At 64.2% G+C, this 43,255-nt stretch carries 34 protein-coding genes and 1 pseudogene; 20 read left to right on the top strand and 15 right to left on the bottom strand.

Annotated elements, in window-relative coordinates; genetic code table 11:
- Window positions 1–62: 62 nt before the first annotated feature.
- A complete protein-coding gene (locus FFS45_RS35420) occupies window positions 63–284 on the bottom strand; it encodes a hypothetical protein (RefSeq protein WP_137959282.1) in 222 nt (73 codons plus the stop codon).
- 275 nt (window positions 285–559) lie between these two features.
- Here FFS45_RS35420 and FFS45_RS35415 point away from each other — a divergent pair, with 275 nt between their 5' ends.
- From FFS45_RS35415 to FFS45_RS35405, 3 genes are all read left to right on the top strand, one after another.
- Window positions 560–1,372 carry an ABC transporter substrate-binding protein gene (locus tag FFS45_RS35415; protein ID WP_137959281.1) on the top strand — a complete coding sequence of 271 codons (813 nt, stop codon included), beginning with the start codon at window positions 560–562 and terminating at the stop codon, window positions 1,370–1,372.
- 80 nt (window positions 1,373–1,452) lie between these two features.
- Window positions 1,453–2,178 carry an amino acid ABC transporter permease gene (locus FFS45_RS35410; RefSeq protein ID WP_137959280.1) on the top strand — a complete coding sequence of 242 codons (726 nt, stop codon included), beginning with the start codon at window positions 1,453–1,455 and terminating at the stop codon, window positions 2,176–2,178.
- 2 nt (window positions 2,179–2,180) lie between these two features.
- Window positions 2,181–2,906: an amino acid ABC transporter permease gene (locus FFS45_RS35405; protein ID WP_137959279.1), complete on the top strand. Its 726-nt coding sequence runs from the start codon at window positions 2,181–2,183 to the stop codon at window positions 2,904–2,906.
- A 53-nt stretch (window positions 2,907–2,959) separates the two neighbouring features.
- Here FFS45_RS35405 and FFS45_RS35400 read toward each other — a convergent pair whose 3' ends face one another.
- Window positions 2,960–3,847 carry a LysR family transcriptional regulator gene (locus FFS45_RS35400; protein ID WP_171029841.1) on the bottom strand — a complete coding sequence of 296 codons (888 nt, stop codon included), beginning with the start codon at window positions 3,845–3,847 and terminating at the stop codon, window positions 2,960–2,962.
- A 101-nt stretch (window positions 3,848–3,948) separates the two neighbouring features.
- Here FFS45_RS35400 and FFS45_RS35395 point away from each other — a divergent pair, with 101 nt between their 5' ends.
- Window positions 3,949–4,938 (top strand): zinc-dependent alcohol dehydrogenase family protein, encoded by a 990-nt coding sequence (locus tag FFS45_RS35395; protein ID WP_137959278.1) that lies wholly within the window; start codon window positions 3,949–3,951, stop codon window positions 4,936–4,938.
- A 73-nt stretch (window positions 4,939–5,011) separates the two neighbouring features.
- Here the strand turns inward: FFS45_RS35395 and FFS45_RS35390 are convergent, their stop codons facing one another.
- On the bottom strand, window positions 5,012–6,121 hold the full coding sequence (locus FFS45_RS35390) for a CHASE domain-containing protein (RefSeq protein WP_137959277.1): 1,110 nt from the start codon (window positions 6,119–6,121) through the stop codon (window positions 5,012–5,014).
- Between the two features lie 336 nt (window positions 6,122–6,457).
- Between FFS45_RS35390 and FFS45_RS35385 the strand changes: the two genes are divergently transcribed.
- The 4 genes from FFS45_RS35385 to FFS45_RS35370 all read left to right on the top strand — a co-directional run bounded on the left by FFS45_RS35385 (window position 6,458) and on the right by FFS45_RS35370 (window position 9,773).
- A complete protein-coding gene (locus FFS45_RS35385; protein WP_137959276.1) occupies window positions 6,458–7,408 on the top strand; it encodes a DnaJ C-terminal domain-containing protein in 951 nt (316 codons plus the stop codon).
- 9 nt (window positions 7,409–7,417) lie between these two features.
- Window positions 7,418–7,735 (top strand): chaperone modulator CbpM, encoded by a 318-nt coding sequence (locus FFS45_RS35380; protein WP_137959275.1) that lies wholly within the window; start codon window positions 7,418–7,420, stop codon window positions 7,733–7,735.
- 230 nt (window positions 7,736–7,965) lie between these two features.
- The gene (locus FFS45_RS35375) at window positions 7,966–8,436 is read left to right on the top strand and encodes a DUF2844 domain-containing protein (RefSeq protein WP_249363058.1); all 471 of its coding nucleotides are present in this window, start codon (window positions 7,966–7,968) and stop codon (window positions 8,434–8,436) included.
- Window positions 8,433–9,773, top strand: coding sequence for a DUF3443 family protein (locus FFS45_RS35370; protein ID WP_249363057.1), 1,341 nt, complete (start codon window positions 8,433–8,435; stop codon window positions 9,771–9,773). Before FFS45_RS35375 ends, FFS45_RS35370 begins: the two co-directional genes overlap by 4 nt.
- Window positions 9,774–9,856: 83 nt before the next feature.
- Here the strand turns inward: FFS45_RS35370 and FFS45_RS35365 are convergent, their stop codons facing one another.
- Window positions 9,857–10,693, bottom strand: a complete 837-nt coding sequence (locus FFS45_RS35365; protein WP_171029840.1) for an EAL domain-containing protein — start codon at window positions 10,691–10,693, stop codon at window positions 9,857–9,859.
- A 772-nt stretch (window positions 10,694–11,465) separates the two neighbouring features.
- Between FFS45_RS35365 and FFS45_RS42925 the strand changes: the two are divergent.
- Window positions 11,466–15,401: pseudogene (locus FFS45_RS42925) on the top strand (ESPR-type extended signal peptide-containing protein); the annotation flags it as partial.
- Window positions 15,402–15,727: 326 nt separating this feature from the next.
- Here FFS45_RS42925 and FFS45_RS42820 read toward each other — a convergent pair.
- Complete coding sequence (locus FFS45_RS42820) at window positions 15,728–16,969, bottom strand: hypothetical protein (protein ID WP_283204785.1); 1,242 nt, start codon at window positions 16,967–16,969, stop codon at window positions 15,728–15,730.
- On the opposite strand from FFS45_RS42820, the gene FFS45_RS42610 reads away from it, so the two are divergent.
- From FFS45_RS42610 to FFS45_RS35320, 9 genes are all read left to right on the top strand, one after another.
- Window positions 16,893–18,485, top strand: a complete 1,593-nt coding sequence (locus FFS45_RS42610; RefSeq protein ID WP_249363059.1) for a YadA-like family protein — start codon at window positions 16,893–16,895, stop codon at window positions 18,483–18,485. The genes FFS45_RS42820 and FFS45_RS42610 overlap by 77 nt on opposite strands.
- Window positions 18,486–18,510: 25 nt before the next feature.
- Complete coding sequence (locus FFS45_RS35355) at window positions 18,511–19,677, top strand: DUF2827 family protein (RefSeq protein WP_137959272.1); 1,167 nt, start codon at window positions 18,511–18,513, stop codon at window positions 19,675–19,677.
- Entirely contained in the window at window positions 19,674–20,828 is a 1,155-nt protein-coding gene (locus FFS45_RS35350; RefSeq protein WP_137959271.1) for a DUF2827 domain-containing protein, read from the top strand. Before FFS45_RS35355 ends, FFS45_RS35350 begins: the two co-directional genes overlap by 4 nt.
- A gap of 95 nt (window positions 20,829–20,923) precedes the next feature.
- Window positions 20,924–21,454, top strand: coding sequence for a DUF4019 domain-containing protein (locus FFS45_RS35345; RefSeq protein WP_137959270.1), 531 nt, complete (start codon window positions 20,924–20,926; stop codon window positions 21,452–21,454).
- The gene (locus FFS45_RS35340; RefSeq protein ID WP_137959269.1) at window positions 21,451–22,578 is read left to right on the top strand and encodes a DUF2827 domain-containing protein; all 1,128 of its coding nucleotides are present in this window, start codon (window positions 21,451–21,453) and stop codon (window positions 22,576–22,578) included. The genes FFS45_RS35345 and FFS45_RS35340 overlap by 4 nt, the downstream gene beginning before the upstream one ends.
- A gap of 20 nt (window positions 22,579–22,598) precedes the next feature.
- Window positions 22,599–24,482, top strand: a complete 1,884-nt coding sequence (locus FFS45_RS35335) for a tetratricopeptide repeat protein (protein ID WP_249363056.1) — start codon at window positions 22,599–22,601, stop codon at window positions 24,480–24,482.
- A 278-nt stretch (window positions 24,483–24,760) separates the two neighbouring features.
- The gene (locus tag FFS45_RS35330) at window positions 24,761–25,819 is read left to right on the top strand and encodes a VTT domain-containing protein (protein ID WP_171029839.1); all 1,059 of its coding nucleotides are present in this window, start codon (window positions 24,761–24,763) and stop codon (window positions 25,817–25,819) included.
- A gap of 309 nt (window positions 25,820–26,128) precedes the next feature.
- The gene (locus FFS45_RS35325) at window positions 26,129–26,728 is read left to right on the top strand and encodes an ATP phosphoribosyltransferase regulatory subunit (protein ID WP_137959267.1); all 600 of its coding nucleotides are present in this window, start codon (window positions 26,129–26,131) and stop codon (window positions 26,726–26,728) included.
- Between the two features lie 280 nt (window positions 26,729–27,008).
- Window positions 27,009–27,830: a formate/nitrite transporter family protein gene (locus tag FFS45_RS35320; RefSeq protein WP_249363055.1), complete on the top strand. Its 822-nt coding sequence runs from the start codon at window positions 27,009–27,011 to the stop codon at window positions 27,828–27,830.
- A gap of 110 nt (window positions 27,831–27,940) precedes the next feature.
- On the opposite strand, the gene FFS45_RS35315 is transcribed toward FFS45_RS35320, so the two are convergent.
- Complete coding sequence (locus FFS45_RS35315) at window positions 27,941–28,276, bottom strand: thioredoxin family protein (protein ID WP_137959266.1); 336 nt, start codon at window positions 28,274–28,276, stop codon at window positions 27,941–27,943.
- Window positions 28,277–28,424: 148 nt separating this feature from the next.
- Window positions 28,425–29,948 (bottom strand): class I tRNA ligase family protein, encoded by a 1,524-nt coding sequence (locus FFS45_RS35310; RefSeq protein ID WP_137959265.1) that lies wholly within the window; start codon window positions 29,946–29,948, stop codon window positions 28,425–28,427.
- Between the two features lie 341 nt (window positions 29,949–30,289).
- Between FFS45_RS35310 and FFS45_RS35305 the strand changes: the two genes are divergently transcribed.
- Both FFS45_RS35305 and FFS45_RS35300 read left to right on the top strand, forming a co-directional pair.
- A complete protein-coding gene (locus tag FFS45_RS35305) occupies window positions 30,290–31,195 on the top strand; it encodes a LysR family transcriptional regulator (protein WP_137959264.1) in 906 nt (301 codons plus the stop codon).
- 219 nt (window positions 31,196–31,414) lie between these two features.
- Window positions 31,415–31,963, top strand: coding sequence for a DUF4142 domain-containing protein (locus tag FFS45_RS35300; RefSeq protein WP_137959263.1), 549 nt, complete (start codon window positions 31,415–31,417; stop codon window positions 31,961–31,963).
- A gap of 130 nt (window positions 31,964–32,093) precedes the next feature.
- Here FFS45_RS35300 and FFS45_RS35295 read toward each other — a convergent pair whose 3' ends face one another.
- The 8 genes from FFS45_RS35295 to FFS45_RS35260 all read right to left on the bottom strand — a co-directional run bounded on the left by FFS45_RS35295 (window position 32,094) and on the right by FFS45_RS35260 (window position 43,086).
- Window positions 32,094–33,407 carry an MFS transporter gene (locus FFS45_RS35295; protein WP_137959283.1) on the bottom strand — a complete coding sequence of 438 codons (1,314 nt, stop codon included), beginning with the start codon at window positions 33,405–33,407 and terminating at the stop codon, window positions 32,094–32,096.
- Window positions 33,408–33,424: 17 nt separating this feature from the next.
- Window positions 33,425–33,988, bottom strand: coding sequence for an isochorismatase family protein (locus FFS45_RS35290; protein WP_137959262.1), 564 nt, complete (start codon window positions 33,986–33,988; stop codon window positions 33,425–33,427).
- A gap of 117 nt (window positions 33,989–34,105) precedes the next feature.
- On the bottom strand, window positions 34,106–34,558 hold the full coding sequence (locus FFS45_RS35285) for a MarR family transcriptional regulator (protein WP_137959261.1): 453 nt from the start codon (window positions 34,556–34,558) through the stop codon (window positions 34,106–34,108).
- A gap of 92 nt (window positions 34,559–34,650) precedes the next feature.
- Window positions 34,651–36,471: a sensor domain-containing diguanylate cyclase gene (locus FFS45_RS35280; protein WP_137959260.1), complete on the bottom strand. Its 1,821-nt coding sequence runs from the start codon at window positions 36,469–36,471 to the stop codon at window positions 34,651–34,653.
- Window positions 36,468–37,646 (bottom strand): extracellular solute-binding protein, encoded by a 1,179-nt coding sequence (locus FFS45_RS35275; protein WP_137959259.1) that lies wholly within the window; start codon window positions 37,644–37,646, stop codon window positions 36,468–36,470. Before FFS45_RS35275 ends, FFS45_RS35280 begins: the two co-directional genes overlap by 4 nt.
- A gap of 500 nt (window positions 37,647–38,146) precedes the next feature.
- A complete protein-coding gene (locus FFS45_RS35270) occupies window positions 38,147–39,592 on the bottom strand; it encodes an NAD-dependent succinate-semialdehyde dehydrogenase (RefSeq protein ID WP_137959258.1) in 1,446 nt (481 codons plus the stop codon).
- Between the two features lie 223 nt (window positions 39,593–39,815).
- Window positions 39,816–40,145 (bottom strand): hypothetical protein, encoded by a 330-nt coding sequence (locus FFS45_RS35265; protein WP_137959257.1) that lies wholly within the window; start codon window positions 40,143–40,145, stop codon window positions 39,816–39,818.
- A 136-nt stretch (window positions 40,146–40,281) separates the two neighbouring features.
- On the bottom strand, window positions 40,282–43,086 hold the full coding sequence (locus FFS45_RS35260; RefSeq protein WP_137959256.1) for a UPF0182 family protein: 2,805 nt from the start codon (window positions 43,084–43,086) through the stop codon (window positions 40,282–40,284).
- Window positions 43,087–43,255 lie beyond the last annotated feature (169 nt).

Raw genomic sequence — 43,255 nt, 5'->3', positions numbered from 1 at the left:
GGGGTAAGGGGGGCGGGAATGCGGTGAAAATCGGGCGGCGCAGGCGCGCCGCCGCGCCAAGGTCAGGCCACGACGATATCCGTGCCCAGTTGATGCAGCAGGTCGCGCAATGCCTCCGCCTGTGCCATCCGTGCATCGCCGCGCAAATGAATCTGCACGGCGCGCCCGGCGATACCGTCGACCGGCCGCGCCAGCCATAGCTCGACCGCGAGTCCAAGGCCATCGGGTTGATTGACGGCCACCGGTTCGATCACCCGTGGCTTGAAAGCGGCACGCTCGGACATGGCAACACTCCTCAAGATCTGACTGCGGAGCCTCGATGCTAGTCAGCGTCCGGCGCCACGGCAAACGACGAATCTGTCTTTGCAAATCATTGTCTTGCTTAGCAGAAAAGCCGCTTATTACAGGAACATTTCTTGGTTCTGCCGGCGGGCCGCGGCTGCTATGGTGGCGTTCGTGCATCGCTCGAACGGTGCCGCTTATTTGCTTACTCAGTTGCCAGATTGCCGGGTCGAGCCGCCCGGTTGCCACACACACTCGTACCAGAAGGTCCATAAAAATGAAATCCAGAACGCTCGCTGCATGGTTGATGGGGTTAATGTTCACGGTCTCGGGCGTCGCCCACGCCGATCGTCTCGACGACATCAAGAAAGCCGGCGTGCTGCGCGTCGCTACCTTCGACAGCAATCCGCCGTTCGGCTTCGTCGATCCTGCCACCAACCATATCGTCGGCCTCGATGTCGACTACGCGAAGGCGCTGGCCGACAAGCTTGGCGTGAAACTCGAACTGCAGCCCACCAATCCGGCCAACCGCATTCCGTTCCTTACCTCGAACAAGGTGGATCTGGTGCTGGCCAATTTCACCATCACCGACGAGCGCGCCAAGCAGGTCGATTTTAGTATTCCTTATTTTTCATCGGGTCAGCAGTTTCTTGCGAAGAAGGGCGTGCTGAAGTCGCCTGACCAGATCAATAGTCTGCGCGTGGGCGCCGACAAGGGCACCACCAACGAGATCACGCTGCGCGAAAAATTCCCGCAGGCCACCATTGTCGCGTATGACGACACGCCGTTCGCATTTGCGGCCTTGCGTGCGGGCAACGTTCAGGCGATCACCCAGGACGGTCCGAAGCTGGTCGGCCTGCTCGCCAACGTGCCGGACAAGCAGAATTACGAAATCCCGCCGTTCACCATCTCCAACGACTATATGGGCGTCGGCATCCCGAAGGGCGAGACGCGCCTGACGGCCTTCGTCAACACCACGCTGAAGGGACTTGAAGCCGACGGCTCGGCCGCGCAGATCTATAACCGCTGGTTCGGTCCGCAGACGAAGACGCCGCTCGTGCGCATCTTCAAGATCGGCGACAAGGTCTGAGGCAGACAGGCTAAATAGCCTTGCGCCGGCGCGTGCCCGCCGGCGTTTTGCAGTTCGATGAAATTCCCGCAGGTTAGACAATGCAGGTGTGGCTCGCCCCGAAGTATCTGATGTGGTTGTGGCAAGGCTTTGGCGTCACGCTCGGCCTTGCACTTTGCGCGGCCATTGCCGCAACGCTGGCGGGCTTCGGACTGGCAATGTGCCGTCACGCTCGCCTGCGCGCGCTGCGCCACGTGGCGCGCGGGTATGTGGTCGCGTTTCGCAACACGCCGCTGCTGGTGCAATTGCTGTTCTGGTATTTCGGCGTGGCGACCTTGTTGCCGGATGCGCTGATGCAATGGCTCAACGCACCGCACCGCGTGCAGTTGGCGTGGTTCTCGCTGCATTGGCCGTCATTTGAATTCGTGGCCGGCTGGCTCGGGCTCACGTGCTATACGGCGGCCTTTATCGCCCAGGAGTTCGAGGCCGGATTGCGCGGCGTGCGGGAGGGCCAGCATCATGCCGCTGCCGCGCTTGGCCTCACGCCACGGCAGGCGTTCCGTTATGTGGTGCTGCCGCAGGCGGTGCGGATCTCGCTGCCGCCGCTGTTCGGGCAGTACATGAACCTCGTCAAGAACTCCTCGCTGACCATGGCGATCGGCCTCGCGGAATTGTCGTATGCGGCCCGTCAGGTGGAAACGGAGACCTTTCAGACCTTCGCCGCGTTCGGCGTGGCCACTGTTTTGTATATCGCTGCGGTCGCGCTGATCGAGGCGGTGTCGCACGTCGTCGCGCATCGGCGTGACCCGGCACTGGCGAGGCGCTGACGATGGAATGGTCGCTGTTCGTCAACAACCTGCCGTATCTGCTGGTCGGCGCGTTTCCTGAGGGGCCGCTCGGCGGGGCAGCCCTGACGCTCGTACTGGCGGTGACGTCGGCGCTTGCCTCGGCCCTGCTCGGCGTGGCGGGCGGCATCGCGCTTGCAATGGCCGGCCGCATCACGCGTGTGCCCTTGCTGCTCGTGATCGGCTTCTTTCGCGCGATCCCGGTGCTGATGCTGATCTTCTGGACGTTCTTTCTGCTGCCGGTCGTGTTCCATGTCAATGTGCCGGGCCTTGCAGCAGTGGTCTGCGCGCTTTCGCTGATCGGCGGCGCGTATCTCGCGCATTCGGTCCACGCGGGCATTCTGGCGGTCGGTGCGGGTCAATGGCAGGCGGGACTGTCGCTGGGTCTCACACGCATGCAAACCTTGCGTCATGTGCTGCTGCCTCAGGCAATCCGCATCATGACGCCGTCGTTCGTGAACCAGTGGGTCTCGCTGGTGAAGGATACCTCGCTCGCGTATATCGTCGGCGTGGGCGAATTGTCGTTTGTCGCCACCCAGGTGAATAACCGCCTGATGGTCTATCCCGTCCAGATTTTCCTGTTCGTCGGTTTCGTGTATCTGGTCATGTGCACGGCGCTCGACCGGATTGCGACCTACTGGCTCACGCGCACTGCCCGCAGCACGCCGGCGCGCGTGCGAGCCGCGGCGCAACCGGTGGCAGGAGAGTAGCCGCCTGGCGCGGCGGGACAGGGCAGCACAGCTTTCCACCACCCACCGCGTTCTCAACCGAACGCCGCCACCACGAAGTCAATGAAGCTGCGCAGCTTCGGCGTGGGCCGGCGGTCCCGCGCGAACAGCAAATGCATCGGCCGCGCTGGCGCTTCGTAAGCGGGCAGCACCTGCACTAGCCGGCCGGCGGCGAGATCGTCACTGAGCATTTCGCGCGGTTGCTGAATGATGCCGAGGCCCGCCAGCGCCGCGCTGCGCAGGCCCTGGCCATTGTTGACCGAAAACCGGCTGGTCACGCGCACCGAATGCTCGCCTTGTGCGCTGACGAATTCCCACTCGGGTATCGGCGGGCGCGTCGAAAACGCAAAGCCAAGGCATTCGTGGTGCGCCAGATCCTCGGGCCGGGTCGGAATGCCGCGTTCGGCGAGGTAAGCCGGCGCCGCGCAGGTCACGAGCCGGTACGGCGCCAGTTGCCGCGCAATCAGCCCGGAATCCGCGAGCGGGGCGATGCGGATCACGGCGTCGTAACCTTCATCGACCAGATCGACGATCCGGTCGCTCAAGGTCAGATCGAGCTGCACCTCGGGGTATTGCTGAAGATAGCGCGGCAGGATCGGCGTGAGACTGTGCGCGCCGAAGCTCACCGGAGCATTCACCTTGAGCTTGCCGCGCGGCGCCGCGAGCAGATTGGCGGCGAGTGCTTCCGCCGCGTCGGCTTCCAGCAAAACCGCCTTGCTGCCTTCGAAAAACGCGTGGCCCGCTTCCGTCAGGCTTTGGCGGCGCGTGGTGCGGTTGATGAGCTGCATGCCGTAGCGCGCCTCGAGAAAGCGGATGTGCTTGCCGACCATCTGCGACGAGACACCGAGCGCGGCGGCCGCCGCCGTAAACGATCCGGTTTCCGCCACCTTCACGAAAACCGCCATGCTGGTCAAGCGATCCATGATTAGAAACCAGATGTTTCAAGAGAACGAGTGGAAGCGCGATTTATCTGCTGTTTGGCGGCAATTATAGTGGTTGCACGTCAACACGTTGGAGAACCAAGATGCCGAAAATCGTGCGCTTCCATGGATATGGCGGCCCAGAAGTACTGAAAATCGAGGAAGTCGAGGTGGCGCCGCCCGGCGCTGGCGAAGTCACGCTGCAGGTGAAAGCACTGGGTCTGAACCGCGCCGAATCCATGTTCCGTTCAGGACAATACGTCGAGGAGGGCGAATTTCCTGCCCGTCTCGGTTATGAAGCGGCGGGCGTGGTCAGCGCGCTCGGCAGCGGCGTGACGGGGCTGAAGGTCGGCGACGCGGTCAGCCTGATTCCACCGCTCTCGATCACGCGCTGGGGCACCTACGGCGAAGTGGCGACTGTGCCGGCGGCGTCGCTGGTGAAGCATCCGGCTTCGCTCGGCTGGAGCGAAGCGGCTGCGGTCTGGATGCAATACGTCACCGCATGGGGCGCGTTGATCGAGATCGCGAAGCTTGGGGCAGGCGACACGGTGATTGTGACCGCGGCGTCGAGCAGCGTCGGGCTGGCTGCGATCCAGATAGCGAAGAGCGTGGGGGCGATCCCGATAGCCACCACCCGCTCGCGCGACAAGCAGGACGCGCTGCTTGAATTCGGCGCCGACCATGTGATTGCCACCGATTACGAGGACCTGCCGGCTCGCGTGCACGAGATCACCGGCGGCAAGGGTGCGCGCGTCGCGTTCGATCCGGTTGTGGGTGCGATGCTGCCCAAGCTCGCCGACGCACTGGCCCCGCACGGCATCCTGTTCGTGTACGGCGCGCTCAACGTCGATGCGACACCGTTCCCGCTGTTTCCGGTGCTGGGCAAGATGCTGACGGTGCACGGCTACCAGTACAAGCAGATCGTGAGCGACGCGCAGCGGCTCGAACGCGCCACGCGCTTCATTCTCGATGGCCTGGCGAGCGGCGCCCTCAAGCCGGTGATCGACAGGACGTTCACGCTGGATCAGATTGTCGACGCGCACCGCTACCTGGAATCGAACCAGCAGTTCGGCAAGATTGTCGTTACGGTGTGAGCACGGCGTGCGCGGGTTCGCTCGCTGCACACCTTGAGTGGCCTGATCGACGTGTCCGATCTGCGTGCAGCGCTCAGACGGAGACGCCGCTGCGCGCCCGCGCCAGCAACCACGCGAGAGCGGCCAGCAGCATCGCGCTGGCGAGCCCGGCAACCAGCACGGTCATCGCTGTGTAGTCGTTGCCGGCGGCGAGGTAGCGCTCACTGGTGGTATAGACCAGCGTGAGCGCCTCGCCGCCAAAGCGTAGCGTGTCGGTCTTGCGCACGAGCGGCGCTGCATCGCTCGCCGTGTCGCCGGGCGTCGAGGTGTATAGCGTAGTGGCCGGCGAGCCGGCCAGCACCTGCAGATCGATACCGGACTGATTGGACATGCCGCGCTCAAACAGTCGTCGGGGATCGACGACAGCGACCAGCATGCCATCGAAGTCAGGATGTGCGTCGGCTGCCGCGCCTGTCGTAGCCGAGGAGGCAGCAGCGCCTGCTGCCGCAGCAGACGCCGCAGAGGCGGCGGCAGTCTCCGAACCCGCAACGGGAACGCGCACCTCCGCAGCAGCCCCCGGCGCCCCATGACCGTGCACCGGCAGATACAGTTCAAGATGGGTGTGGGGCGGCTCGGGTGTCGCGTTCGTCGGCGCCGCCAGCGCGTCGAGTGTCAGCTCGCCGCTGTCCAGCGCGCGCAGCAAGGCCGCGCGCCGCGTGGGGTCGCGGCCCAGATCGTAGCCGGTGGCGGGCGCTTCGGCTCGCGCTGGCGTCATCAGCTGGACGGTCGCAAACGGCCTGTCCTCGGCAGAGACCGCCGCCGCGCCTCGCCCCAACGTGGCATAGCCGAGCGCACGCACGATGGACAAGGTGTCGTCCATATCGAGCCGCGTCACGTACTGGCGCCAGGCCTCCGGCGTGAGCGTCGGCGACACCGCCAGCAAGCCGCTCGCGCTGCGCAGCACGTACTCGCAGGTCGCCAGTTCCTCTTGCAGATCGTTGGTGATATGAGCGGCGCGCTGCTCGAACTGGCCGCGCGCCGTCTGCAGCGATTGTTCGCGCACCAGCCACCACGTGCCGAGCACCGTGGTGAGCACAACAGCAAAGGTGCAGGCCGCAGCGAATGCCGGCAGACGGATCAAGGCGGTAATACGCATACGCAGGGTCGAACTCTTGTTGTGAGGCGCACCGCTGGGTTCGTTCATGCGCCGCTCGATATTTTTTTACGCATACACCACCCCCGAAAGCACCGGTGTCATGCGGGTTGAAGGACAGCTCGCCCAAGGGCCGCCGTGGCTGCGTCGATTCGGTCATTGTAGCCACTACGCATTGTGCGCGGAGCGCATGGATCATGCCAGTCCCGTTCGATACGGAGGCCGCGAATCGTGGCCCGCGGCCCTGACGTTGCAGCGAAGTTCCCGCGAGGTTCCCATGAAGTTGCACAGACCTCGCGGCACGCTGGCGGCGTTGTCGTATAGAGTAATAGGGCAGCCGGATCTGAACGCAGTGCCGTCCTCACCTTCCATAGGTCTGTCTTTCATATGAAATACAAGGACTACTACGCCGTCCTCGAGGTGGAGCGCAGCGCCGCCCAGGACGAGATCAAGCGTGCGTACCGCAAGCTTGCCCGCAAGTATCACCCTGACGTCAGCAAGCACGCGGACGCCGAGGAGCGCTTCAAGGAACTGGGCGAGGCCTACGAGGTGCTCAAGGATCCGGAAAAGCGCGCCGCTTACGACCGCCTGGGCAGCGAGTGGCAAAGCGGCCAGGAATTCCAGCCGCCGCCGAACTGGGACGAAGGTTTCGAGTTTCACGGAGCGGGCGAGGAGGCGGCAGGCGAGGCCAACCTCAACGATTTTTTCGAGGCGATGTTCGGCCGGGGTCATGGCCCCGGTGCGCATCAACGGCAGGGCGCCGCGGCCGCGATGGGCGGCCAGGATCACCACGCCAAGATCCTGATCGATCTGGAAGACGCCTATCGCGGGGCGCAGCGCGCTATTTCCCTGCAAATGCCGGTGCTCGACGAGCAGGGGCATCTCACGCTGCAAACACGCACGTTGAACGTCACGCTGCCCAAGGGCATCCGCGCCGGGCAGCACCTGCGGCTCGCGGGGCAGGGCGCGCCCGGAGTGGGCGGCGGGCCGGCCGGCGACCTCTATCTGGAGATCGCGTTTCGCGATCATCCGCGCTTTCGGGTGGACGGCCGCGACGTCTCGCTCGACCTGCCGGTCGCGCCCTGGGAAGCGGCGCTCGGCGCGCAGATCACCGTGCCGACCCCGGACGGTTCCGTCGAAATGACGGTGCCGAAAAACTCGCACGGCGGACGGCGCTTGCGGCTCAAGGGCAAGGGCATTCCGGGGACGCCGCCCGGCGATCTGTATGTGGCGTTGAACATTGTCTTGCCGCCGGCCGACACGGAGCGCGCTACCGCCGCATACGACGTGATGCGCCAGGCGTTCAGCTTCGACCCGCGCGCCCATTTTTATGGATGACCGCTGATCATGAAAGAGACCGTGACGACTTACCTGGAAGGCCAGATAGTCAACGAAGAGATGGAATTCACGCTCGTCGAGTTGTGCCGTGCGAGCGGTGCCTCAGAAGAGGAACTGAGCTTGTGGGTCGCGCAAGGCGCGTTCGCTCCGCACGGCGCGGAACCGGGCGAGTGGCGCTTTAGCGGCGCGTCGTTGCGCCGTGCGCGCACCGCCCGGCGTCTTGCGCACGACCTCGAAATCAATCCACCGGGGATTGCGCTGGTGCTCGATCTGCTCGACGAGATCGATGCGCTGCGAGCCAATCCCCGGCGTGCGCGCAACGGCTAGGTCACGCCGTCATCCGGCAATCTTCAGATTTAACAATTGCCCCTGCTGAATGCCCGCTCGGCCCCGTGCAGCAAGCCGCAGCGGGCAGCCGCACAAATCGGCAAATGGGCCATTTCTCCCGCTCTTTTCTGCGAATCGAAATTCCTACGTTCCCCCAATAATTCGTCCTGTGTAAGGCGCGAAATGTGAAATCCCGCGCCTTCGCGCGATGAATCACAGGGGGATATCGAATGAGAACCAGCATGCTTTGTGCGGCGGCCGCCATGACGGCACTGGCCGCCGGCATACCCGCGCACGCCGAACTCGGCAGCGCACCGACCTGGCCGGCCAACAGTGCGGGCCGGGCGACGAGGCTGGTCCAGCACGTCAGCAGCGCCGCGGTGGCTTATACCGTCGACGAAACCACACTGAGCGGCGGCACCGTGGTGCGCGAGTACATCGCACAAAACGGCGCTGTCTTTGCGGTGGTGTGGCACGGCCCGCAGATGGCGCCCCTCAACACTTTGCTCGGCAGCTATTTCCCCGAGTACCTGCAAGGGATCAGCTCGGCGCGCGCGGCCCAGGGCGGCGGCCACGGCCCCGTGATGGTGCAGGCGGACGGCCTGGTTGTGCAGACCGGCGGCCACATGGGCAATTTCACAGGCCGGGCATATCTGCCTCAAGCGCTTCCACAAGGTATCAGTGCGGACGACCTGCAATGAACCAGATCAATACGATGCGAACCATGGCGTGGGCGCTTGTCGCGGCGCTCCTCACGAGTCTGGCTGCGTGCGGTGGCGGAGGCGGCGGCTCTTCCTCGGCAACCACGACCGGCAACACCACGACCAGCAATTCGAGCAACACGAGCTCGGCCAGCACTCCGGCGAGCACGCCCGCCACAACCAGCACCCTGAGTTCGGCGAATCCCACGGCAGTGCCGACCGCGAGTACCGCAGCGAATACGGTGCCGGTGCTGGTTTCGGTCACCCAGTTCAATCGCGCCAATGCGCCGATGGCGAGCGTCACCGTGTGCACCGCGGGCACCAATGCGACATCGAACTGTACGACGATCAACAACGTGCTGGTCGATACCGAATCGTTCGGCTTGCGGCTGTTCGCATCGGCGATCGCCTCGACCACGCTCAACACGCTCACGCTGCAGACCTCCGGCAGCGCGACAGTGGCCGAGTGCGCCCTGTTCGGCAGCGGCTACTCGTGGGGCACCGTGCGCAATGCCGACATCAAGCTGGGCGGCGAAGTCGGGCAGAATGTGCCCATCCAGGTGATGGAAGACACGGCGCTTACCGCGACTGCGCCAAGCGACTGCCAGCAGGCGCCGGCCTTTTCGCAGCCTTCGGATCTGGGGGCGAACGGCATTCTCGGTGTCGGCGTGGCGCCGCAGGACTGCGGCAGCCAGTGCGTGACCAATAGCCCGACGGGCCACTACTATGCGTGCAGCGGCGCGACCTGCAGTGTCGCCAACCGGCAGCTGGCGCAACAGGTGGGCAATCCGGTCCAGTACTTCACCACCGACAACAACGGCGTGGTGCTGGAGATGCCGGCGGTCGGCACGAGCGGTGCGGCCTCGGCGTCCGGCACGCTGGTGTTCGGTATCGATACGCAGTCCAACAACACGCTGGCAGGCAGCGGGGCGACTGTGCTCACGACCGATTCGTCCGGCGACTTCACCGCGACCTACAACGGCGTTACCTTCAGCGACAACGCATTTTTCGATTCGGGCTCGAACGTACTGTTCTTCCAGGATGCGACCATTGCGACCAACGGTCTGAAGTACTTCGTGCCCAGTTCGACGCTGGCGCGCTCGGTTGCGATTACAGGCGGCAATTCCGTGAACGCCACGATCGATTTCAACGTGGCCAACGCGAACACCCTGTTTGCTTCGGGCAACTATGCGTTCAACAATCTGGCCTCGTATCTGAACGGCACCTTCGATCTGGGCATGCCGTTCTTCTACGGGCGTCATGTCTACTACGGCATCAGCGGAACCGCGTCGGCAGGCGGCGGCACCGGTCCGTACGTAGGCTTCACCTCGAGCTAGGCGGCTTAAACGGCTTGAGCCGCTTAAGTTGCTTAAGTTGCTTAAGTCGCCTGAGCCGATGAAGCGGCGGGGTATCTCGCCGCTCAATTGAGCGCGAGCGCGTTCGCAAGCTGGGCTTGCGGCCGCGCGACGTGATAGCCCTGCACATAGACCTCCGGGCGCTGTCGCAGCCAGCGCAGTTGCGCCTCGCTCTCCACGCCTTCCACAACCGCACGCATCTTCAACCTCTCGAGCAGGTCGAGCAGACCGGTCATCACGACGCAGTCACGCGGCGCAAAGGGAACCCGCGCCATGAAGCTGCGCGCCAGCTTGACCGTGTCGATATGGGCACTACCCAGCAACGAAAGCGGTGAGTATCCCGAACCAAAATCGTTGAGTGCGAGCCGCACCCCCAGTTGCCGCAGCGAGCGCGTGAACTCGCGGGTGGACAGCAGCGTCGCCGCATCTTCGGTGGCGACCAGTTCCAGTTCGAGCAGGAGCGGATCGATGCCGTTGCGCCGGGTCGCATCGCGGATGGTGTCGCACAGCGTTTCGTCGAGCAGTTGCGCAGGCTGGATATTGACGGTGACGGGCGGCAGAACGAGGCCGGCCCGGCGCATCTCGCCCAGTTGCAGGCACACCGCTTCGAGCATGAATTCGCTGGCCGCGCGGGCGGTCTGAGGATCGTCGAAGGCCGACACAAAGCATTCGGGCAGCAACGGGCCGTACTGGGGATGCTGCCAGCGCAACAGGCATTCGACGTTGAGCAGCGTGAGGGTCTGCGCGTGCGCTACCGGCTGATAGGCGACGCTGAACTCGCCAGCCCGCAGGCCGCTGCGAATCCGTTGCGCAAGCTCTGCGTCGTGGCTCGACGGTTCCACCACCTGCTCGGGGGCGTCCTGGTCGATCAGATGTATCGCGGCATGTGCGGTGCGTTCCACTGCGCGCTCCTTTGAAATATGGGCGGCCGGCCCTGGCCAGCCTCTGGTCACCTCGTCGGCGTTTTCAAGCCGGGTAATCGTCTTGCCGGCTGCCACGCTGTAATGCGCCCAAGCATAAAGGTGCTTGCCGGGAAAGACTGTCAAGAATTAACAGGTTAATGCTGGAAAAGTTTAAATATTGTTAAATTCGATGATCTTTAAGGAAGGGGAGCTGTCGGGTCGGTATTTGTCTGATTTAAACGGATTGAGCATCGATGTAATAGTGTTAAGAAAGATGCATATCGATTAAAGAGGCGGGTGGGATGCTGGATAATGTGGGTGTTGAGTATAAATCTGATAATTATAAAATCGCCTGAAGAAAACGTTCGTATGAAACTGGGCGGCTGCGGCGACTGCCGGCAGGCATCCTGGTAACACTACTCTCGTGTGATAAGCGCCTCTAGCCAGGCACGTTTTAGCAGCCTCACGGCTGGCGCTTCCCCGCTCCTGAAGCGGCGATATCAGGCCATCGGCGATTTACTGCGTTTCAGTGATCACTTCATTTTTTCGAGCGGGGATTTTGGCTCGAATCATCGATATTGACAATATTTAACAAAACCGGCTTCGGCAATTTGCATTGCTTGTCAATTTGGAAAAAGCGAAACCCATAAAATCCGTCCATCCCAAATTTCATGCGCGTCGGGATTTCGGTTTTAGAAAGCCGGATGGATTTGTCTGTTCAATGCCGGTGAGTCGGTTAGTGTCGCGCGTTACCTGAGAGGGCTTTGCAAAAATGAATAAGTCGTACAGAACCATTTGGAATGAGGCCCTCGGTGCGTGGGTAGCTGCATCGGAAATCTCGTCCGCGCGCGGCAAACCGAGCAAGTCCCGAGCGGTGAAGTTGCTGACCATGGCCGCTCTGGCTACCGTGGCGGTTGGCAATATCGCGAACGCACAGTATTCGGCTGGCGGGGGAGCCGCGTCGGGAACGGGTGCGATCGCTATCGGCTCGAACGCAAATGCCACCGGCGCCGGGTCAACCGCGATCGGGAATCTGGCAACGGCAAGCGCTTCCTCCGGCTTCGCGACAGCGATCGGCAACCAGGCGGTGTCCAGCGGATACAATGCCACCGCCATCGGTAACGGGGCCGGCTCGGCTGGGTACACCTCGTCGGCGATCGGTAGCCAGTCCCAGGCGTCAGGGTCTTACGCGAGCGCGATCGGATCTCAGGCGAACGCCTCAGGCGCGACCGCGTCCGCGGTCGGTACCCAGGCAATTGCATCGGGTACCAACGCATCGGCAATCGGCACCCAGGCTACCGCATCCGGAGGCAATTCTGCTGCGATAGGTCTCAATGCGACATCAACTGGTACTTCGTCGGTTGCCATAGGTGCCAACTCGGTGGCGAAGTATGCGAACAGCGTCGCGATTGGCGCTGGCAGCACGACCGGTGCTGCGGCCCCGACTGGCACGGGCTATTTGACGGGTACGGCTGCGCCGCTGTCCGAAGTGTCGGTAGGCACTTCGACCGCGTTGCGGCGGATCACCAACGTTGCCGACGGCTCGGCACCGCAAGATGCGGTCACGGTCTCACAGTTGAGCACGGGTATGAGCACGACGGCCAGCAGCATTTCGAGCCTGTCGACCTCCGCATCCACTGGCATCAGCACGGCGCAAAGCGGTGTGGCTTCGTTGTCGACGGGGTTGAGCTCGACCAACAGCAATGTGGCGTCGCTGTCGACGGGCCTGAGCAGCACGAACAGCAGTGTGACGGCGCTGTCGACCTCGGCTTCGACGGGCATCAGTACGGCGCAAAGCGGTGTGGCTTCGCTGTCGACGGGGTTGAGCACCACCAACAGCAATGTGGCATCGCTGTCGACGGGCCTGAGCACCACCAACAGCAACGTCACTGCGCTGTCGACCTCGACCTCGACCGGCTTGAGCACGGCGGTCAGCCGGGACGCCAGCTTGTCGACAGGCCTGAGCACCACCAACAGCAGCGTGGCGTCGCTCTCCACCGGGTTGAGCAGTACGACCAGCTCTGTCAGTTCGCTGTCGACGGGTCTTGCCAGCACCAATAGCAGCCTGACCTCCCTGTCGACCTCGACTTCCACCGGCCTCGCCACGGCGAACAGCGGCATCACCAGCCTGTCGACCGGTGTGAGCACGGTCCAGACCAATCTGAATGCGCTGGGCACCAGCACGGCGGCCGCGCTGGGCGGCGGCTCGACCTATAACGCCACGACCGGCGCAGTTTCCGCTCCCTCGTACACCACGTACAACGCTAACGGCACGACCAGCACCGTCAATAACGTAGGGTCGGCGCTGAGCAACATTGACAGCCAGGGCATCAAGTACTTCCACGCCAATTCGACACTGGCGGACTCGCAGGCGCTCGGCGCGAACAGTGTGGCGATCGGGCCGACGGCCGTCGCCAACAACGCCGGCGATGTAGCGCTGGGCTACGGCTCGGTGACGGCTGCCGCGAATCCCACCAGCAGCGCCACGATCGGCTCGACCACCTTGAGCGGCTTCGCCGGAGCCACCCCGACGAGCGTGGTGAGCGTCGGCGCAGTGGGCGCGGAGCGGCAGATCACGAACGTAGCGGCAGGCCGCATCACGGCGTCCAGCACGGATGCCGTGAACGGCAGCCAACTGTATTCGGTGGCAAGCCAGCTCAACTCGGTGGGCACCTCGGTGAGTTCGCTGTCCACTGGTCTGAGCTCGCTGTCGACTTCGACCTCGACGGGTATTAGCACGGCGCAAAGCGGGGTGAACTCGCTGTCCACCGGTCTGAGCACGACGAACAGCAGCGTGGCCTCGCTGTCGACTTCGACCTCGACGGGTATTAGCACGGCGCAAAGCGGGGTGAACTCGCTGTCCACCGGTCTGAGCACGACGAACAGCAGCGTGGCGTCGCTGTCGACTTCGACCTCGACTGGCATCAGCACGGCGCAAAGCGGGGTGAACTCGCTGTCCACCGGCCTGAGCACGACCAACAGCAGCGTGGCTTCGTTGTCGACCTCGACCTCGAGCGGCATCAGCACGGCACAAAGCGGCGTGAACTCGCTGTCGACTGGGCTGAGCACGACCAATAGCAATGTGGCTTCGCTTTCAACCTCGGCGTCAACGGGCATCAGCACGGCGCAAAGCAGCGTCGCTTCGCTGTCCACCACGACGTCGACGAGCGTCAGTTCCCTGTCGACAGGCCTGAGCACGACCAACAGCAGCGTGGCGTCTTTGTCGACCTCGACCTCGACAGGTATCAGCACGGCGCAAAGCGGGGTGAATTCGCTGTCCACCGGCCTTAGCACGACGAACAGCAGCGTGGCCTCGTTGTCGACCTCCACCTCGACAGGTATCAGCACAGCGCAAAGTGGCGTGAACTCCCTGTCCACTGGGCTGAGCACGACCAACAGCAGCGTGGCCTCGTTGTCGACCTCGACCTCGACGGGCATCAGCACCGCCCAAAGCGGCGTGAACTCGCTGTCCACGGGTCTGAGCACCACGAACAGCAGCGTAGCGTCGCTGTCGACCTCAACCTCGACGGGCATCACCTCGCTGTCCACCGGCCTGAGCACGACCAACAGCAACGTGGCTTCGCTGTCGACGGGTGTGGCGAATTCGGTCCAGTACGACAACTCGACCCACACGAAAGTGACACTGGGTGGCGTCGGTTCGACCACGCCGGTGACGTTGACCAACGTCGCTGCCGGGGTGAACCCGACCGATGCCGTCAACTACGGCCAACTGACCTCCCTGTCCACCACAACGTCGACGAGCGTCAGTTCCCTGTCGACCGGTGTGAGCACTGCGCAGAGCGGCGTGGCTTCGCTCTCGACGGGTCTGAGCACGACAGGCAGCAGCGTCGCGTCGCTGTCCACCGGCCTGAGCACGACCAACAGCAGCGTGGCTTCGCTGTCGAGCTCGACCTCGACGGGTATCAGCACGGCCCAAAGCGGCGTGACCTCGTTGTCGACGGGCCTCAGCACCACCAACAGCAATGTCGCGTCGCTCTCGACGGGCCTGAGCACCGCCGGCAGCAGTGTGGCATCTATTTCGTCGGGCCTGAGCACGACCAATAGCAACGTGGCTTCGCTGTCGAGCTCGACCTCGACGGGTATCAGCACAGCCCAAAGCGGCGTGAACTCGCTGTCCACGGGCCTGAGCACGACCAACAGCGGCCTTGCTTCGTTGTCGACCTCGACCTCCACGGGCATCAGCACAGCCCAAAGCGGCGTGACTTCGCTCTCGACTGGCCTGAGCACGACCAACAGCAGCCTGGCTTCGCTGTCGACTTCGACCTCGACGGGGATTCAGGCGGCGAAGACGCACTACTACAGCGTGAACGACAACGGCACCCAGGAAGCCAACTACAACAATGACGGCGCGACCGGCGTCGACGCATTGGCCGCGGGAACCAGCGCGTCGGCATCCGGCGCAAGCAGCGTCGCTGTAGGCAACGGCGCCAACGCCAGCGTGGCCGGCTCGGTCGCGCTGGGCGCCAATGCGGTGACGGCCGGTACGGCGACGACCGCTACCGGTGGAACGGGAACGGTCAGCAGCACGACGATTGGCGGCCAGACCTTTGGCACATACGCGGGCGCCAGCTCTGCGGCGGGCGTGGTCAGCGTAGGCGCGCCGGGCACCGAGCGCCGTATCCAGAACGTCGCTGCCGGTCTCGTGAGCGCCAGCAGTACCGACGCCATCAACGGCAGCCAGTTGTACTCGGTGGCAAGCACGACGGTTTCGAGCATCACCAGCCTGTCCACCTCGACCTCGACGAGCGTCAGCTCGTTGTCGACCGGCGTGAGCACCGCGCAGAGCGGCGTGGCGTCGCTCTCGACGAGTCTGAGCTCGGCAGGCAGCAGCGTCGCTTCGCTGTCGACGGGCCTGAGCACGACGAACAGCAATGTGGCTTCCTTGTCGACCTCAACCTCGACAGGCATCAGCACGGCACAGAGCGGCGTGAATTCGCTGTCAACGGGGCTGAGCACGACCAACAGCAGCGTAGCTTCGCTCTCGACCTCAACGTCGACAGGCATCAGCACAGCTCAAAGCGGCGTGAACTCACTGTCCACTGGCTTGAGCACGACGAACAGCAGCGTGGCGTCGCTGTCGACCTCAACCTCGACAGGCATCAGCACGGCACAGAGCGGCGTGAATTCGCTGTCAACGGGGCTGAGCACGACCAACAGCAGCGTGGCTTCGCTCTCGACCTCAACGTCGACAGGCATCAGCACAGCACAGAGCGGCGTGAATTCGCTGTCCACTGGCCTGAGCACGACCAACAGCAGCGTGGCGTCGCTGTCGACCTCAACGTCGACCGGCATCAGTACAGCGCAAAGCGGTGTGAACTCGCTGTCAACGGGCTTGAGCACGACGAACAGCAGCGTGGCGTCACTGTCGACTTCAACCTCGACCGGCATCAGCACGGCGCAAAGCGGTGTGAACTCGCTGTCAACGGGCCTGAGCACAACCAATAGCAGCGTGGCGTCCTTGTCGACCTCGACCTCCACCGGCCTCAGCACCACAAACAGTGCAGTGGCGAGCCTGTCCACCTCGACTTCGACCGGTCTCAGTTCGCTGTCCACTGGACTGAGCACGACCAACAGTGGCCTGGCGTCGCTGTCCACCTCAACGTCGACGGGCATCAGCACGGCCCAAAGCGGCGTGAACTCGCTGTCCACGGGGCTGAGCACGACCAACAGCAGCGTAGCGTCGCTGTCGACGTCGACCTCGACAGGCATCAGCACGGCCCAAAGCGGCGTGAACTCGCTGTCCACAGGCTTGAGCACGACCAACAGCAGCGTGGCCTCGTTGTCGACCTCGACCTCGACCGGCCTCAGCACCACCAACAGTGCAGTGGCGAGCCTGTCCACCTCGACTTCGACCGGTCTCAGCTCGCTGTCTACCGGTCTGAGCACGACCAATAGCGGCCTGGCGTCGCTGTCGACCTCAACCTCGACGGGCATCAGCACAGCCCAAAGTGGTGTGAACTCGCTGTCAACGGGCCTGAGCACGACCAACAGCAGCGTGGCTTCGCTCTCGACCTCGACTTCAACCGGCCTCAGCACCACCAACAGCACGGTGGCGAGCCTGTCTACCTCGACGTCGACCGGCCTCAGCTCGCTGTCCACTGGCATCAGCACGACGAACAGTAGCGTGGCGTCGCTGTCGACCTCAACCTCGACCGGCATCAGCACAGCCCAAAGCGGCGTGAACTCGCTGTCCACGGGCCTGAGCACCACTAACAGCAGCGTAGCGTCGCTCTCGACCTCGACCTCGACCGGCATCACCTCGCTCTCCACCGGCCTGAGCACGACCAACAGCAACGTGGCCTCACTGTCGACGGGCCTGGCCAATTCGGTCCAGTACGACGACTCGACCCACACGAAGGTGACGCTCGGTGGCGTCGGCTCGACCACGCCGGTGACGCTGACCAACGTCGCTGCCGGGGTGAACCCGACCGATGCGGTCAACTTCGGCCAGTTGACTTCGCTGTCCACGACGACCTCGAGCAGCATCAGTTCGCTGTCGACCGGTGTCAGCACCGCGCAAAGCGGCGTGGCGTCGCTCTCGACCGGTCTCACCACGACCAATAGCAACGTGGCGTCGTTGTCGACGGGCCTGAGCACGACCAACAGCAACGTCTCCTCGCTGTCCACCGGCCTCACGACGACCAACAGCAACGTGGCGTCGCTGTCGACGGGCCTGAGCACGACCAATAGCAACGTCGCCTCGCTGTCCACCGGTCTGAACACGGCCACCAGCAACGTTACTGCGTTGTCGACGGGCATCGCCAACGGCACTGTGGGTCTGGTGCAACAGGTCGGCGGCGCGCCGGGCAACGGTGCGATCACGGTGGGCGCCAACACGGGCGGCACCAGCGTCGACTTCACCGGCACGGCAGGCGCGCGCCAGTTGACCGGCGTCGCGGCCGGCACCGCACCCACGGATGCGGTAAACGTCAGCCAGTTGCAAGCCGTGGCTTCGGTTGCAAGCGACGCCGTGCTGTACGACAGCGCCGCACATACGAGCGTGACGCTCGGCGGCGTCGGTGCCTCTTCCGCTGTGGCGTTGACCAACGTCGCCGCCGGGGCGATCACCGCGAACAGCACGGATGCGGTCAACGGCAGCCAGTTGTATGCACTCGAAACGCAACTGTCGCAAACGACCAGTCAGCTGACCCAACTGTCGCAAACCACGACCAACAACGCTTCGAGCAACTCGAAGTACGTCGCGGTGAACACCACCGGCGGCGCGGCGAGCGCGAGCGGCACCGAATCGGTGGCGATCGGCGGCAACTCGACCGCGAGTTCGAACAACACGGTCGCGGTCGGTTCCGGCTCGCAGGCGACCGGTTCCGGCTCGTCGGCGGTGGGCGCCAACGCAACCGCGTCCGGGTCGAATTCGGTGGCGATCGGCTCCGGCTCGGTGGCAAGCGAAGCGAATTCGGTGTCGGTCGGCTCGCCGGGTAACGAGCGGACCATTACCAACGTGGCGCCCGGCGTGAACCCGACCGATGCGGTAAACGTTGCGCAACTCGAGGGGGTTCAGCAGAATATCAACGACGTGGCGCGCGCGGCGTATTCGGGCGTGGCCATGGCCGGCGCGCTGGCCGGTCTGCCCCAGGTCGAACAGGGCAAGACCTTCCAGATTGCCGCCGGGGTGGGGAATTATGCGGGATACAGTGCTATCGCCATCGGCGCCAGCGCGCGGATCACGCAAAACACCATCATCAAGGTGGGAGCCAGCGCAACGGACGGTGCTCACGTGCTGGTCAACGCCGGGGTGGGGTATTCCTGGTAAGACCCGTATCAACCTGAGTGTGAACATGCGCATCGGCATTTCCGTCATTACTCACACCGGCCAGAACATCTGGCAAAACGGGCTGGGACAGAACGTCATTTTTCTGGCGGAGCTGTTCCAGCGCCTGCCGTTCGTGCAGTCGGTCGTACTGATCGATGTCGGCGATCAGGGGGTCATGCCCGCCCAGGTGGATCTGTCCGCGCGCAACCTGCGCCTGATGAGAGCGCACGAAGCCACCGACGAAGTCGACGTGATCCTTGAGATGGGCGGGGCGCTCGACATCGAGTGGCTCGACCTGATGCGCGCGCGCGGCAAGAAGGTGGTGTTCTATTGCTGCGGCCAGCCGTATGTCGCGCTCGCCGAACCGGCCATTTTCACCAAGCCCACTCATGCGCCGCGGCCGGACCGCTGCGACGAGGTCTGGTATCTGCCCAAAGACGCCGCCTTTGCACCGATGATGCGCCTCCTGCACCGCTGCGACGTGCATGAGGCGCCGTTTATCTGGCATCCGCAATTCGTCCAGCAACGCATGCGGGAAGTCGAAGTGCTCGGCATGCATTACGGCTACCGGGCCGAGGCCGCGGCTGCCGGGGAAGCTCGCGACGGCGCGCGCCGCGGCCTGCGAGTGGCGATTTTCGAGCCGAATATTTCGGTGGTGAAGACCTCGAGCATCCCGATGCTGGTCTGCGACGAGGCCTACCGTGCCGATCGCGGCCTCGTCGAGGCGATGCACGTGCTGAACACCTTGCACCTCAAAGATCATCCCACCATGCTGTACTTCGCCAATTCACTGGATCTGGTGCGCGAGCACAAGGCCACGTTTCATGGCCGCCACGATATTGTCGGCTTCATGGTGCAGCATGCCGACGCCATCGTTGCGCATCAATGGCAGAACGAACAGAACTACAGCTATCTCGACGCACTCTACGGAGACTATCCGTTGATCCACAATTCGCCATGGCTTAAAGAGGCGGGCTACTACTACCCTGGCTTCGATGCGCGTCTGGGGGCGGCGCAACTGCAACACGCAGCGGCGCAGCACGCCAATGGGCTGGCCGAGTATCGCACCCGCTCGCAACGCGTCTTCGCAGCGCTCGATCAGTTTAGCCAGGCCAATCTCGACGCGTATGCGGCACGGCTCCTGCATCTGTGCCGCGACGCGGCGTTTGCCACTCAAGCGAGCCGCCCATGAGCATCGAACCCGGCCTGGGTACCCGGCCCCGCAAGCTGCGCGTGGGCGTGTCGATCTACGTGCGCAAAGGCGAGCAATCGGTGTGGGAAAACGGCATCTACCAGAACTGCATTTTTCTCGTGATGCTGCTGATGCGCTCGCCGCTGGTCGACGCTACCTATCTCGTCGCGGGCGGTGGCGACGGCCGGCCTGAGGACGCGAAGAACTTCCTCGCCGATTCGCCGGTGCCGTTGATCGACATGGACGAAGCGGCCACGGCGCTCGACGTGATGATCGAGATGAGCGCCCAACTGTCGCGCGAGTGGGTGGTGGCGTTTCGCGAGCGCGGCGGCAAGATCGTCTCGATGCGGGTGGGCAACGACTATGTCATCGACATCGAGCGGATGATTTTCGACAAGCCGCATGGACTCCTGATTAACGCGGCGCCGTATCACGAAGTCTGGACGCTGCCCGAATACGAAAACACCTGCATGCCGTATTACGCCAGCACCTTCCGCTGCCCGGTGCGCCTGATGCCGCATCTGTGGAGCCCGCTGGTGCTGGAGCGGGAGGCCGCGCGCCTGCCCGAGGGGCTAAGCTTCGGTTACCGGCCGGGGCGGCGGCGCTGGCGCGCGGGCATCTTCGAGCCGAATATCTGCATGGTGAAGACGAGCTTCGTGCCGCTGCTGTCCTGCGAGGCGGCGCATCGCGCCAATCCGGATCTGCTGGAACACGTCTGGGCCTACAACACATTCCATCTGAAAGAGCACGTGAGCTTCAACGGCTTCGCCCGCAGCCTGAATATCGTCAGGCACGGCCTGACCTCGTTCGAAGGGCGCTTTCCGTTTTGCCGGGTGGTGGCAAGCGACGTGGACGTGGTGGTCAGCCATCATTGGGAAAACGCCCAGAACTACGTCTACTATGAGGCGCTGTACGGCGGCTATCCGCTGATTCACAACTCGCACCTGATTGGCGATTGCGGCTACCGCTATCACGAGTTCGATTGCGAGGAGGGTGGACGAGCCTTGCAGCGCGCCTACGCCGAGCACGATACGCATCTCGAGACTTACCGGCGCACCGCCAATGCGTTTCTGCACGGACTGGACCCGGAGAACGACGACAACGTGCGCATCTATAGCGACGCACTGGCGGCGCTCTATACGTCCGCCTGACAGTGGCGGCGTGCATGATGCCGCCGGGTGTCACCGGTTTTCGCTGCACTGCATTTGCCGCACATCTATTTAACGCATGAGTTTCGAACCGCATCATGAAGACATATTTCTCGCTTGACCGGATTGTCAGGCCGACACGCTCCTCGCCGGCCGCGCGTGCTATCGCCGCGCTGGCGCTTGCCGGTGTGACGGTTTGCGGGCCGACGCTCGCGTTTGCGGAGCAGGGCGCCTCGGCCGATGAACTGCTGAACGACGCCAACCAGGTTCTGCAGCAACTCGACACCAGTCACTACGCGGCGCTCTGGCAGGACGCGGCGCCGTTCGTCAAGGCGAGTGTGCCGCAGGAGCGCTTTACGAGCCAGATGCAACAGGCGCGGCAGTCGGTTGGGGCCGTGACGCGGCGCGGCTGGGCCTCGGTCACGCGAATTCAGTACAGTGGCACGAAGGGGATTCCCGATGGCCTGTATGCGAACGTCGATTTCGCCACGACGCTCGCGAGCGGCCGCACGATGTTCGAACTGCTGAGCTTCCGGCTGGGCGACGACGGCCAGTGGCATCTGACCGGTTACGTGCCGCGTCAAACCCAGGACCGGGCAGCGGCCCAGAGCCAGATTGCAACGCCATGAACGGGCTGCGCGTCGGCATTACGATCGGTCTGCACCACGAGGCCGAAACGCTCTGGAATAACGGCATCAAGCAGAATGCCGCGTTTCTGGCGGAGGCCTTGCGGCATTGTCCGCAGATCGCGCGGGTGGTCCTCGTGAATACCACCGCAGTCGCTGTCACGGCAGCATTGCCGTGGGACCAGACCCGCTATCCGACGCTCCCGTTTGAAGCCGCGAAAGACGAACTCGATGTGCTGATCGAACTCGGCGGCCAGATCGACGATGGGCAAACTGCTTATCTTAAGCAGCGCAACGTGCGGCTCGTGTCGTACTGTTGCGGCTTCGAGTATGTCCACGCCATGGAATCGGTGCTGTTCCGCAAGCCGATGTGGGGCGAGACGCTGTTCGTCAATCGGCGCTATGACGATATCTGGATCATTCCGCAGGTGGCTCCCATCAGCCAGTCGTACTTCGAGGTATTGCGCCGGCAAACGGGCCGGGTCGTGCCGTTTGTCTGGAGTCCGATGTTTCTCGATGAGCGTGTCAAAGGTCTGCCGAACGCCGGCGAGTACCGGCCGCGCGCCGGTGCGCGGCGCCTGAGCGTGATGGAGCCCAATCTCAATGTGGTCAAGTTCTGCCTGTACCCGGCGCTGATCGCCGAGCTGGCCTATCGCCAGTGGCCTGACAGTATCGCGCTGCTGCAGGTCACGAACGCCGAGAGTATTGCGAAAGAGAGCGTCGATTTCATCGCCTTGATGAACCAGCTCGATATTGTCCGCGATCACAAGGCAGTCTTCCTCGGCCGGCACGAAACGCCGCTGTTTCTGGCTGAAAACACCGATATTGTCATTTCGCATCAGCTCGAAAATCCGCTCAACTACTTCTACCTCGAAGTGTGCTGGCAAGGCTATCCGTTGGTCCACAACGCGTCGCTATGCAGCGATCTGGGTTACTACTACCAGGGCAACGATGCCGATGAAGGCGCACGCCGCCTGATCGAAGCTATCGAGACCCACGACGCGCATGCCTCCTGGTACCGGGAGCAGCAGCGCGGCCTGATTGCGCGCTATCTGCCGGGTAATCGCCAACTGGTCGCAACCTATGCGGCGCTCTTCGACGACCTGCTGGCACGGCCGATCCGCTAGCGGCTTCGCCAACCGGATTCATGCCCCGAACGATGCACCTGATGACCTTGCTGCCTGCACCGCATACGCCCTTCGCCAGAATCCAGCAGCGTCTTGAGCGCGGCGAACTGGTGCGCGCAGCCGAGGAGATCGAAGCCTGGCTGACGCTGCAGCCGCAAGACGCCGCTGCGCTGACCGCCCGCGCGCAGTTGCTGAGGCTGCGCGGCCGCTACGATGAAGCGCGGGCCGCGCTGGAGCAATCACTCGTTATTGCCACCGCGTTTGCGCCGACATTCGTCGAGCTGGCGCGGCTCGCGTCGCTTGAAGGCACGCCCGAGCGCGCTCATGCCTGGTACGAACGCGCATTCCAGAGTGCGCCGCAGACGGCCTATGCGCCTGAGTCCTCGGGCTGGCTCGAAGCGTGGCTCGACCTCCTGCTGCAACTCAATCTGCAAACCCGTGCGGTGGAGGTTGCCGCCGGGTGGTGCGAAGCGCGGCCCGATTCGGCGCGGGCCTGGTTCCTGTTGGGTCTCGCACACCACAAGGGGCAAAGTCAGGGCGAGAGTCAGGACCGGTCTCAATCCGCGGCGCTTGCGGCCTACCAGCGCGCGCTGGCGCTCGATCCCGGCCATGCCATGCTGCAAAACAATCTGTCGGCATTGCATCATCAGATGAAGGACGATCGCGCCGCCTTGCGCTTCGCCGAGCAGGCGCTGCAACTCGACCCGGACAACTACCTCGCCTGGGCCAATGCCAGCAACGCCTGGTTGCGTCTGCGCGAACCGCACAGCGCGCTGATCGCAGCAGAACGCGGCTGCACGCTGGCCCCGCAATACTTTGTCGGCCTGCAGGCGTTGAGCAGCGCGCTCAAGGAGCTGCAACGCTGGGACGAGGCGCTGGCTGTCATGGTGCGGGCCGCCCATGCGGCGCCGGGCGAACCGAAGGTGAAGTGGTCGGTGGCGATGCTGCAGTTGCTGCGCGGCGACTACGCCAATGGCCTTATCAATCACGAGGCGCGCTGGGCCGGTTCGCCGGAACTGGAGCATGCCAGCTTCCTGAGTCCGCAGACGCATTGGCAAGGCGAAGATCTGCGTGGCAAGACTCTGCTCATCTGGGGGGAACAAGGTTTCGGCGACGCGATCCAGTTTGTGCGCTTCGTTCCCGCCATCGCCGAGCAGGTCCGGCGCGACGGCGGCACGCTGATTTACTGCTGCTTTAGCAAGCTCCTGCCGCTCTTCGAGCGCAGCCTCGCCGCACTGGCCATCGCAGTCGTGCCGCACGATACGCCCCAGTTCCCGGCGTTCGATTTCGACCTGCCGGTCGGCAGCCTGCCGCTCAGGCTCGGTGTGACGCCCGACACGCTGCGCTCGCCATTGCGTTACCTCACTGCGGATCCGGTGCGCATGCGGCGGTGGAGCGCGAAGCTGCCGGGCGGCACGGCGCTCAAGGTCGGGCTGGTCTGGAGCGGCAGCCGCACGCATCAGCGCAATCCGCTGCGCTCGGTGCCGCCTTCGTTGTACGCGCAAGCATTGCAGGTGGTCCCCGGCGTCACCTTCTACAGCCTGCAGATCGACGGCGCCGAAGATGTCAGGGAGATGGCGGAGAACGGCCTCGCCGTGACCGACCACACAGCGTCGCTCAACTCGTTTGACGAGTCCGCCGCGCTGATCGCCAATCTCGATCTGGTGATCACCGTATGCACCTCCGTCGCGCATCTCGCGGGGGCGCTCGGCGTGCCCACGTGGCTGCTGCTGGACGTCAATCCGCACTGGGTGTGGATGCTCGAGCGATCGGATAGCCCGTGGTATCCGTCCCTCAGGCTGTACCGGCAACAGCAGTACCGCGACTGGTCTACGGTGATGCAGCAGGTGAGGGCGGATCTGCTGACGCTTGCCACGCCGGGCGATAGCGTGGCTGCACCTTAGCGACAGGCGCGACGAGGCCGGCGAGCAGCAGTACCCGCCGCCGCCGCGCCCGCCGCACCCGCCGCTTCGGGCCCGAGCCTATGGACCGGAACAGGAATAGGCCCACGCCGTACGCGGCTTTGGCCGCCTGCGCCATGCCAATTGGCGTTTTTGTTTAGAATCCGGTAGTCGACGCAACGCGCAGGATTGCCCGGCGCCGCGTGACGAATGCACTGTCGCACCTGTTCAAGGAATTCCGCGCAGGTTGCCGAGACAGACCGAACGTCCAGCCATCGGCGATGGTTTCCCGCAGGAGCGGTATTGTGTTGCATTTCCCGACAGCTATTCCACCCGAGCTATGTGCGTGGGTGGTCTTCGTGAGCGTGCTGGTCACGCAGCTCGGCGTGCCGGTGCCGGCCGCACCCATGCTGATTCTGGCGGGCACCATGGCGGCCGCGGGACAGGTGTCGTACTCGAGCGTGTTCGTCGCGGCCGTCTGCGCCACCTTGCTGGCCGATACGCTGTGGTTTACCACCGGGCGACTGCGCGGACGCCGCATGCTCAATTCTCTGGTGCGATTTTCGCTGTCGTTCGATGCCACCGTGCGCACGGCGCGCAATGTCTTCGAACGCTACGGCGCGCCGATTCTCGCGGTTTCGAAATTTGTCCCCGGCCTCGGTCTGATTGCCGCGCCGCTGCTTGGCACCACCAGCATCGACGCACGCATTTTCCTGCTTTGGGATCTGCTCGGTGCGTCGCTGTGGGCGGGCCTGTGGCTGGTCGGCGGCGCGGCGCTGCACGAGGAGATCGCGCTATTGCTTCTGCTCGTGCGGCACAACGGCATGACGGTATTCGATCTGTTGGCGGTGTTGGGCGGGCTGTTCGTCCTCTATCGCTGGGTGCGGCGAATGCAGTTTCGCCGCTGGCTGGCCAAAATTCGCATTAGCCCCGAGCAACTGGACGGGCTGATGAAGTCGAACGCGCCGCCGCTGATTTTCGACGCGCGCCCGGTGGAAGTGCGCGCCAAGGAGGCGTACCGGATTCCGGGTGCGCGCGCTCTCGATCTGGATTCTCCCGAGCAACTCGATCCCGCGCTGCTCAAGCGTCCGATCGTCGTGTACTGCGTGTGCCCGAACGAGGCGACGGCCAAGCGCATCATCACGCAACTGCATCGCAAGAACATTCATCATGTGCAGGCGCTCAAGGGCGGGCTCGATGCATGGGAGCGGCGCGGCTATCCGGTCGAACCGCTCTCGGCGGACTTTCACGCACCGCGCGGCGGCGCGGCCGCGGCAGAGGCCGGGTTCGATCCGGTGCTCGATAACGAGTACACGGTGAGAGCGCGTCTCACCGAGTGACGCCGTGCTGCGGGATATATCGGCAACAACATTGAAAGCGTTCACAAAGCCGTGCGCCTGTGCCACACTGCCAGTCATGAAAACACGTAACGTCACCATCTGGTCGCATCACCATCACGGCAGCAGTCCGTTGCGCCGTGGTTCGTTACGTCTCATAGCAGCGAAGCCAGCCCGATACTGATTGACCGGCTGGCTCATGCAAAAACGACCAAGGCGCCCAAGGCGCCTTTTTTTATTTCCTCGTCACCTGGAGTTCGAGCATGACCATGATCCGTGGAACCCGCTTTATCGTCGGCAAGGAAGCCGCGCTTGTTCGCGAACTGGAGAACCGCTTCCGGAGCTACCTTCATTGATGCTGGGGCCGAAGAGGCCATCGTCCCCGCGTTATGGTCGCAGGACACCTTTGTGCAAAAGGCCGGCGGCAGTGAAATCATCGGCCAGATGTGGGCGTTTCCGGACAAGAAGGGCCGGCCGGTCTGCCTGATCCCCGAAGCTACTGCACTGTTTCAGGAGCGCTGTCAGGAGCTGCTCGAACGCCGCAAGGAACGCCTGCTGTTTTATGTGGCGCGCTGTTACCGCTATGAGCGGCCCCAGGCCGGCCGCTATCGCGAGTTCGTGCAACTCGGCTTTGAATACCTCGGCCCAGAACCCCTAAGTGTCCTCATACGCAGCCGTGAGCTCGCCACCGGCTTCCTCGATTCGATCGGCGTGCGCTACGAACTGGATGTCGCCGCGCGGCGCGGTCTGAGTTATTACCTGGGCGGCGAGGGCTTCGAAATCCGCTGCCCGGAACTCGGCGCGCAACAACAGGTGGCGGGAGGCGGCGCATATCGCGAGGGCGCGGGTTTCGGAATCGGCGCGGAGCGCTTGCTGCTGGCGATGGGCATGCAAGGCCTGACGAGCAGCTAAACACTCACAACCAACGCGAGGCGTCAGGGTCATGCACGCTTCGCGGAGAAGCCTGGGCGCTTCACCGTGCAACAGCGGGGCAGCCGCGCTGCCCCGTCTTAGTGCAAGTAGCCGAAAAAGGGATACAGAAATCGCCGTGCCGCGGGAGCACAGTTCCATCTTCCCGCCAAACCGCCCGTTTTGCGTCGCTTTGTTGATGAAGATCAGCTTCGCTAGTCCTATCATATGCGCCAGTTTGACGCACCCTCCTTAGGTAAAGAGGGGAGACCAATTCGGAGCCATGATGTACGAAGAGAGCATTGATAAATTTGCCAAGGTTGGCGCCCACAAGGCGGCGGCCATCCTGCGTTCGCCGTTTGCGTTTCTGGTTGGCGCGGCCATGGCCGGCGCCTATATCGGCTTCGGCGACATCCTGATGTTTTCGGTCGGCTCGCATGTCGATCCGGCTTATGTCCACCTCGTCATGGGCGCCGTGTTTGCCTGCGCGCTGACCATCGTCGTGTTCGCCGGTTCCGATCTGTTCACCGGGACTGCCATGTACATGCCGTTTGCGCTGCTGCGCGGCGAGACGGGCGTCGGCGGCGTGGTGCTCGTGTGGGTGGTGTGCTGGATCGGCAACCTGATCGGCGCCATCGTGCTCGCGGCAATTCTGCATGCGGCCGGTGGCGGTGTGTTGCTGACTGACGGTTCGGAAGTCTTCTTCAAGGCCGTGACGGCGAAGATGGCCGCACCCGGCCTCGCGCTGTTCGCCAAGGGCCTGCTGTGCAACTGGCTCGTGTGCCTCGCCATCTGGATGGCCGCGCGCACCAACAACGACGGCGCGAAGCTGGGCCTGATCTTCTGGCCGGTCTTCGCCTTCGTGGCAAGCGGCTTCGAGCACAGCGTCGCCAACATGTTCGTGTTCGCGCTTGCCTTGATGGCCGAGCATCCGGATAGCGTGACACTCGCCGGTGCTGTGCATAACGAAGTATTCGTCACGCTCGGCAACCTGGCCGGCGGCGCGATCTTCATGGGGCTGGGCTACTGGCTGCAGGAAGGCGGTATCGGTCATCCGTCCAAGACGCGCTTGCCGGCCGCGGCGGGTAGCGCCAACACGAACTGATCCTGGTACGACGGGGCAGACACAGCCTCGTGCGTTAACTTCATCGCCCGCATCTGAGTTATCAGATGCGGGCGATGTGCTTTGAAGAGGGCTCCCGCGCAGGAAGTGATTCAGCTACCCGCCAAGGCAAGGGCCGTGAATCCTTCCTCGATAGACCCGGTATCCGCCGGCCGCACCACTCGCGCCACTTCGACGCCGTCGCGCAAAAAGATCAATGTCGGCCACAGCTTCACCTTGAAGGAACGGCCGAGCGGCCGTCCGGGCCCGTCCTCGATCTTCAGATGGCGCAGCCCGGCATGGCCTTCGAAGGCCCGGCCGATTAGCGGCTGTGCGCCCTTGCAGTAGCCGCACCAGTCTGTACCGAACTCAAGAATGGTTGCGCCTGCAAGCGCATCGACTTCGGTGCGGGTCGGCGAGGCGGCTGAATAGCCAGCGGGTGACGTCATTTCTACTCCGGGACCGGTGTGGGTGGTGGCACGCTTGAGCTGTACTGGAAGCACGGCGAGCGTGTCGCAAACACTTCAATGTAGCGGAAAACAGCGCCCCCGGCTGGCGTCGCTCCAGCCGGCGTGCACTGCGATGCGCCTTCGGGTGCTACGTGCTGGCCCGTTTGGGAAAGAGGATGCCTTCACGGATCGCACCGCCCGGCTTGACGCCGTCCCCCCAGGAGACATTCCAGCGAGGCTCCGTGGAGACGCCAAGCAGCGAGCGCAGTTCTTGCATCTTGCCGGGCATTACCGGGTCCAGCAGGTTGGAGACGTGGTACAGCGCTTCGACCAGCGTGTAGAGCACGGTATCGAGCCGCCCCGATGCGCCGGCATCTCTGGCGAGCGTCCATGGGGCGCTCGTCGCCACATAGACGTTGAGCTGCTTCACCAGCTCCATGACCTGCTCGGCGGCGCGGCCAATTTTCATTTCGTCGACCAGCGCCAGTACGACGGCCGGCAGCTCGGCCGCCCGTGCGATCAGCGCCAGCTCCGGCGCCGTGTAGGCGCTGGGCGCGGGGACGTGGGCGCCGCGGTATTTCACCACCATCGAAAGCGTGCGCGCTGCCAGGTTGCCCAGATCGTCGGCCAGATCGCGGTTCAGACGCTGCTCGATGACCGCTTCGCTGATGATTCCGTCAAAGCCGAAGCTGACCTCGCGCACGAGCGTATAGCGCAGCGCGTCGACGCCGTAGGTATCGGCCGCCGCCAGCGGATCGACACCGTTGCCGAGCGACTTGCTCATCTTGCGCCCATCGGCGCCCAGCAGATGTCCCGATACGTGCAGGCGCTTATAAGGCTCGATTCCCAGCGCGTGCGTCATGCTCAGCCAGAACAGCGTGTGCGTGCGCAGAATGTCCTTGCCGACGATATGCCGCGCCGTCGGCCAGTAGTGCGCAAACGCCGCCTGATCGGGATACCCCAGCGGCGACACATAGCTTAGCAACGCATCGAACCAGACATAGGTCACGTGCTTCGCGTCCCATGGAATCGGAATGCCCCATGCGAGCCGGTCCGCCGGGCGCGAGATGCTCAGGTCGCCTATCGGTTCTTCGAGCAGTTTGAGCACTTCGTTGCGGTACTGCGCAGGCTGAATCAGATCGGGCGTGTCCAGCAGCAGTTGCCTGATCCAGGCGCGGTGCGACTCCATGCGAAAGAAGTAGTTGGGTTCGCGCCGCACCACGGGCGGCTCCTTGTCCTCGGGGAGCTTGCCGTCGACCAGCTCCTTCTCCGTTACGAAGCGCTCCTGGCCGACCGAATAGAGGCCTTCATAGTCGGCCAGATAAATCTCACCGGCCTCGAACAGACGCGTCAGGCACGCCGCGACAACCCGCGCGTGCGCTGGCGCCGTGGTGCGGACGAAGTGATCCGGCTCGACCGCGAGACGCCGCCACGCCGCTTCGAAGCTCTGCGCGTGACGCTCCGCGAAGGCCCGCGGCGCTTCGCCGGCCTGCGCCGCGGCTTTGGCGATTTTCTCGCCGTGCTCGTCGGCGCCGGTGAGCAGCATCACCTGATGGCCGGCGGCCCGCAGATAGCGGGCCATGATGTCCGCATGCACGCTCGCGTAGGCATGGCCCATGTGCGGCCGGTCATTCACGTAGTAGATCGGGGTGGTGATGTATCGGTACGTCATTGCCGCTCCAAAAAAGAAAAGGGACGCCAGCGGCGTCCCTTTTTAGAGGCAAAAAAAGCCCTTAGCGCCTGGGGGGAGAACCTGCCAGGGGCATACGCATCGAGTGAGCGAGGGCTTGGATTGCTTGCATTTTCGTGAGGATGTGTCGGAAGACAAGGCGGCGGTTGGCGCCGCGGTTTTTGAATCGTGCCAGCAAAGCGGCGGCTTGTCCAGCGCACACTTCGGACCTGCACTCGGAGATAATGTCAGGACCGGCGCCGCTCTCCCAAGGCCGCCGCCGCCGCAAACGAGTTACCCGCAACGCCCGTCACTTAACCCGAGACTGACAAGGATCGCCCCGTATGGACCGCCTTCAGGCAATGGAAGTCTTCACCCGCGTGGTCGAGACCAACAGCTTTTCCAAGGCCGCAGAATTGCTCGACTTGCCGCGCGGCTCGGTGAGCAACCTGATTCAGGCGCTCGAAGAGCATGTCGGCGTGCGCCTGCTGAACCGGACCACGCGCCAGGTCAGCGTCACCGAAGACGGTGCGTTGTACTACGAACGTTGTGTCGGCATTCTCGCCGAGATATCGGATGCCGAGTCGTCGCTGTCGAACAAGCGGCAAACGCCTGCCGGCACGGTGCGCGTGGATACCTCCGGCACGCTGGCTAGAGCGCTGCTGTTGCCGGCGCTTGGCGATTTCTACCAGCAGTACCCGGAGATCGATGTGCGCCTCGGCCTCGCGGACCGCAACATCGACCTGATCCAGGACGGCGTGGATTGCGTGATCCGCATGGGCACGCCGGAAGAGTCGAGCCTGGTCGCCCGGCGCGTCGGCAACTCACGCATTACCACCTGTGCGTCGCCCGCCTATCTCGCCGCGCATGGCACACCCACGACGCTCGAAGAGCTCGAAGGACATCGCGCCGTCAACTATGTCTCGGCACGCAGCGGCAAGACTTTTCCGTTCGAGTTCGAAGTGAACGGGGAAGTGGTGAGGGTGTCGCTCGAAGGGGCGCTCGCCGTCAACGACGGCTCGGTCTACATTACCGCCGGCGTGCTGGGCTACGGCATCATCCAGCCCTCGCGTTTCATGGTCGCGGAGATGATCGAGCGCGGTGAACTGCAGGAAATCCTGACCGCTTACACGATCCCGTCGACCCCGTTGTCGATCCTCTACCCGCATCGGCGCATGAGTTCGCGGGTCCGCGCGTTTACCGAATGGTTCACTGAACTCGCCAAGCGTCATCCGGACCTTGGCCTCTAAACCGGCGCCGCAGTTCGGGTCATTTCCGCACCGCGGTGACGGCAGGTGGTCCAGACAATCTGCTTTCATCGCTTCGCGCGCACGGCAAGCATTGCAACAAGGGCAGCGCCAGATTCTTTACCAGCCGTTACAAAACTGAATTATTTTTCGCGCTGCGCTTCCTGCCCGGCTTCTAGAATTTCCCGCGTCTCTTCATCATCCTCACTTCAGGGAGAACGCATGATTCGCTTGCCGATTGCTTCGCTGATAGGCGCCTGCGCCACCGGTCTTCTGGTGGTTGCGTCGAGCGCTCACGCCCAGAGCGCACCCGCTGCACCAGACGAGATAAGACTGCACGGCCAGGATCAGGCTTTTATCACGGACGCGACCCGATCGGCGTCGACGCAGCACGAGGCCGCACGGCTGGCAACCTCGCGCTCCACCGATCGCGAAGTCAAGGCCTTTGCGGAGCATGTCGGTGCGGACAACGCCAGGCTCTCGGAAGCATTGCGCGCCGCGAGTCCGCGTGGTGTCGACGTGCCGGACAACGACCCGGATGTGGCCGTGCTCGACAGCATCAAGGATCTGCGCGGCGGCGATTTTGACAAGGCCTATATCGAGCAGGTCGCGCTCGGCGACGAGCAAAAGACCTTGTCCATCTTTCAGGCGGAGATTGCCTCAGGCCGCAATGGACAGTTGAAAGAGGCCGCGCGCCAGGCCCTGCCGACGGTGCAGGCGGATTACGCGCAGGCCCGGGAGCTGGCGCGCAGGAAGCATCTCGCCGAGTAATGGCGCAGGACGCGCCTTATGGACGAGCGCGAATTATTTTTCAAGAAAAATAATTCGCTTCGGCATGATTTTTTAAACTGGCTACTGGACTTGTCCGTTGATAAGACCGGGACCACGGCGAGGCGTGCGGCTAAGGCGCCTTCTGCCGCACCGCGTCGGCTGGCGCGCCGGACGAGACAGCGTGCGCAGCTTCGACGCTATCGACGCTCGCACGGATACGCCAGCCGTCGAACCACACCTGCAGGTTGCGGTACTTGCGCAGGTAGTGAAGCCCGACCAGCGCAGCGGCGAAGCCCGACGCGGCGCCTACGCCGAGCGCCCAGCGCGGGCCGAAATGATCGGCCACCCAGCCGACGATCGGCGCACCGAGCGGCGTGCCGCCCAATGCAATGGCGAGCAGGATTGCCACCACCCGGCCGCGCATGGCCGGCTCGGTGGACAGTTGCACGAGGCTATTGGTCGAGGTCGTGAAGGTCTGGGTGCAAATGCCGATGATGACCAGCGTGCCGCCGAACAGCACATAGTTCGGCATGCACGCGGCGAGCGTGCAGGCGCAGCCGAACAGGGCGGCGCTCACGAGCAGCAGCGCCAGCCGGGGCCGGGCACGCCGCGCGGCGAGCAGGGCGCCGGTCACCGAACCTGTCGCCATAGTCGAGCTCAGGAGTCCGTACTGACTCGCACCTGCATGAAATGCCGTGACCGACATGGTCGAGATGAAGATCGGAAAGTTAAGGCCAAACGTTCCGATCAGAAACAGCATCAGCAGCAGCGCGATCAGATCGGGCCGTTTGCCGACATAGCGAAAGCCGTCCACGAAACCGCCGCGGGTGCGCTGCGCCTTGAGCTTGTGGTGCAGTTCGTGGATGCGCAGCATCCGCAGCGAGCCCAGCACCGCGGCGAAAGAGGCCGCATTGAGCAGGAACACCCAGCCGGTGCCGACCGAGGCGATCAGCACGCCGGCTACCGCCGGGCCGATCATCCGGCCGGCGTTAAACGACGTGGAGTTGAGCGCCACCGCATTCGACAGGTCCTCTTCGCCGACCAGTTCCGCAACGAAGGTCTGTCGCGCGGGCGAGTCGAACGCGGTGACGCAGCCGAGCAGGAACGCAAACAGGTACACCTGCCACAACTGCACGAGCCCGGAGAGCGTCAGCACGCCGAGCCCGAGGGCGAGCGCGCCCATGGCCGCCTGGGTCACGAACAGCATCTTGCGGCGGTTGAAATGATCGGCCGCGAAGCCTGTCAGCGGCAGCAGGAGCATCATGGGGCCGAACTGCAGCGCCATCACGATGCCCACCGCCGTCGCGTTGCGGTGGGTCAGCTCGGTGAGCACCAGCCAGTCCTGGGCCGTGCGCTGCATCCAGGTCCCCACGTTGGAGACGAGGGCGCCGCTGGCCCAGACCCGGTAGTTGAAGCCGCTCAGCGAGCGGAAGGTGCCTCTCACCGGCTGGCCCGGGCCGCTCACGCGCGGGTCTGCCCGAGCAGGGCGACGATCTCCGCGGTGGTGCCGCTCTCGCCGAGACGCGGGAAAATCCGCGTAATCGAGTTGTGGTGCGCGTCGGCATTCAGGTCGGTCATGGCGTCGACGCCGAACGTGACGTTAAAGCCCAGTTCGCTCGCCTGGCGTGCCGTCGATTCGACGCCAATGCTGGTGGCCACGCCGACGATGACCACCTGGGTGACGCCGCGTCCCTTCAGATACTGCTCGAGGTCCGTGCCGGTGAAGGCGCCCCACGTGCGCTTGGTCACCAGATGGTCTTGCGGCTGCTGGTTCAGTTCGGCTACGAGATCGGTCCAGCCGTCCGGAAACGCGCCGCTGTGACGCGGCTGTTCGTTGCGGCCCGGTGCGACGCCGGCGACGTTGACGAGCACGACCGGCAACTGGTGCGCACGGAACGCGTCGAGCAGCACGCGGCTCTTCTGGACGACTTCGCCGGTCGAGTGCGCGGTGGGCAGTGCGACGATGCCGTTCTGCAGGTCGATGACGATCAGTGCGGTGTTCGGATCAAGGGTGGTGAGTGCCATGAAATGCTCCTTCGTGGGGGTGAGGGCAGCGGCGGCGCCGGTGTGGCGCCACCTGCGGCGGGGTTCGAATGGCGGCTGGCGCGCGGTGCCTGGGGTCCTTGCGCGCGGCAGCAGGGATCAGGTTTCGACGAGGCGTTTGAGCAGTTCGACAGCGCTTGCCAGTTGGGCCTGTTCCGCAGCGGCGAGCCTGGTGCGGATGGAGCGGAACAGCCAGTCTTCGTGCGCGGCGCGGCCATTCTTGATGGCTTCCGCGCAAGCCGGCGTGAGCGACAGCACGGTTTGCCGCCCGTCGTCGGGATCGGGTGCGCCGCTCACGAAGCCGGCCGCTTTCAGGGCAGAGACCGTTTCGCCCATCGATTGCGGGCGCATGCCCTCGGCGCGGGCGAGGGCGGTCACGGTGGCCGGTCCCTCGCTATCCAGGCGCGAGAGCACGCGGATCTGCGACCAGGTGAGGTCGCCCAGATGGGCCTGCTCGCGCAAGCGCCGCTTCAACTGGCCAATGACGACGCGCAAATCCCCGGCCAGCGCCAGCGCGCGCAGGGCTTCGGGGTCAGAGGGGGATTCGTTCATGTCCGCAGGATATGAAGGGAACCTGTGAAGGTTACCTTCATAGTGGCTCGCGCGTCAAGATCGGCGTCAATCCGAAGCTTGCGCGGCCTGCCTTACAGGACGGCGTCCAGGTTATCCGAGTCGGGCGCCATCCCGTCGCCATCCGGGTCGTTCGCAGTCGCGCCGGAGGCCTTGCGGCGGCGCGCCTCGAGCAGATCCTGGTAGCGCAGCCACGCGACGTGCTCGCCCGATTTGGCGGCATACATGGCGGCATCGGCGTTAAGCAGCAGCATCTCGGCCGAAGCGCCGTCGGCGGGATACTCGCTGATGCCGATACTCGCGCCGACCACCATCGGTTGTTCGTCGATCAACAGCACCTCGTTCAACGAATCGACGATGCCGGCGGCGATGCCCGGCGCCGCGCCGGTCGAGGCTGCGCCGCGAATCAGCACGATGAACTCGTCGCCGCCGAGCCGCGCGACCGTATCGCGCTCCGAGAGCACCAGTTGCAGGCGCCGTGCCACGCTGGCGAGCACCTGGTCGCCGACCGCATGGCCGAACTGGTCGTTGATCTGCTTGAAACGGTCGAGGTCGACGAACAGCACGGCAAGCCGCTCGCCGCTCGCGGCGGCCTCGTGAATCGCCGTCTCCAGCTTCTGGATAAACAGCATGCGGTTAGGCAGGCCGGTGAGCGCATCGTGGCTGGCGAGATGCACGAGTTCGTGCTGCTTGCTGTGCAGGGCGTCGAGCTGCGAGCGGATCTCGCGGCGCATCCGGTCGAAGCAGCGCGCCAGCACGCCGATCTCGTCGGTGCGTTTGAGCGGCAGCGCGCCCATCGTATGGTCTGCGAAGAAATAGGTGGCGGCGTGTGCGAGCATCTGCAGCGGCTGGGTCAGCGCGCGTGCAAACAGGATGGCGAGCAGGAAGGCCAAGACGCTCGACACCAGCACCATGCGGATAATCCGCTCGCCGAGCTGGTTCGCGCCGGCCAGTACCTCGTCAAGCGGCTTGGCGAGGCCAAGCACGATGAAGCGGTTGCCGTCGAGCGCGCCGAACGGCCGGCGGATAAAGGCAAGCACGTGGCCCGCCGCCTGCTGCGGGCGCACCAGGCCGTTCATCAGCACATCGCTCTTCGATTGCTCGAACAGGGGCCGCGTCGCCGGAAAACTGTCCTGCATGAAAACGCGCCGGCCGTGGTCGAAACCAAAGGTCTGTGAAGCGTCGGGATGAATCAGGAAGTCGCCCCACTCGTTGGCGAGATAGACCTGATAGTCGCGCGGCAGGTCCACCTGCAACAGCTTGAGCATGGCCGCGAGGTCGACGTCGATCACCACGACGCCGACCATGCTGCCGTTGTCCGCCACCACCGGCGTGCCGAGCCGCAGCGTGGGCTTGCCCTCGGCGGAATGCGCGCCATGCTCGTGATTGACTGCGATCGGCGAAATATAAATGCCGTGCGGCGGCAGCGCGAGCGTATCGAATACGTAGGCAAACTGACCTTTTTCCTGCAGGCGGCTCGTCTCGACGCGCACCGCGCTTTGGCCGTCGCGGTCGAAGCGGATCAGCTCCAGCCCATAGTGCTGACGCGTGATCAGACGGATTTGCAGATACTCGGGGTGATTCGCCATGAAGCTGCTGAACACCTTCGCGAGCCGCTCGCGTGCGGGGTCGGCGCCGGTGCCGTCGTCGAATTGCGTGACCCGGGCGGCCGACGGCAGCGTGGCGAGCACCTGCGCGTCCGCGGCCACGTCGTCGATCGACACCGAAAAGCGCTGGCCCAGCAGCTCAGTCGAGGTCAGCAGGTTCTGCTCGGCTTCGCTCACGAGCATCGTGCGGTTGGCGCGGTACGCGTAGTAGCCGGTCGCGCCGGAGGCGACCACGCCAATGCAGGCAAGCAGGACCGAGAGCTTGAAGGTCAGGCCCGGACGCATCATTTGAAGGTCTCCGGCCGGTCTCCCGAAACGATCTTGCTCCATAACGCTTCGCGCCGCTGAATGTTGTCCACCGGGCGGATCCAGATCAGGTGCGCGTCGAGATTGCTCTCCGGCGACGGGCTCAGCGTATTGGCGAGGCCCTGGCGCTGCGTCAGCAGGGCGCTGACGTCCGGCTCGAGCATGTAGTTGATCCATGCGAGCGCCAGCGGCGGGTTGGCGGCTGTGCTCGTCATTGCCCAGCAGTCGAGCCAGGCAAGCGCGCCTTCGTCGGGAATCACGTAGCCCACGTCCGCGCCGGCGCGGCGCAACTGCGCGAGCTGCTGGGTGCCGTAGTTGCCGAACATCAGCGCGGCCTTGTGATGGATAAAGAACGCCGTCGCCTCTTCAGGCAGGTTGTAGTAGGTGAGCAGATTGCGCCGCAGATCGATCAGCTTGAGCGCAATCTCACGGGTTTGCGCAGGGCTTAACTGAAACGGATCGGGATAGCCGAGTGCCAGCGCCGTGAACGAGAAGTTGTGCTGCGCGCTGTTGAAGTCGAGCACCTTGCCGCGATAGCGCGGATTCCATAGCTCCGCCATCGAACGCGGCGCCACCGCGATCTGCTTGCGATCGTAGATCAGCCCCATGGACGAATACGTGAACGGGATCGCGTAGACCTTGCCTTCTCCGGTGAGGCCGTCGATCGAGGTGCGCGCCTGAAAGCGCGGCAGTTGCCGCCGCGTGTTGGGCAACTGTTTGAGGTCGAGCGGCGCCAGCATGTGTTCGTGCCGATAGCGCTGGATTTCGGCGGTGTTGGCGGCGAGCACGTCGTACTGCGGAGCGGCGCCCGCATGCATCTTGTCCCAGAGCGCTTCGTCGGAATCGACCAGCGTCACTTCCACCGTGGCATGAAAGCGCGCTTCGAACGCTTTCACCACGTCGCCGTCGGCGTAGCCGGGCCAGGCCAGCACACGCAGGACGCTTTCGCTGGCTACCGCGGGCGCGGCCGGAAATAGCGACAAAAGCGCCAGAAACACCAATGAGGACAGCGACGTGCACGCAAGCAAAGCAAGCGCGGAAAGCTGTTGCAACGGTCTTCGCACATCGTATGCGCAATGGGTACGGCAGAACGGATTCGCCGGTGTCCTAACGGGTTGCGGCGTTCGTCGCCAGAGGAACGGGAGGCCCCAGCGCATGTAGTTGTTCCTTTTGCAAGCGTGTACAGAAGATCAACATCGCTCAGCATCATGCGCTCGAATTCGAGCAATTGCATGTCTTCGCTGCCAGGTCCTTCATCGTCCTGCTGGACGCGGCACATCAGACAGGCCTGCTGGCGAGGATTGATCGGTTGTTCGCGGTTTGCGAAGGTTAGTGCGCACGCCCGGCGTTGTCGCGATCTGCACCCGGCCAGACTGCATTTCGCTAAAAACGCGCGAGCGCGCCTCTCATATGCATAACGGCTGCGGCGACGAATATCTTGAGCCGTAATCGTTGGGGGAACCTTTCAAAAAATCACCGGCGAAGCGCAGACGTTCCGGCGTCTGACATTTAACACTTAACATTTGACGGTTCACGTCGCTTCACGCCGCTTCACGTTTAACGCACGCCGCAGCCATAAAAAAAGCGGCCCCTTGCGGGGCCGCCTGGATTCGCCGCGCCTGACGCTGCGCGAGCGAGTGCCGGTGCGTGGACTGGCTTAGGACGACATGACCGTCACGGACTTGGTCACCAGATACGCTTCCATGGCTTCCGGGCCGCCTTCTGAGCCGTAGCCCGAATCCTTGACGCCGCCAAACGGCATTTCCGGCGTCGGCGTGGCCGGCTGGTTGATCCACAGCATGCCGACTTCAAGATGCTGCGACAGCAGATGCACGTTGGCGAACGACTTCGTGAATGCGTAGCCGGCCAGACCGTACGGCAGGCGATTGGCTTCGGCGATCGCGTCTTCGAGCGAGTCGAAGCCGCGAATCGCCGCGACCGGACCGAACGGTTCGTTGTTGAACACATCGGCTTCGAGCGACACGTTGGTCAGCACGGTCGGCGCAAAGAAGTTGCCCTCTGTGCCGACCCGCTCGCCGCCGGTTGCGACCGTCGCGCCGGTGGCGCGGGCGTCGTCGAGCACCTTGGCCATGGCCGTCAGACGCCGCGCATTGGCGAGCGGCCCGAGTGTGGTGCCTTCGGCGAGACCGTCGCCGAGCTTGAGGCTCTCGGCGTGCTTGACGAGCGCCTGCGAGAACTCTTCGCGGATGCTGTTATGCACGAGAAAGCGCGTCGGCGAAATGCACACCTGGCCCGCGTTGCGGAACTTGGCGCCGCCGGCCGCCTTGACGGCGAGCGCGACGTCCGCGTCCGCCGCGACGATCACCGGCGCGTGGCCGCCCAGCTCCATGGTGGCGCGCTTCATGTGCGTGCCGGCCAGCGCGGCGAGCTGCTTGCCGACCGGCGTCGAGCCGGTGAAGGTGACCTTGCGGATGACCGGGTGCGGAATCAGGTAGCTGGAAATTTCGGCCGGGTCGCCGAACACGAGACCCACGGTGCCGGCCGGCACGCCGGCTTCGACAAAGGCCTGCAGCAGCGCGGCAGGCGATGCCGGGGTTTCTTCCGGCGCCTTGACGAGGAACGAGCAGCCGCTCGCGAGTGCGGCGCTCAGCTTGCGCACCACCTGGTTGACCGGGAAGTTCCACGGCGTGAAGGCGGCGACCGGGCCGATCGGCTCTTTCAGCACCAGTTGCTGGGCAGCCAGGTTGCGCGACGGCACCACTCGCCCGTAGACGCGGCGGCCTTCGTCTGCGAACCATTCGATGATGTCGGCGGCCGACAGCATTTCAACGCGCGCTTCGGCGAACGGCTTGCCTTGCTCCTGGGTCATCAGGCGGGCGATGTCCGAGGCGCGCTCGCGCACCAGCGCGGCGGCTTTGCGCATGGTGGTGGCGCGCTCGGCGGCGGGAATCTTGCGCCAGGCTTCGAAGCCCTTTTGTGCCGCGGCGAGGGCGCGATCCAGATCGGCGATGCCGGCGTGGGCCACCTTGCCGATCGGCTTGCCGGTGGCCGGGTTGAGGACTTCGAGGGTCTTGCCGCTGGCGGCGTCGCACCACTCGTTGTTGATCAGGAGACGGGTATCGGTATAGCTCGATGTGGCCATGCTGGGTTCCTCTGACGGTTGGGGCGAGCGGCCGCGAAACTGCGGGCGGCCGGGTGGGCTGCTGAGACAGCCATCTTAGCCGATTGCGCGCGGTCTCACAGGCGGCGCGGGAAGCGGGGAGGGATGACGGCGGATCTGGCGGCGGTGCGGCGGCGGCCGGGCGCCGGGCGGGCCGAAGTCGCCGGCTAAGCACGGCCCGCCGCCGGCTATGGCCCGCCGTTGGCTACGGCGCGGAGGCGGCGCCCTTGTGCCGGTTGGCGCAGTCGGCGGTGACGATCATGCTGGCCTGATCCGGCGTCAGCGTCTGGCCCTCAGGGCCGTAAATGCGCTCGATGATCGCGTCGACCGCCTGGCGGTCGGAGTCGTCCTTGTAGTAGGTTGCCGCCTGGGTCAGCGCCTGGGCCTTGGTCTTCTTGTGCATGCGCCACGAGGCCACCTGGCCGGCAATATCGCCAAGCGCAAAACACTGGTCGCTGACGGTCTGCGCTACCGCCTGTGCGGCCGGTTGCGCGAGGCACACCGCCAACGCTGCTGATACGACTACTCGCTTCATGTGACCTGATCCTGTCGTTGGAAGAGCGGCGCTCCGCAGGGCCTGGCCGGTGCGGAAGCGCAAAACGAAAGGCGGTAGTTTACCGGCAAGCGGGCGAAACCGGCATTCAACGCCGCAGGCCGGTGCTGCGCGGGTCTCACTTTTGTCCCGGGGTTTGTCCTTGAGCCTGTCCCTGCGCCGGTCCCTGAGTGCGGCCGCCGCCCAGCGCCTCCAGAAGCGGCCGCAGCGCATCGAGTTCCGCACCGAAGCCGCTCCAGTCGCCGGCCTTCAGCCGCTCGATGGCGCGCTCGTAGTGGGCCAGCGCGTCGCGGGCACGCGCGTCCGCTGTGCCTGCAGTCCCCACCGGCGCGGCGGCGAGCGGCGTGTTCCCGTTGAAGAGCGCCGCCAGCGCGCCGCCCAGGGTCTCGTCCATGACCACCCGGTCGCCATACGCCGCGATCACGCGCTTCAGCTCGGGCAACTGACCCGACTCCGCCCGCAGGTAAAGCGGCGAGACATACAGGAGCGAATTGTCGATCGGCACCACCAGCAGATGGCCGCGAATCACGCGGGAGCCCATCTGGTTCCACAGGGAGATCTGCTGCGAAATCTCCGTGTTCTGCTGAATGCGCGCCTCGATCTGGAACGGCCCGTAAACCAGCTTGTCCTTGGGGAACGTGTAGACAATCAGCTTGCCGTACTCGGGCGGGTCACAGCGCGCCGCCAGCCACGCGATCATGTTGTCGCGCTGGCTCGGCACCATGGGCAGCATCAGGACGAACTCCTCGTGCGGCTCGCCGGGCAGCCGCATGATCGTGTAGTACGGCGCCATCGGCGTGCCGGGGCTGCTGCCGCCATCGATGCCGACCAGCTCCCGTGGAAACTGCCAGAGGTCTTCGCGGTTGTAGAAGACTTCCGGCGCATCCATGTGGTACGCGCGATAAAGCTGCGCCTGGATCAGAAACAGGTCCTCGGGGTAGCGGATATGCTGCTGCAGATCCTGCGGCATGGCCGCCAGCGGTTTGAACAGACCCGGGAAGATACGCTGATAGGTCTGCACGACCGGGTCGCCCGGATCGCTGACATAGAGGTCCACTGTGCCGTTGTAGGCGTCGATCACCACCTTGACCGAGTTGCGGATATAGTTCGCGCCGCCGTCGGTGGCGGGTTGGGCGTAGGGGAACCAGCGGCTGGTCGTATAGGCGTCCTGCATCCAGAACAGGCGGCCGTTGCTCACCACCACATAAGGGTCGTGATCGAGCGTGAGGAATGGCGCGATCATGCGCACCCGGTCCTGAATGTTCCGGTGCAGCAGAATCCGGCTGCCGCTCGTGATGTAGCCGGTCAGCAGGATGTTCGGGTCGTCGAACTGCCAGGCGAACAGACTGCGGCGCGCGGTGCTGCCAATGGCGATGCCGTCGCGTCCGCTGTAGGTGGTATACACGTTGTCCTTGCCCTTCGGATAGTCGAATTCGGGCACGTTGCCCTTGACGATGACATAGCCATCACCGCCTTCGCCGAAGTAGAGGCGCGGCTCGCGAATCGCAGGGCCGCCGCTTGCAGCGGGCGGAATATCCTGCAGGTAGAAGGAGGGCAAGCCTTCGGCCGATTTTTCCGTGACCGGCGACATGACCACGCCGCTGCCGTGCGTGAAGAGCAGATGCAGGTTCACCCAGGTCTGGGCGTTGGCCGGCAGCATCGAGGAATCGAGTTCACGCGCCGAGAGCATCACCTGCCGGTAACCGCTGTCGAGGCGGTAGCGGTCGATGTCCACGGAGAGGAACTTGTAGTAAGTCCTGATCTCCTGCAACTGCGCGTAGGTATCCATCAGCGGCTGCACATCCCACAAACGGATGTTGTCGACGGTTGCGCGATTGGCGTCGAGCGAGGCGAGGTTCAATCCCTGCTCGGCCGGAAACGGCTTGACCGCAATCTGCGCGAGACCGTAGGCACTTCGCGTCAGCGCGATGTTGTGCCGGATATAAGGCGTCTCCAGTTGCAGTTCGCTCGGCTTGACATAGAGACGCTGGAACAGCGCAGGGTAGATGCCGGCCAGCAGGAACGAGCCGCCGAATACCAGCAGCGCCGAGGCGGCCGGAATCCGGTAGCCAGGCCGGCGCATGTTGAACCATGACGCGAGCGCTGCAACGGCGGCGAGTCCCGCGAGCACCCATAGCACCGGCAGCTCGACGTGGATGTCGGTATAGCTCGCTCCAACCACGACGCCGTTGTCGCCGTACAGGAGCAGAAAGCGCTCGAGCGTGTACGACCATGCCTTCACGACGAAGAACAGGCCGAGCAGCGCGCACGCATGCGCCGCGGCTGCGCGCGAGAGTCCGCGCGGCAAGCGCTCGAAGGTGAGGTCGCCGCGTATGCCGTAGACCGCGGCGGCGAGGATCGTGCTGCAGAAAAGCACCTGCCATAGCCAGTTCTTGAGCGCGAGACAGGCAGGCAGCGAGAACAGGTAAAAGCCGATGTCCTTGCCGAAGACAGGATCGCGCTGGCCGAACGGCACCTGATGCAGGTAGCGCAGCACCATGTCCCAATTGGAGGTCTCTCCGGCGGCGATCAGGAACCCCAGAACGAGTGCGCCTGCAGCGATGCTGGCGCGCCAGGGAATGCGCGGCGCAAGTTGCCCGGTCAGTGCGTTGATGAGGTCCGGCGGGCCCGGCGATTCAGCTGCTTCGACTTGCCAGCTGCCTGGCGGCGTCGCATAACGGTGCGCGACGAATCCGGAGACGGCAATGAGCGCCGCCGATGCGGCAAACACCGCGGCAAAGAGGAACACCTGGGTGGAAAGGACGGTCCAGAAAACGTTCGCATAGCCGATGGATGCAAACCACAGCCCATCGACTACGACGCCGCTGATGCGTCCCGCAACAGTCAGGACAGCGATGATTACCACGACCGCCGCGATCGCGATTCGTCTGAACCGCGCGGGGGATTTTTCTTGTGAACGCATCGACCCTCCATGGTTGGGTCGCCACTTGTGGTCGACCCGGATCGGGACTACTCACATGAATGATTGTATTCCGGGGCGCGAACGGACGCTGCGCGCGGGGCCGGATTCTGCGAGTGGAAGGTGCGTCGCGGTGAGGGCGAGGGAGGGGGGAGAGCGGAGAGCGGGAGAT

Source organism: Burkholderia sp. 4M9327F10 (assembly GCF_005503145.1).
Lineage (GTDB): Bacteria > Pseudomonadota > Gammaproteobacteria > Burkholderiales > Burkholderiaceae > Paraburkholderia.
This window is presented reverse-complemented; position numbering and strand designations above follow the sequence as displayed.

Coding starts and splice junctions, on each gene's coding strand:
- FFS45_RS35405 (WP_137959279.1), top strand. CDS start 2,181: ATGGAATGGTCGCTGTTCGTCAACAACCTGCCGTATCTGCTGGTCGGC.
- FFS45_RS35315 (WP_137959266.1), bottom strand. CDS start 28,276: ATGACGTCACCCGCTGGCTATTCAGCCGCCTCGCCGACCCGCACCGAA.
- FFS45_RS42820 (WP_283204785.1), bottom strand. CDS start 16,969: ATGCCGGTCGAGGTCGAGGTCGAGAGCGACGCTACGCTGCTGTTAGTG.
- FFS45_RS35385 (WP_137959276.1), top strand. CDS start 6,458: ATGAAATACAAGGACTACTACGCCGTCCTCGAGGTGGAGCGCAGCGCC.
- FFS45_RS35275 (WP_137959259.1), bottom strand. CDS start 37,646: ATGCGCTGGGGCCTCCCGTTCCTCTGGCGACGAACGCCGCAACCCGTT.
- FFS45_RS35355 (WP_137959272.1), top strand. CDS start 18,511: ATGCGCATCGGCATTTCCGTCATTACTCACACCGGCCAGAACATCTGG.
- FFS45_RS35330 (WP_171029839.1), top strand. CDS start 24,761: ATGGTTTCCCGCAGGAGCGGTATTGTGTTGCATTTCCCGACAGCTATT.
- FFS45_RS35335 (WP_249363056.1), top strand. CDS start 22,599: ATGCCCCGAACGATGCACCTGATGACCTTGCTGCCTGCACCGCATACG.
- FFS45_RS35410 (WP_137959280.1), top strand. CDS start 1,453: ATGCAGGTGTGGCTCGCCCCGAAGTATCTGATGTGGTTGTGGCAAGGC.
- FFS45_RS35345 (WP_137959270.1), top strand. CDS start 20,924: ATGAAGACATATTTCTCGCTTGACCGGATTGTCAGGCCGACACGCTCC.
- FFS45_RS35270 (WP_137959258.1), bottom strand. CDS start 39,592: ATGGCCACATCGAGCTATACCGATACCCGTCTCCTGATCAACAACGAG.
- FFS45_RS35380 (WP_137959275.1), top strand. CDS start 7,418: ATGAAAGAGACCGTGACGACTTACCTGGAAGGCCAGATAGTCAACGAA.
- FFS45_RS35400 (WP_171029841.1), bottom strand. CDS start 3,847: ATGGATCGCTTGACCAGCATGGCGGTTTTCGTGAAGGTGGCGGAAACC.
- FFS45_RS35290 (WP_137959262.1), bottom strand. CDS start 33,988: ATGGCACTCACCACCCTTGATCCGAACACCGCACTGATCGTCATCGAC.
- FFS45_RS35340 (WP_137959269.1), top strand. CDS start 21,451: ATGAACGGGCTGCGCGTCGGCATTACGATCGGTCTGCACCACGAGGCC.
- FFS45_RS35370 (WP_249363057.1), top strand. CDS start 8,433: ATGAACCAGATCAATACGATGCGAACCATGGCGTGGGCGCTTGTCGCG.
- FFS45_RS35390 (WP_137959277.1), bottom strand. CDS start 6,121: ATGAACGAACCCAGCGGTGCGCCTCACAACAAGAGTTCGACCCTGCGT.
- FFS45_RS35300 (WP_137959263.1), top strand. CDS start 31,415: ATGATTCGCTTGCCGATTGCTTCGCTGATAGGCGCCTGCGCCACCGGT.
- FFS45_RS35260 (WP_137959256.1), bottom strand. CDS start 43,086: ATGCGTTCACAAGAAAAATCCCCCGCGCGGTTCAGACGAATCGCGATC.
- FFS45_RS35350 (WP_137959271.1), top strand. CDS start 19,674: ATGAGCATCGAACCCGGCCTGGGTACCCGGCCCCGCAAGCTGCGCGTG.
- FFS45_RS35375 (WP_249363058.1), top strand. CDS start 7,966: ATGAGAACCAGCATGCTTTGTGCGGCGGCCGCCATGACGGCACTGGCC.
- FFS45_RS35310 (WP_137959265.1), bottom strand. CDS start 29,948: ATGACGTACCGATACATCACCACCCCGATCTACTACGTGAATGACCGG.
- FFS45_RS35305 (WP_137959264.1), top strand. CDS start 30,290: ATGGACCGCCTTCAGGCAATGGAAGTCTTCACCCGCGTGGTCGAGACC.
- FFS45_RS35280 (WP_137959260.1), bottom strand. CDS start 36,471: ATGATGCGTCCGGGCCTGACCTTCAAGCTCTCGGTCCTGCTTGCCTGC.
- FFS45_RS35415 (WP_137959281.1), top strand. CDS start 560: ATGAAATCCAGAACGCTCGCTGCATGGTTGATGGGGTTAATGTTCACG.
- FFS45_RS35320 (WP_249363055.1), top strand. CDS start 27,009: ATGATGTACGAAGAGAGCATTGATAAATTTGCCAAGGTTGGCGCCCAC.
- FFS45_RS35285 (WP_137959261.1), bottom strand. CDS start 34,558: ATGAACGAATCCCCCTCTGACCCCGAAGCCCTGCGCGCGCTGGCGCTG.
- FFS45_RS35420 (WP_137959282.1), bottom strand. CDS start 284: ATGTCCGAGCGTGCCGCTTTCAAGCCACGGGTGATCGAACCGGTGGCC.
- FFS45_RS35395 (WP_137959278.1), top strand. CDS start 3,949: ATGCCGAAAATCGTGCGCTTCCATGGATATGGCGGCCCAGAAGTACTG.
- FFS45_RS35265 (WP_137959257.1), bottom strand. CDS start 40,145: ATGAAGCGAGTAGTCGTATCAGCAGCGTTGGCGGTGTGCCTCGCGCAA.